The 56,657-nt window shown below is 59.3% G+C and carries 50 protein-coding genes and 4 pseudogenes; 38 read left to right on the top strand and 16 right to left on the bottom strand.

Translation table 11 applies throughout. The annotated features are described in order from the left end of the window. Window positions 1-55: 55 nt before the first annotated feature. From FIV38_RS30905 to FIV38_RS30675, 3 genes and pseudogenes are all read left to right on the top strand, one after another. Entirely contained in the window at window positions 56-592 is a 537-nt protein-coding gene (locus tag FIV38_RS30905) for a cupin domain-containing protein (RefSeq protein ID WP_092239219.1), read from the top strand. 146 nt (window positions 593-738) lie between these two features. Next, window positions 739-1,035 carry a DUF1330 domain-containing protein gene (locus FIV38_RS30900; protein WP_092239221.1) on the top strand — a complete coding sequence of 99 codons (297 nt, stop codon included), beginning with the start codon at window positions 739-741 and terminating at the stop codon, window positions 1,033-1,035. Window positions 1,036-1,121: 86 nt separating this feature from the next. Beyond that, window positions 1,122-1,241, top strand: a pseudogene (locus FIV38_RS30675) (DUF4113 domain-containing protein); the annotation flags it as partial. Between the two features lie 101 nt (window positions 1,242-1,342). Here the strand turns inward: FIV38_RS30675 and FIV38_RS09320 are convergent. After that, window positions 1,343-2,275, bottom strand: coding sequence for a LysR family transcriptional regulator (locus FIV38_RS09320; RefSeq protein WP_092239223.1), 933 nt, complete (start codon window positions 2,273-2,275; stop codon window positions 1,343-1,345). Here FIV38_RS09320 and FIV38_RS09315 point away from each other — a divergent pair. Genes FIV38_RS09315 through FIV38_RS09305 form a run of 3 tightly spaced genes read left to right on the top strand, consistent with a single transcriptional unit; the run spans window position 2,211 to window position 4,729 of the window. Next, entirely contained in the window at window positions 2,211-3,470 is a 1,260-nt protein-coding gene (locus FIV38_RS09315) for a TauD/TfdA family dioxygenase (protein WP_235861153.1), read from the top strand. The two genes, FIV38_RS09320 and FIV38_RS09315, sit on opposite strands and share 65 nt — an antisense overlap. 4 nt (window positions 3,471-3,474) lie before the next feature. Next, on the top strand, window positions 3,475-4,233 hold the full coding sequence (locus tag FIV38_RS09310) for a sulfite exporter TauE/SafE family protein (RefSeq protein WP_092239227.1): 759 nt from the start codon (window positions 3,475-3,477) through the stop codon (window positions 4,231-4,233). A gap of 16 nt (window positions 4,234-4,249) precedes the next feature. Continuing rightward, window positions 4,250-4,729, top strand: coding sequence for a YbaK/prolyl-tRNA synthetase associated domain-containing protein (locus FIV38_RS09305; protein ID WP_092239229.1), 480 nt, complete (start codon window positions 4,250-4,252; stop codon window positions 4,727-4,729). Between the two features lie 152 nt (window positions 4,730-4,881). On the opposite strand, the gene FIV38_RS09300 is transcribed toward FIV38_RS09305, so the two are convergent. Together FIV38_RS09300 and FIV38_RS09290 are read right to left on the bottom strand one after the other, a co-directional pair. Beyond that, entirely contained in the window at window positions 4,882-5,334 is a 453-nt protein-coding gene (locus FIV38_RS09300; protein ID WP_139273606.1) for a hypothetical protein, read from the bottom strand. A gap of 343 nt (window positions 5,335-5,677) precedes the next feature. Further along, entirely contained in the window at window positions 5,678-6,892 is a 1,215-nt protein-coding gene (locus FIV38_RS09290; RefSeq protein WP_029293613.1) for an aldose 1-epimerase family protein, read from the bottom strand. Between the two features lie 318 nt (window positions 6,893-7,210). On the opposite strand from FIV38_RS09290, the gene FIV38_RS09285 reads away from it, so the two are divergent. The 5 genes and pseudogenes from FIV38_RS09285 to FIV38_RS09270 all read left to right on the top strand — a co-directional run bounded on the left by FIV38_RS09285 (window position 7,211) and on the right by FIV38_RS09270 (window position 10,948). Next, window positions 7,211-8,104 carry a hypothetical protein gene (locus FIV38_RS09285; RefSeq protein ID WP_092239231.1) on the top strand — a complete coding sequence of 298 codons (894 nt, stop codon included), beginning with the start codon at window positions 7,211-7,213 and terminating at the stop codon, window positions 8,102-8,104. Between the two features lie 90 nt (window positions 8,105-8,194). Beyond that, window positions 8,195-8,911, top strand: a pseudogene (locus FIV38_RS30895) (PAS domain-containing protein); the annotation flags it as partial. A gap of 186 nt (window positions 8,912-9,097) precedes the next feature. Beyond that, window positions 9,098-9,463 (top strand): annotated as a pseudogene (locus FIV38_RS30890) (methyl-accepting chemotaxis protein); the annotation flags it as partial. A 199-nt stretch (window positions 9,464-9,662) separates the two neighbouring features. Then, complete coding sequence (locus FIV38_RS09275) at window positions 9,663-9,878, top strand: hypothetical protein (protein ID WP_133714811.1); 216 nt, start codon at window positions 9,663-9,665, stop codon at window positions 9,876-9,878. A 29-nt stretch (window positions 9,879-9,907) separates the two neighbouring features. Then, complete coding sequence (locus tag FIV38_RS09270; RefSeq protein ID WP_092239413.1) at window positions 9,908-10,948, top strand: GGDEF domain-containing protein; 1,041 nt, start codon at window positions 9,908-9,910, stop codon at window positions 10,946-10,948. A gap of 101 nt (window positions 10,949-11,049) precedes the next feature. Here FIV38_RS09270 and FIV38_RS09265 read toward each other — a convergent pair whose 3' ends face one another. The 5 genes from FIV38_RS09265 to FIV38_RS09240 form a co-directional block, all read right to left on the bottom strand. Then, window positions 11,050-11,358: a hypothetical protein gene (locus FIV38_RS09265; protein WP_029293623.1), complete on the bottom strand. Its 309-nt coding sequence runs from the start codon at window positions 11,356-11,358 to the stop codon at window positions 11,050-11,052. 55 nt (window positions 11,359-11,413) lie between these two features. After that, window positions 11,414-12,016: a hypothetical protein gene (locus FIV38_RS09260; RefSeq protein WP_092239235.1), complete on the bottom strand. Its 603-nt coding sequence runs from the start codon at window positions 12,014-12,016 to the stop codon at window positions 11,414-11,416. Window positions 12,017-12,285: 269 nt separating this feature from the next. Next, window positions 12,286-14,652, bottom strand: coding sequence for a TonB-dependent siderophore receptor (locus FIV38_RS09250; RefSeq protein WP_236310587.1), 2,367 nt, complete (start codon window positions 14,650-14,652; stop codon window positions 12,286-12,288). A gap of 115 nt (window positions 14,653-14,767) precedes the next feature. Then, entirely contained in the window at window positions 14,768-15,703 is a 936-nt protein-coding gene (locus FIV38_RS09245) for a FecR family protein (protein ID WP_092239239.1), read from the bottom strand. A 5-nt stretch (window positions 15,704-15,708) separates the two neighbouring features. Then, complete coding sequence (locus tag FIV38_RS09240) at window positions 15,709-16,206, bottom strand: RNA polymerase sigma factor (RefSeq protein ID WP_224791095.1); 498 nt, start codon at window positions 16,204-16,206, stop codon at window positions 15,709-15,711. Between the two features lie 650 nt (window positions 16,207-16,856). On the opposite strand from FIV38_RS09240, the gene FIV38_RS09235 reads away from it, so the two are divergent. Beyond that, the gene (locus tag FIV38_RS09235; RefSeq protein WP_092239241.1) at window positions 16,857-17,177 is read left to right on the top strand and encodes a hypothetical protein; all 321 of its coding nucleotides are present in this window, start codon (window positions 16,857-16,859) and stop codon (window positions 17,175-17,177) included. Between the two features lie 343 nt (window positions 17,178-17,520). Here the strand turns inward: FIV38_RS09235 and FIV38_RS09230 are convergent, their stop codons facing one another. Next, complete coding sequence (locus FIV38_RS09230; RefSeq protein WP_092239243.1) at window positions 17,521-18,360, bottom strand: endonuclease; 840 nt, start codon at window positions 18,358-18,360, stop codon at window positions 17,521-17,523. Between the two features lie 360 nt (window positions 18,361-18,720). Between FIV38_RS09230 and FIV38_RS09225 the strand changes: the two genes are divergently transcribed. Together FIV38_RS09225 and FIV38_RS09220 are read left to right on the top strand one after the other, a co-directional pair. Beyond that, entirely contained in the window at window positions 18,721-18,927 is a 207-nt protein-coding gene (locus FIV38_RS09225; protein WP_139273607.1) for a hypothetical protein, read from the top strand. 5 nt (window positions 18,928-18,932) lie between these two features. Next, a complete protein-coding gene (locus FIV38_RS09220; RefSeq protein WP_092239415.1) occupies window positions 18,933-19,721 on the top strand; it encodes an aminoglycoside phosphotransferase family protein in 789 nt (262 codons plus the stop codon). 440 nt (window positions 19,722-20,161) lie between these two features. Here the strand turns inward: FIV38_RS09220 and proP are convergent, their stop codons facing one another. Beyond that, on the bottom strand, window positions 20,162-21,664 hold the full coding sequence (gene proP, locus FIV38_RS09215; protein ID WP_029293649.1) for a glycine betaine/L-proline transporter ProP: 1,503 nt from the start codon (window positions 21,662-21,664) through the stop codon (window positions 20,162-20,164). A gap of 299 nt (window positions 21,665-21,963) precedes the next feature. Between proP and FIV38_RS09210 the strand changes: the two genes are divergently transcribed. The 10 genes and pseudogenes from FIV38_RS09210 (at window position 21,964) to FIV38_RS09170 (ending at window position 35,314) form a co-directional block, all read left to right on the top strand. After that, window positions 21,964-23,298 carry an EAL domain-containing protein gene (locus FIV38_RS09210; protein WP_092239246.1) on the top strand — a complete coding sequence of 445 codons (1,335 nt, stop codon included), beginning with the start codon at window positions 21,964-21,966 and terminating at the stop codon, window positions 23,296-23,298. Window positions 23,299-23,682: 384 nt separating this feature from the next. After that, window positions 23,683-24,348: a response regulator transcription factor gene (locus tag FIV38_RS09205; RefSeq protein WP_029293653.1), complete on the top strand. Its 666-nt coding sequence runs from the start codon at window positions 23,683-23,685 to the stop codon at window positions 24,346-24,348. Window positions 24,349-24,479: 131 nt separating this feature from the next. Further along, entirely contained in the window at window positions 24,480-25,145 is a 666-nt protein-coding gene (locus FIV38_RS09200; RefSeq protein WP_029293655.1) for a response regulator transcription factor, read from the top strand. Between the two features lie 20 nt (window positions 25,146-25,165). Further along, window positions 25,166-27,532, top strand: coding sequence for an ATP-binding protein (locus FIV38_RS09195; protein ID WP_235861159.1), 2,367 nt, complete (start codon window positions 25,166-25,168; stop codon window positions 27,530-27,532). After that, window positions 27,529-29,871 carry an ATP-binding protein gene (locus FIV38_RS09190; protein ID WP_092239249.1) on the top strand — a complete coding sequence of 781 codons (2,343 nt, stop codon included), beginning with the start codon at window positions 27,529-27,531 and terminating at the stop codon, window positions 29,869-29,871. Before FIV38_RS09195 ends, FIV38_RS09190 begins: the two co-directional genes overlap by 4 nt. Window positions 29,872-30,192: 321 nt before the next feature. Then, window positions 30,193-30,741 carry a fimbrial protein gene (locus FIV38_RS09185; RefSeq protein ID WP_029293661.1) on the top strand — a complete coding sequence of 183 codons (549 nt, stop codon included), beginning with the start codon at window positions 30,193-30,195 and terminating at the stop codon, window positions 30,739-30,741. Window positions 30,742-30,813: 72 nt separating this feature from the next. After that, complete coding sequence (locus FIV38_RS09180; protein WP_029293662.1) at window positions 30,814-31,560, top strand: fimbrial biogenesis chaperone; 747 nt, start codon at window positions 30,814-30,816, stop codon at window positions 31,558-31,560. Between the two features lie 33 nt (window positions 31,561-31,593). Then, a pseudogene (locus FIV38_RS30885) lies at window positions 31,594-33,803 on the top strand (fimbria/pilus outer membrane usher protein); the annotation flags it as partial. A 24-nt stretch (window positions 33,804-33,827) separates the two neighbouring features. Next, complete coding sequence (locus tag FIV38_RS30880) at window positions 33,828-34,190, top strand: FimD/PapC C-terminal domain-containing protein (RefSeq protein WP_420893561.1); 363 nt, start codon at window positions 33,828-33,830, stop codon at window positions 34,188-34,190. Beyond that, entirely contained in the window at window positions 34,187-35,314 is a 1,128-nt protein-coding gene (locus FIV38_RS09170; protein WP_092239251.1) for a fimbrial protein, read from the top strand. Before FIV38_RS30880 ends, FIV38_RS09170 begins: the two co-directional genes overlap by 4 nt. Here the strand turns inward: FIV38_RS09170 and FIV38_RS09165 are convergent. Then, entirely contained in the window at window positions 35,301-35,741 is a 441-nt protein-coding gene (locus FIV38_RS09165) for an HIT family protein (protein ID WP_092239253.1), read from the bottom strand. The genes FIV38_RS09170 and FIV38_RS09165 overlap by 14 nt on opposite strands. 663 nt (window positions 35,742-36,404) lie before the next feature. Continuing rightward, entirely contained in the window at window positions 36,405-37,241 is an 837-nt protein-coding gene (locus FIV38_RS09155) for a 5'-nucleotidase, lipoprotein e(P4) family (RefSeq protein ID WP_092239256.1), read from the bottom strand. 366 nt (window positions 37,242-37,607) lie between these two features. Between FIV38_RS09155 and FIV38_RS09150 the strand changes: the two genes are divergently transcribed. Beyond that, a complete protein-coding gene (locus tag FIV38_RS09150) occupies window positions 37,608-38,108 on the top strand; it encodes a hypothetical protein (protein WP_167362658.1) in 501 nt (166 codons plus the stop codon). 59 nt (window positions 38,109-38,167) lie between these two features. Here FIV38_RS09150 and FIV38_RS09145 read toward each other — a convergent pair whose 3' ends face one another. Further along, the gene (locus tag FIV38_RS09145) at window positions 38,168-38,806 is read right to left on the bottom strand and encodes a helix-turn-helix domain-containing protein (protein WP_029293668.1); all 639 of its coding nucleotides are present in this window, start codon (window positions 38,804-38,806) and stop codon (window positions 38,168-38,170) included. 5 nt (window positions 38,807-38,811) lie between these two features. Beyond that, a complete protein-coding gene (locus tag FIV38_RS29935) occupies window positions 38,812-38,973 on the bottom strand; it encodes a hypothetical protein (protein ID WP_166647865.1) in 162 nt (53 codons plus the stop codon). Window positions 38,974-39,143: 170 nt separating this feature from the next. Here FIV38_RS29935 and FIV38_RS09140 point away from each other — a divergent pair, with 170 nt between their 5' ends. The 5 genes from FIV38_RS09140 (at window position 39,144) to FIV38_RS09120 (ending at window position 46,097) form a co-directional block, all read left to right on the top strand. Further along, window positions 39,144-41,291, top strand: coding sequence for a TonB-dependent receptor family protein (locus FIV38_RS09140; protein ID WP_092239258.1), 2,148 nt, complete (start codon window positions 39,144-39,146; stop codon window positions 41,289-41,291). A gap of 241 nt (window positions 41,292-41,532) precedes the next feature. Then, a complete protein-coding gene (locus FIV38_RS09135) occupies window positions 41,533-42,075 on the top strand; it encodes a sigma-70 family RNA polymerase sigma factor (RefSeq protein WP_070996087.1) in 543 nt (180 codons plus the stop codon). Beyond that, entirely contained in the window at window positions 42,075-43,019 is a 945-nt protein-coding gene (locus tag FIV38_RS09130; protein ID WP_092239260.1) for a FecR family protein, read from the top strand. The genes FIV38_RS09135 and FIV38_RS09130 overlap by 1 nt, the downstream gene beginning before the upstream one ends. Window positions 43,020-43,121: 102 nt before the next feature. Then, window positions 43,122-45,599: a TonB-dependent siderophore receptor gene (locus tag FIV38_RS09125; RefSeq protein ID WP_092239262.1), complete on the top strand. Its 2,478-nt coding sequence runs from the start codon at window positions 43,122-43,124 to the stop codon at window positions 45,597-45,599. A 165-nt stretch (window positions 45,600-45,764) separates the two neighbouring features. Continuing rightward, complete coding sequence (locus tag FIV38_RS09120) at window positions 45,765-46,097, top strand: hypothetical protein (RefSeq protein WP_029293675.1); 333 nt, start codon at window positions 45,765-45,767, stop codon at window positions 46,095-46,097. A 409-nt stretch (window positions 46,098-46,506) separates the two neighbouring features. Here FIV38_RS09120 and FIV38_RS09115 read toward each other — a convergent pair whose 3' ends face one another. Beyond that, window positions 46,507-47,451: a sensor domain-containing diguanylate cyclase gene (locus tag FIV38_RS09115; RefSeq protein WP_070996091.1), complete on the bottom strand. Its 945-nt coding sequence runs from the start codon at window positions 47,449-47,451 to the stop codon at window positions 46,507-46,509. Here FIV38_RS09115 and FIV38_RS29930 point away from each other — a divergent pair. Further along, window positions 47,450-47,596, top strand: a complete 147-nt coding sequence (locus tag FIV38_RS29930; protein ID WP_159439635.1) for a hypothetical protein — start codon at window positions 47,450-47,452, stop codon at window positions 47,594-47,596. The two genes, FIV38_RS09115 and FIV38_RS29930, sit on opposite strands and share 2 nt — an antisense overlap. Window positions 47,597-47,693: 97 nt before the next feature. Continuing rightward, complete coding sequence (locus FIV38_RS09110; RefSeq protein WP_029293677.1) at window positions 47,694-47,942, top strand: DUF1652 domain-containing protein; 249 nt, start codon at window positions 47,694-47,696, stop codon at window positions 47,940-47,942. 3 nt (window positions 47,943-47,945) lie between these two features. Here FIV38_RS09110 and FIV38_RS09105 read toward each other — a convergent pair whose 3' ends face one another. After that, on the bottom strand, window positions 47,946-48,308 hold the full coding sequence (locus FIV38_RS09105) for an NUDIX hydrolase (protein ID WP_029293678.1): 363 nt from the start codon (window positions 48,306-48,308) through the stop codon (window positions 47,946-47,948). 141 nt (window positions 48,309-48,449) lie between these two features. Between FIV38_RS09105 and FIV38_RS09100 the strand changes: the two genes are divergently transcribed. The 6 genes from FIV38_RS09100 to FIV38_RS09075 all read left to right on the top strand — a co-directional run bounded on the left by FIV38_RS09100 (window position 48,450) and on the right by FIV38_RS09075 (window position 55,942). Continuing rightward, entirely contained in the window at window positions 48,450-49,418 is a 969-nt protein-coding gene (locus tag FIV38_RS09100) for a Gfo/Idh/MocA family protein (protein WP_029293679.1), read from the top strand. A 105-nt stretch (window positions 49,419-49,523) separates the two neighbouring features. Continuing rightward, on the top strand, window positions 49,524-50,162 hold the full coding sequence (locus FIV38_RS09095) for a ribonuclease T2 family protein (protein WP_092239265.1): 639 nt from the start codon (window positions 49,524-49,526) through the stop codon (window positions 50,160-50,162). Between the two features lie 54 nt (window positions 50,163-50,216). Then, on the top strand, window positions 50,217-50,834 hold the full coding sequence (gene lexA, locus FIV38_RS09090) for a transcriptional repressor LexA (RefSeq protein WP_029293681.1): 618 nt from the start codon (window positions 50,217-50,219) through the stop codon (window positions 50,832-50,834). Next, a complete protein-coding gene (gene imuA, locus FIV38_RS09085) occupies window positions 50,834-51,445 on the top strand; it encodes a translesion DNA synthesis-associated protein ImuA (RefSeq protein WP_092239267.1) in 612 nt (203 codons plus the stop codon). The genes lexA and imuA overlap by 1 nt, the downstream gene beginning before the upstream one ends. 7 nt (window positions 51,446-51,452) lie before the next feature. Then, entirely contained in the window at window positions 51,453-52,868 is a 1,416-nt protein-coding gene (locus tag FIV38_RS09080; RefSeq protein ID WP_092239268.1) for a Y-family DNA polymerase, read from the top strand. Continuing rightward, window positions 52,844-55,942 (top strand): error-prone DNA polymerase, encoded by a 3,099-nt coding sequence (locus tag FIV38_RS09075; RefSeq protein WP_208602596.1) that lies wholly within the window; start codon window positions 52,844-52,846, stop codon window positions 55,940-55,942. The genes FIV38_RS09080 and FIV38_RS09075 overlap by 25 nt, the downstream gene beginning before the upstream one ends. Window positions 55,943-56,657 lie beyond the last annotated feature (715 nt).

Raw genomic sequence — 56,657 nt, 5'->3', positions numbered from 1 at the left:
GCTGTTTGAATGGGCAGTATGGGTCGTGAAGGAAAATTATGTTTTTAGGCATGAGATGGGTTGTCGTCTAAGTGTTTGTGCTGAAAAAACGAACAAGCTTTGTTTGGTATTCATGGAGAATAAGAGGGTGGACATGCAAACTTATAATAAAACTCTACCGCACCCGGAGATGCCAAGTGCGGTGGCAGAACTTTTAAAGAGGCTGGCGTACGCTACGCCGGAGAATGCGCCATTGGTGCCAGGCCGGCGCTCATTTTTCAAGTATCGCGACTTGGGGCTTACAGACGCTACTGAAGGTGTGGCGAGGGCGCAAGTCACTTGTGCTACGGACATTATGGAACAGACCGGCTGGCATTATCATATCTGTGATGTTCATTTTATTTACACCCTGCGAGGGTGGATCGAACTTGAATTCGAGGACGGTCGGGTCATACGTGTGGGGCAGGGTGAGTCTCTGTTCATTCCTCCAGGACTTAAGCATAACGAGACTGCAATTTCACCTGATCTCGAGCTCTTTGAAATGTCAGTGCCGGCTAAGATGGGGACGGTAGCATGTGACCCTCCGGATCATCTCCCCCGCCGAAGTAAATAAGAGCGTCCAGTCTTAGGCGGCATGATGGTATTTGTAGATTCCATTGAGCCGCTAATGCTGAAAGGTGCGAACGGGTACACCTCATATCCATCTTCTAGGGTGGTACTGATTAGCGTCGCCGAGAAAACTGAAAGCGCGAGGAAAATATGGAAAAGAAAGGCTATTTGTTTGCAGAGCTGACGATCACAGACCCCGACGTGTTCTACAACGAGTATATGGTGAGTGTCAGGCCTGTCCTTGAAAAGTTCGGAGCCACTTTCTTGGTAGGCACGAACCAACCACACGTCATTGAAGGTAGTCGAATCGTTCCGCGGGTCATACTGCTTGAGTTTCCTTCGGTCGATGTGGCCCACGACTTTTATTATTCTTCTGACTACCAAAACATCATTGATTATAGATTTCGATCTTCGTCGGCCCATCTATACATCTTGGATGGTCTTTAGCGCTATGTGCTGTAGCCCAAGACGCAAAGAAGTATATCCATGTGTGGACGCCCGGCGCTCAGCACTCTACCTAGCGTTCAATATGGAGGGGAACACTGCGGTCGGCCAGTGTTCCGACGAACCCCGACTGGGGAATGCGTCGGGAGATGATGAGCCGTCGTTATACGACGAGACTTGATCAACTGTGGTCGGTTGCTTGTAAGTAGCGGTGTCTGGTAATCAGGCAGGAGTCATGAGGACAGCCAGCGTCAGCTTGATGAACTCTTCATTCGCAAAGTGAGCGGTCAGGGCCGAACGACCCGTAACCTCATATCAGTGCTGAGCCGCGTTTACATTCGAGGCTTTCACCTAAGCCACGGATCATCTCCATCAATGCCTTCACCCGCAGCGGTAAATTTCCGGCCGGGTACACCGCGTGCATCTGTGGGCTCTCACCGCTGCTGGAGGTGAGTTTGTACTCAGGACAAACCCGGCACAGGCGCCCAGCTTGCACTTCGGGCTCCGCCATCCAATCCGCCAAGCGGGCGATCCCGACGCCCGCGAGGGCTGCCTGGAATACCGCCAGACCGGAGCTGAAACGAAATTTAGGATGAACCCGAAAGCTGATGGCCTGCTCCTCACTGCGAAAATTCCACTCCTTGAGAATCCGCGGCGCCGTATGCAGGATCAGCGAATGCGACTCCAGTGCCTCGATGGAGTCGGGCATGCCGTTGCGCTCCAGGTAGCCTGGGCTGGCATACAGATAACGCGAGTAACTCCAGAGCGCAAAGCCGATCAAGTCGCTGGATTGTGGAAACGCGCCGCGAATCGAGAAATCCAGCTTGCTCTTGGCCGGGTCGATGATCTCATCGGTGAAAACCACATCGATGTTAACGTCCGGATAACGCTCGCAGTATTGCGCGATCAACCGGGGCAATACCCCGTGTCCGAGAAACTCTGGGGCGGAAAACCGGATCCAGCCGGAGGCCAGGCCGCTGAGGCCGGCCAGGTCTTCATCCACCTCACGTTGCAGTTCGAGCATTTTGTATGCATGGGGCAATAAGCATTCACCCGCTTCGGTCAAGCTCACGGCATTGGAGGAGCGATTGAACAACTTGAGCCCCACACTTTCCTCCAGGGCTTGAACCGCACGGGTCAGTGCGCTAGGGGAGCGCCCCAGAGTCCGTGCCGCGGCGATGAAGCTGCGCTTGCGAGCCACGGTCGCGAAGGCTTCAAGTTCACCCAACATATTCAACGCCACTCTCCACCTCATTGCATTTTTCACAACGCGGCATTGCAACACAAAAAAGGCCCTTCCGTTAATCTTCCTGTTCAACCCACAAGGATGGGGTAAACAGGAGCGCAAGGACGTGTCGAAGTTAGATGAAGTAATCGGGAAGGCCGCAGCGTGTGTTGATGAAGTAATTCATGAGTTGCTGGAAAAAAAATCAGTGAGTTCGAACCGACGGGAGATACCGCAAATTCATCTGTCGCTCGAAGAACAACGCGCACTTCAGGCCGGTCTGGCATCGCTGGAGGTGACCGATAGCGCCTCGGGTATCCGCCACATGCCGGACCTGGGGTTGTTGCTGGAAAGTGTCCTGAGCACCGAGAAAATCCAGCAGCTACGCAATTTTCCACAGGCCCGTGAAGTGGCGATGATCGTCAGGGGGCTGCCGCTGGACCCGCAACTGCCCGCCACGCCCTATGACCGGGAGCCGGGTATCGAGGACTTGTCGACACTGGCCGGGGCTATTTTGTCGGTGCTGCAAACTCTGCAAACCCGTCCGCTGGCGTACGAGGGTGAAAGCAACGACACGGTGTTCCGTCACGTATCGCCCAAGCACAAGCGAGAGACCGAAAAGAGCTCCTATGGCTCGCGCGCGGATCTGGGCATGCATGTCGACAACCCCCACCTGCCTTTGACCTGCGAACCCGTCTCGCAACTGTCGGCCTGTCCGGAGTACCTGTCCCTGACCGGCCTGCGCTGCGAGCTCGATGTGCCGACGCGCATCGTCGCCATTGACGAGGTGCTGGCCATTCTGCCGGCCTACGTCGAAGAAGAATTGTCACGCCCGAACTTCACCGTTCGCCGACCGGCTTCCTTCGGCAAACAGGGGAATGTGCTGGAAAACGTCCCCTTGCTGTACAGAAGCGCAACCGATGGCCTGTATTGCCGCTACAACAAAGCAAGTGTCGAGGCGACCTGCGCCAATGCGCAGTTTGCCCTCCAATTGTTCGCCGCCGTCGCCAATCATCCCGATGTCGTGCACCACATATTGCTGCAACCAGGGGACATGCTGATCTTCAAGAACCAGCAAACCCTGCATGCCCGGGATGGTTTTACACCCCGCTACGACGGCCGTGATCGCTGGATGTTGCGTGTCTTCGGGGTCAATGATCCGGCACGCGTGGTGCCGCTGGACCCTCATCAACCCTACATAGTCAGAGCCTGATTTCATGGTCGATATTGTCATCCTTTGCGTGTTCGCCTTCGCCGCCGGCCTGATCGATGCGGCGGTGGGCGGCGGTGGACTGATCCAGATACCCGCGCTATTCAACGTGCTGCCCACCGCTCAACCGGCGGCGCTGCTGGGTACCAACAAGGTCGCGGCCGCCTGCGGCACCGCATTCGCGGCCCGGTCCTTCGTGCGCAAGGTGGTGATCGACTGGGGGCTTGTGATCCCGGCCGCCTGCGCGGCCTTTGTCATGGCCTTCTTCGGAGCCGCCACGGTGTCGTTCGTACCCCAGTCGATGATCCGGCCGGCGGTGCTGGTGTTGATTGTACTGATGGCGATCTACACCTTCTGGAAAAAGGATTTCGGCGCCCTGCACAAACCCATGCGCATCGGTACCAAGGAAAAACTGCTGGCGATCTTCATTGGCGGTGCCATCGGTTTCTACGATGGTCTGTTCGGTCCCGGCACTGGCAGCTTCCTGATCTTCCTGTTTATCCGCTTCTTCGCCTTCGACTTTCTTCATGCCTCGGCATCGGCCAAGCTCGTGAACATCGCGACCAACGTAGCGGCACTGATGTTCTTCATTCCGACGGGTAACGTGCTCTACCTGATCGCAATCCCCATGGCGGCATTCAACATCCTGGGCGCGCTCACTGGCACCTGGTTGGCGGTTCATAAAGGGGTGCCCTTTGTCCGGGCTCTATTCCTGGTGTTACTGGTGATTCTGATCAGCAAACTGTCCTACGACCTGCTCCTGTAAACCAGAGGAAAACTACATGCATCCCATGTTCGATCGCCTTGTGGCACTACTTGATGCCCGCTCAGCCTCCTACCGGGTGCTGATGCACGATGCCGAGGGGCAGTCGGCGCGCGTCGCCGAAATCCGTGGCACCGAGCCCGGCCAAGGCGCGAAGGCCATGCTTTGCTCCCTCAAGGGCCAGGCCGGCCCCTATGCACTGGTGATACTGCCGGGCGACCAGAAGCTGGACATGAAGAAAGTCGGAGCGGCCCTGGGCGGGAAAAAAGCCGAGCTGGTAAAGGCCGAAACCGCCATGGAACTGACCGGGTGCCGGATCGGCGCCATCCCTCCTTTTGTTTTCGATGAGCGGATTCAATTGATCGTCGATCCGGCCTTGACCGCAGGCTACGCTGAAATAGCCTTCAACGCGGGGCGGCTGGATGCGTCGATGGTGCTCGATACGCAGGATTACCTGGCGATTGCCATGCCTCGATTGCTGGATATCAGTCAGGCCTGAGCAGACGTTTTCGCATAGGTTTCAAGAATAAATCAGTCGCCTTTTTTCTCCGTCTCAACCGGGCTGACCGGTTACTACGGATAGAAAGCGATAGACCTCAAGAGTCCGCTTTTGGCCGACAGAAGTCTATCATGAAAGGCAGAAACCGCTAGTTAGGAGCCATTTGGTGTGGCGTGTAAGAATTTACCGCCTTTAGCTTCAACTGCCGAGCGAACTGCCGCGGCATCTGATGTCGAGCCGATAAATGCAAGTTGCAACTTAGGAAGCATGCTTGATGTGTTACTTAAAGCTGCAATAGCTGAGTTGGCTGCAAAAGAACTATCGGTTCCTGAGATGGCGACACGCACATCAGCTTTGCTTGCAGGGGCAATTATTTGGTGGATGCCTGAAACAATTGGAGATTCTAAACCTGCACTTCCGATAAGCGCGGATGCCATAGCTCCGGAAATGCCGTTATTCGCTGCGGGAACCCAAACTAGATTGAATTTCTGTTGCTCAAATAAATTTGCTGCAGATTGCGCGGCTTGCTGTGGCGATTGGCTCCCAGTTGTAGCGCATCCGACTAATGCAAATAACAAAATTGTGAATGCCGCGAAAAGTTTCATAATTGCTCCTGAATATTTATTAGGCGACGGTTCTGTCGCGCAATTGCTGAGTGTATGTTGTATGACTTTCCATCGCTAGTTCCACTCAAGTACTTCGTTCTGCACAGGACCTGATGTGGCCGCAAACACTGGAGGAGCATGTCGAGCTATTTGTTGAGCACTACCCGTACATGAGAACGCAGATCTCTTTTTTCTTGTCCCAAGCAAGCAATCCATACGCCAAACCAAAAGAGTTTACGACTCAGGTCCATGATTTTTTGACCTGGATGGCTTCAGAAACCGCCTAGGTCTGCGGTGGGTCGACGCCAGCCCTTCGCGAGGGCTAGCAGTCGGCCGACAATGCTCACCCCTTGGTCAGATCAACCAACGGCGTCTGCCGCACCTCAGTCTCCCGCCCATCCTGAATCTCGCTCACCTGCTTCAAGGCCTTATCCACCGCCGCCTTATCCGTCAACAAGCTGTAGCTGATGCGGAACTGCTTGTGTTCCTTGGGCCCAATTGTCGGCACCAGGTTCAGTGGCCGCTGATAACGGCGGTTGTAGGAAAAACTGGTCCCCGGCTCCAGCCCCGTGACATAACCCTGGCCTTGGGTATCGGTATTTTTCCACAGGGAAAACACGGGCAGTGTCTGGGTATTGAAGCCGACCGAAACGCCCAGGCTGCCGGCCTTGTTATGCAACACGGTCAACGTATCGCCCTTGGCATCGGCATACGGCACCACGTTGTAAACCGTTTCGTCGTAGTCCTTGGTCGGCGCGCGGTAAGTTTGCCAGTCGGGCAGGTCGCCCTTGGCTTTGTCGTTGAACGGCGACACCTGTTTCACCGGCGCGGCGAAACGAGCGCCTTGCTCCAGGAACGGGGTACTGAAGTTGCTGTGATACAGCGCCTGGTACTCCTTCGGATAGTCGCCATTGTTGGTCAGGGTGTCGTTGAGGGCGAACACGACGCTGCCGGGTTCGGTGACCAGTTCGGTCGCGACCGAGAAGTCGACCTTCTTGAATGCCTGCTCTTTCAGTTCGCCGCGCAGGGTGATGGCATACGGTGGTTTTTCATCGATATGCAGGGTGACTTTGTTCGCAGGAGTGTTGGCGGCCCGACCGTGCAGGGTCAGCAGTTCGCCGTTGTCGACGCCGGGGTGGCCGACCCATTCGTAGCCGCAGCGGGTGACCAGTTCATTGAAACCTTCCAGCCAGCCCAGGCCACCGCGGCCATTGAGTTCGATGAAGGACGGATTGACCACTTCCTTGACCGGAGAATCCCAGCCCATGCGCACATTGCCGACCGAGGCCTGCAAGACGTTCATTCCGCGAGTCGGCACTACCGAGAGTTTCATCGTGCCGTTATCGATGTCGACGATGCTGACACCTTCCTGCCGTCCGCCGTGCAAGGTGCGTAGGGTAACGCTGAAGGGTTTGTCGGTTTTTATTCCGAGTTGCTGGCTGGTGATCTGCCAGTTCTGGGCGGCTTTGTCGGTGTCGAGCAGAACGTAATCCCAGGCCATGGCGTGGGAGGCAGCGGACAGTGCACTGAGGGCAACAAAGAGTTTAAGCGGGGTCATGGCTGCAGCCTTTCTTGGAGTTGTGCCATTTTTATAAACGTGATGAAACGTTTCAGCAAGCTAAAAAATCGACCCATTGGCGACGAGGTTGGCATTGGGCGCGGGGCAAACACGGTTGTGTCGTTGATAGCCCAAAGCAGACCTTCGTAAACGTCCGCTTCGGTCGAATGCTTCACAAAAGCGATGCGAGGTTTAATACGAAGGGGAAGCGATAGAACATTTTTGGGGTGAAATTTTCAGATGGTTGAATACGCATATACTGGGCATGATGCGGGTAGTGGCTATTTGATGTTGTCTTGTGAGGTCTATTGAGCGTCGATGAATAAAACTGATCTGCTTGAGTATCTGATAGAGACCAGTTCCGCGATGACCCGATGCGACATGGATGACGCGATCCTTCTACATTTCGATTTGGTGATGGAGAACTATCGACAAAAACCGCTGTTTTACAAAAATCTGCTCAAATATGACAGGTTTATGGTGGCGCTTTCTTTGTTGAGCTTTAATTACAAAGATCATTTGGTGCCCCTGTCCAAGGTTAAAGCGTTCTGCCAAGAGCGTGGTTATTTATCGCGCAATAGCTTGGACTCTTACTTTTCGTTTTTCTTTATTGCCGGTTATATGCAAGTCCGGATGCATGACGAAGACAGTAGGCAGCGTGTTTTCAAACCCACCGGCGCGGCGCTGTGTGAAACCACCAGGATGATTAAGTCTTATCTGCTGCCGTCGCAGTTGATAGTTCCATACGACGCTTGCCTGAAAGATGTATGGGAGTCGGAAGACATGCTGCGTGTGTTTTTTCATGGCTTCGCAAAGTTGTTGGAAGCTGATGTGATGCTTGACAAGCTATTGCCTGAAGCAAAATGGATTATGAACAGAGATGGTGGGCATCTGCCGATGCTTGCCTTGTATGTAGACAGCTTGCGTAAGGATTCAATTCAGGCCGGTTATAAGGTGTCGACGTATATTGAGCTTTCTTCGCGCTTGGGCGTGTCGAAGACTCATATCATACGCATGGTTCGAGAAGGTGAGCTACACGGATATTTCAAATGCCACAAGAATACGGTGGAACTACTTCCGGCTTTTCTGGATTTGGTGAGGCGCACCATGGCCATAAATTTTTCAGTGGCGCGAATTAGCTTGAAATTAGGAATGGGGGATAGCGAGTTTAGTGATAAGTATCCCCGGGCCAAGTCGTTGCTTGGTTTGTAGCGTGAATGCTTTTGAAAGGCCGTGTTGTTGGGCGGCATAATATACAGACATTGTCCTTTATTGTAGTACTCGTTAGCATCGGAGGTCAGTGTGTTTAACCGTCGCATAAAAAATGCTCTGCTCGACTGCAAGGGCGAGCTCGGTACATTACTTGGCGTATTCGCCAACCTTGAATCGGTTTTTATTTCACTGCGTGTTGATCGGGCGGGCCGAATCATCTCGGCCAACCAGCGACTCGCCGATGTGCTTGGCTATTCGTTAGATGAGCTATCCGGCTCGGAGATTAGCAACATACTGGCTGAGCCGCGCAGCGCGTTTGCGCCGAATCTGCGGGCCAGTGAATTGCAGCGCTACACCGCTTCAAATGGCCAAATTGTCACGCTTGGCATGTGTTGGCTCTCTTTGTCTGAACGCACATTTCAAGGCTACGGCTGTATCGCTCCGCCGTTGGCGCGGGACGAGCAGGAAGGCGTGGAAATGTTCAGCGCCTTGAACCGGTCAACCGCGATTGTGCAGTTCAGCCTCGCTGGTGAAGTCCTACATGCCAATAAGCCCTTTATCGACGCAATGGGCTACAGCCTTGCAGAGATAGAAGGCAGGCATCATCGCCTATTCTGCCTGGACGAGGATGTTGCTTCTGCGGCTTACGCTGATTTCTGGAAGTCGTTGAATAAAGGTGCGTTCATTGCGGGGCGCTTTCGCCGCCTGGATAAACACGGCCGGGTCGTGTGGCTAGAAGCAACCTATAACCCGATCAAGGATGCTTGCGGGCAAGTGTACAAGGTCGCCAAGTTCGCCAGTGTGGTGACAAAGCAGGTTGAGAGAGCCGATAGAGTCAAACAGGCAGCACACATGGCTTACGAGGTTTCGCTCGATACCGATGTCAAGGCGGACCGGGGCATGGGCCTGGTAGGCGACTCGGTAATATCCATGCAAACCATCGCGCAACAAATGGCTTCAGTGACCGCAAGCATGAGTGCCCTTGAGTCACAGTCGCTGTTGATCGGATCCATTGTTGACACTATCGGCGCCATTGCCACGCAAACAAATCTCTTGGCGCTTAACGCAGCCATCGAAGCTGCGCGCGCGGGAATGCACGGCCGCGGCTTCGCGGTAGTTGCGGATGAGGTGCGCAAACTCGCTGGGCGCACCAGCACGGCGACACAGGAGATTGCCAGCGTAGTGCGACAGAACGGTGAGTTGGCCCGTCAAGCCACTGTTCAGGTGCAGTGCAGCCGAGACCAGGCCGATAGGTTGCTGGAGCTGGCTGAGCAGGCAGGCAGGGCGATGGCAGATATTCAGTTGGGTGCCAAGCAAGTCGTGGAAGCAATTGGGCGGGTCACCAGCGACCTGGATTGATGAGCATCGTTAGCATGTCATTACAAGGCAGTGGAAGTAATCCTTGGACCTTTTTTGTGCACGTTGCTCGCACGTAGAAAAACTACCTATTCTGAAATTGCAGCTTGAATAAACTATCTTTCCAAAAATGCTAATAACGTGCGGTGGTCGACCTTGTGTGTATGTCGAAAAGAATGTGTGAGCCGCGTGGGACGAGCTTATGAAAAGTTCAGCTATGCAAGATTGGGAAGCCCTGATTGTTCGATATGAGCCAGAAATGGATTTGGAAACTTACTATTTCGGTCTGTTGGACGCGGCAGACGAATTGTTGCGCAGCGGCCTTGTTAGCGACACGGAGTGGCGGCAGATGGCACGGCTGTCGGCAAATTTTTTTATCGAAATGATTGAAAGGGGGCAGGGCGAAGACGTCGAATAATCTGAGTCGTTATGGAAAGGGAATTAGAGATGCCAGCGACTTTCAAGATTAGGCCGCGAATACGGACATTGTTATCACCCGCGGTAACAAAAGTTGAGTTGGTTGGGGTGGTGGCGTGGCTGGGTGTTTTGTTGGTGGATCCAGTGCCGAGTATCAATTGGCTGAATTTTTCAATTACCATGTGCCTGCTCTTAGTTTGTCACTTTCATCGTGCGACCGGTAACTTCCTGGTATGGCGGCTTTTGGGTGGCGTATACATCGTTGTATTGGCATTTGGTTTTTCTTGTGTGATTGATTCCGGTGCAGAGCTGCGTGTATTCGCCTTGCCTCTGGCCGTTATAATTGTGGTGAGTAGCGCCATCTTATTTATCACGGTTCAAGACTATCTGCTCTCCAGTGCGCTGGTGTGGATTTTGATGTGGTCAAACCTTGACGTGGGCATGTATAGGGGGCTGGAAGTATACCTGGTGCTGTTTTGCGTATCGTCCATGTCAATTGGCTTTACCCTGAGCTTTACATATTTGAAAAATATGCGCTCAGTGTTATTGATCGAGAGTGAGTTCAGAACCCTGGCGGAGACCGATTTTCTTACCTCTATACTCAACCGGCGAGCATTTATGGAGAGTTTCCAGCAAGTGATGGCAGGTGGGGGCGATGGCTATTTTATAATGTTGGATATCGACAGTTTTAAAATTAAAAATGATCAGTATGGTCACGATGTGGGCGACAAGATTTTATGCGCAATGGCCGCGTGCTTGCAGTCCACGCCTGGCAGTCACACTGTTGGAAGGATTGGTGGGGAGGAGTTCGGGGTTTTACTGTTGGGTGACGATGATTCGGTCGCCAATGAATACGCGTTGCGGCTTTTGGAGGCGATCCGGCACAGCGTCTCGCCACCCCATCACTACACCTGCAGTGCCGGTATCGCACGATTCTCGGCGACGTCCGACATGTCTGCAGTACTTAAGTCTGCCGACTGTAATATGTATGAGGCCAAGCGCAACGGTAAGGATCGTGTTTTTAGGGATGGCAAGCAGCTCATGCCGCCAACTCATGGTACGCCACGGTGAATAACTGATTGGGTAGGGCTGAATTGCCCCCAGCTTTACAATCGCGGCAAGAAGCGCAGGGAGCGCGTGTCTGCCGGGCACCGTGGCCGCCGCTCGTGTATTCAGGAGGCAGATGAATCTGCATCGCGAAGCATTGCTACCAGTTCAGACGCCAGGGCGGCCGCTTCTTGGCGATAGTCTTTGTTCCAGCAGCAGGACCAGTCATCAGGCCTGCCCTGATCTTCCCATTGCGCCAACGCAAGCCCGTTGATTATCTCCAGTTCGAACCAGAGGCGTTGCCAAGCGACGGCGTCCTGGACCAAAGCAGTGTCCTGCCACAGGAATTCTGTTTGCGCGACAAAGGCCGACCATGCGAATAGATCCTCTGAGGCTCGCTCGGCGAGCGCTGGCCAGTACTTTCTGACACCCAATGAACGACTCCTTGTAGTTGTGTTGGCAGCCATGAGTTTGTCCCCGTGGCCCGCTTTATAAAACATCTATGCCAGGGTAGAGATCCGCCGGTGGATGATAATCGGGATCTTCGAAGCGGCTATTGTTGTAATGGGTTTTGGCCGTCGGCCCTTCGCCTTTGTACGACACCTGCGAGTTTGGTGTGAGATGCCAGCCATCTGCGTTTTTGTCGCGCTCGATCAGAGACGGATACAGCGTGCAGGTGCCTGCTGAACCTGATGTCAGCCTGAACTGGTAAAAGCGCCCAGCTTGGGGCGTGAACTTCGTCGTGACAGAGCAGGATTGCGTGCGTCCCCCTTCCCAGAACATACCCACATGCGTTTCGATGCCTGGTCGGATCCGCGTTTCGTAATAGTCCGACGTGAGGTTTTGCCCTGCTTTCGGCATACCCTCATCTTGCGTATGGATGAACGGAAGCGGCCCACTGCGAATGACGCCGCCCGAGCGTATGCCGTTTTCGTATTGGTACAGATCGGCATGCTGAGTGAAGTTGACGATGCGGATCCAGGCGGGGTTCGGCTCGTTTTCAGGTGCCGTGAAGTAATCGGTGTGTGGCAAATACTGGCAGCCTGCGAACAACGGCAGAGCCAGCAGGCAGAGTGCAGTGCGTATCGACATGGGGCCTGTCCTGTTGCGGAGTCAGGGTAGAGACCACAAAAAAAGAGGAGCATTGCGTAACAGCTGAAAAATCTCGATGGGGTTATTAGCGTCCCTGAACCGCCAGTCTTCTGTGGAACGCCAGCGCTACGCGCCGGTCATCAATCACATGGGCGTGGCAATGAGTAAGATTGCGGTCCCGTGTGCGGCTATGGCGGCGTTTACCCCGTAGCGCAATCGTCCTAGCATCTCGCCACGTCCGTCCTTGGACATGAGAGTCCAGCCGCGTCTTAGAAGCTGTAGCGGGCCGTCAGTTTGAAATTGCGTGGGTCGCCGTAGACGTCGTACGGTTCATAGCCCCCGTTGGCGATGCTGACGTAATAAGTACGGTCGAACAGGTTGTTTACGTTGAACTGCAAATCCAGTTGCTCGCTGGCCTTGTAGCCTGCCACCAGGCCGGCCACGGTGTACGAGCCCTGTCGATTTTGCCATGCACTGCTACCGCTGCCTCCCGCGGTGCGGATCTGGCTCTGCTGGTAAACATCACCGCCAATGCGCCAGCGTTGCAGGTCGCCGGGTAGGCTGTAGATCGTGGAGAGCTTGAATAGCTGACGCGGCAGTCGGCGGTTGAAGTCCTGGCCTTCCAGGGTTGCATTGGCGTCGTTGACGTATTTCGTCTGGGTGTAGGTGTACCCAGCGGCCAGTTGCCAGTTTTCGGTCAGGGCGCCCTGAATTTCCAGGTCAACACCTCGGCTGCGCACCAGGCCGGAAGCCTCGTGGCACGAACTGTTGGCGGCTGGACCGCAGCCTTTGACGTCAGGCAATTCCTGGGCGCGATTCTTCTGATCAATCTGGAAAACAGCGAGGCTGGCGTTCAGTGCGCCATCGAAGTATTCGCCCTTGATACCCACTTCGTAGTTCTCGCCCAAGATAGGCTCGATCACTTGCCCACCGAGGCCTTTTTCGGTCTGTGGCTTGAAGATATCGGTGTAGCTGACGTAGACCGAGTGATTGGCGTCCAGGTCATAGACCAGGCCGGCATAGCGGGTCAAATTGCGCGTGACCTTGTAGCTGCTTGCGGGGGTGGCCCTGCTTTCGAATTCGTACCAGTCCAGACGACCGCCGAGAATCAGCGACAGAGGTTCGGTCAAGCGCAGGCGGGTGCTGGCATAGAGACTGTCCTGAGTCGTCGTCTCGAGGCGGCCGTCGGGGCCTTTGACGATATTGGGCTTGGTATGACCACGTGGGTCCCACGCGAACAGATCGACGTTGCTGTCGATGAACCTTTCCCAAATATTACCGGTACGATAATCCAGCTGGCGCTTGCTGAGGCCCATGCTGAAGTCATGTTCTTGACCCAGCAACTGGAAGGGGCCGCTGAGGGCCAGGTCATAACCTCTTTCCTTCTGCTCCATGGCTTGCGTCCATAGATAGTGGCGGTTGTATCCCCATATGGAAGAGGCCAGTACGTCATTGTCGGTCGTCGACTGCATGGCTGCCATGCGCAGCTTCCAGTCGTTGGCGAAACCGTGCTCCAGGGTCGCGAAATAACCGGTGGTGCGGTTGTTCATGTATTCATAGTCGTGTCCCAGGAACGTGTCCCGGGGTAGCCCTAGATGGCCACCGCCACGGGCCATGGGCAACCCGCCCCAGACGTAGTTGGTGTAGTCCTTCTGCCGATAGGCGCCCAGTGTCAAAGTGGTGGTATCAGTCAGGTCGGCGTCTACCACGCCGTAGTACAGGTCCGCGTCACTTTCCACCGACTCGCGGAAGCTTTTCGAGTCTTGCCGCGAGAGCACGGTACGGGCGCGCAAAGTGCCGCTTTCATTGAGTGGGCCGCCAATGTCCAGGGTGCTGCTGTAATCGTCCCAACTGCCAGCGCTGCCGGTGAGCACCGCCTGGAACTTATGTGTCGGGCGTTTACGCACCAGGTTGATGGCGGCCGCAGGGCTGCCGGCGCCTTGGGCCAGGCCGGTGGCGCCGCGAACGATTTCCACCCGGTCATACATGGCCAGGTTGGCTTCGCTGCTGGGCAGGTAGGTGAGGAAGCTGGTGGGAAAACCGTCGTACATGACGGTGTCGACGTCAAACCCGCGCGCGCTGAAGGTGGGGCGCGCCACGCCGCCGGAGTTATTGAGGAAAATCCCCGGCGCGCTTTGGGCCACATCACTGATGGTGGTCATGGCCTTGTCGTCCATGCGTTTGCGCGTGACCACGCTGACCGACTGTGGCGTTTCACGCAAGGTCAAGGGCAGCTTGGTGGCGGTCTGCATGGCGCCGGTGGTATAGGAACCGGTGTTCTCGGTCGTTTCGCCCATCTCCTGGCCGACGATTGCCGTTTCCCCCAATTGCAGGGTGCTGCTCGATTCGGGAGCCTTCTCCAGCATCACGCTGTTCGCGCCGGTCGCGCGCCAGGTCAAGCCGCTGCCTTTCAATACTTCAGCCAGTGCCGCCTCTGGCTCTTTGGGGCCGACCACCCCAAGGCTGTTTTTGCCGGCTACCAACGTGCCATCCACTATCACCTGTAAACCGCTTTGGGCAGCCAGGCGGTTCAGCGCGCTCGCCAAGGGTTGCGGTGCGATATTGAATGAGTGGGGATCAGCAAACGCCAGGCCGGATATCAGCACGCACAACAATGTAAGCGGGGCTGCGGACAAAGATTTTATTGGCAAACCTTCAGGTAACGGATGCTGCATCAGTGCTCCCCCTAATACGAAACATTATCATTCTAGGGAGGGAAGACGGGTGACACGCCAACACCCGTAAAAATAGTCAAGTCTTGGAGGAGATCACCAGCAGATAGTCGGTGTAGCGCTCGATCTTGAGGGGGAAGACTTTCTCCAGCGTCGCCAGGCCGTCGTCCAGGTCGTCGAGTTGAAAGGTGCCGCTGACTTTGAGTGCGCCCAGGCTCGTGTCCCGTATCAGGATGATCCCCGGACGATAGCGTTCGACCTGCTCAAGCACCTGCGCAAGCGGCGTCATTTCGAAGACCAGGCGACCCTGCTCCCACGCCAGTATCGTGTCGACGACCACACTCTGCTTGGCGCCCAGGCCATCGGCACGCCCACCCACGGTTTCGCCAGCGCTGAGCGTCACCTTGTCAGGCGCATTGGTGACAGCCACACGCCCGCGGCGCACCGTGACATCCACGTGCTCTCCATCACGGCGCACTGCGTAGATCGTGCCCAGGGCCGTAGCGCTCAGGGCCCCTGCCTGCACACTGAAGGGCCGTTGTGGGTCCGGCTTTACATCGAACACGGCCTCGCCCTTGCGCAGGGTAATGCGGCGCCCATCGTCAGTGAAATTCACATCAACGGCGCTGTTGGCATTCAAGGTGATGTGAGAACCATCAGCAAGCGTGACCTGGCGACGCTCAGCGGTGCCGGTGTAATAGTCTGCGTCCAACGCCATGTATTGCGCCCATGCCACGCCGAGCCCGAGTACCAACGATGCTGCGATACCCATTGCCCACACGCGTCGCGACGACGGCCGTGCTGCGGCACGAGGCTCGGCCAGATGTGCGCTTAAACTCCACAGCCGACGCGCCTCGACAAACGCCTGCTGATGCTCCGGTGCCTGTTCGCACCATGCCCGCGCCGCGGCCACATCAGAGGGCTGCACCGAGCCCGAGGTAAGGCGAATCACCCACGCGTGGGCAGTGCGCTGGACTTCGCTAATGGATTGGGGGGTGTCGGATTGATCATGCATACCGGCTATCGTTGCAGGCATTGGCTGAGAAAGTCGAGAGTAATAGCTAATTGTTTTTCCACCGTACTTACAGATACCTGCAGTTGAGAGGCTACTTCCTTATGGGGAAGGTTGCGCAGCCGGCACAGGGTAAATATCTCCTGGCACTGGATAGGTAAGCGGTGCAAAGCGGCGGCCATTGCGGCGAGTTCCTGTTGCGCTACCACGACATCGAACAGAGCCGGGCTTTCGCCCGTTACCTCGTAAAGGTAGGCGGTGCCTTCGTCGAGGCGCTCCCGTGTTTGCCTGCTGCGTGCATGATCAATCGCCAAGTTACGGGCAATTTTAAAGATAAAGCCGCGTAGGTTGAGCACCGGTTTACGGGGTGGCTGACGGAGCAGGCGCAGGTAGGTTTCCTGAGTCAGATCGGCAGCAGTCTCAGGATTGCGCAACTGACGATGAAGAAACGAACGCAACTCGGTGGCATGGGCCCGAAACGCCACCTCAAGCTCTTCGGTGGTCATGCTCGACATTGGCAGAGATCACGCAGAGGAAAGCCCCGTACTTTAATGATAGCGCTTCGCATTAACAATCTTTTCTTGGGCTGCCAGCTTGATCGGCCTATGACTGGAAATGGCAGCGTCTGGCAGAGTGCGGCCAGGGGATGAGTCTGCTGACCCGTGGGCTGTTGGGCAGTTTGTGTTCGGCCAGCCATGACCGGGCAATTGCATGTCGACTAAAGAAACCTTGCCGCTCATGGTCAGGTTCAGCTGGCCATGGCGCATCAGGATGAGCTCCCTGTTCACTGTGTTTACGTCCTTGTGTTGCTGGTGGGGCGGGTGAAGGATGAGTGCTTACGCGCAGTTAAAGTCAGGTGGCTACTGGGTAGGCAGAACATTGAGTCGGGAGGGTACCAACTGGACAATAGTCGCGCGGCATCCCGAAAAAATAATCAGGGCTTTTATAAAAGGCAATGAGCCACTAGCCCATCTGTGCTAGTTCTCCCGCGAACGAATCAATGTTAACTTTTGGGCTTTATTTTTGTGGTGAAAGAGGCTTCTTTTTAGTGCCTTCTCTAAAAGTTTATTGGTCCGGAAATTAATTAAATCCCCGTTCCCCAGCGAAGCCGAAGTTAGGGTTGCGCTCAACCCTATTGCAACTAAGGAGAGTGCTCATGAATTACCGATGCCTGCTGCCCATGCTCTTGCTGGCTGGTTGTGTTTCGCAACCCAATCATCAGGGTGTCAATTGGGGAGATGGCGCTTGCCCCAAACCCGCGCCAGAAAGCATTTCGGCCACTAATCATCTGGTGATAGAAGACGGTAAGACACTGAAATGCCAAATCCGCCCTTATGTCTGGAACATGGCTTGCCAAGGGATCGTCGACGCAGGCACTGAAGGCGTTATTTGCCAGGACAATGGGGGGAACCAGATGATTTTCTTGTTTGATGACAAAGGCGTGTTGACTACGCATCGCAGCTTGAAGGCGGGCTAGTGCGGACGTCATGATTGGCTAATCGCCCAGGCGGCCACCGCATGCACCTTATGGGTGCCTGAAGTCAAACCGCAGTAAGGGCTGGCGCTTGTTGCTGGGTTTACATGCCCAAGGTCGGAATGGTCACCTGGCCACATTCTATGAGTTGGCCAGCGGTCACTTGAAGCACATCATTGGGTTTTGCGGCGTATCCGGCAAGAAAGCCGATGGCCAGCAACGCGATACAGAGCAGGGATCTTCTTAAAATCATCGGGAATTCGCTGAGTCATGGGTATGAAAACATGCAGCACTGATTCCAGATTGTGAAAAAGGTTCCTGGCGTGCGGGTTCTGCCAGGCGCCACCTATGAAAGCAGCACCACACGGGCGCTCTCGAATAGCACGGGCCGTACAAGAATCTTGTAGCTGTCAGCATCGAACGACTGCGGTGGCAGGGCCGGCGCCAACCGGGCTTCGGCCTCCGAGGCATAAGTCCCGATGTACCGCCAGTTGTCCACGACGTGGTATTGCTCTATCTGGCCATGGCGTTCATGCAGCGCAATGGCGGCGGGGTACGGCCAGCGATGGACGGCCCAGTGCGCCAACGCCTGTAGCAAACGCTCGGTGTGGGCTGCATGGGTTTCATCGCCCCGGCATGCTCCTGCGCATTTACGGATCTGCGCGCGGAAACAGCCCTTTGCGCTGGGTGGTTCTATGCCCAGCAGGCCATGGCAGAGACGGTGCTCGTCGGCGAGCAGCATCAACGCTTCGATTGCCATGCGTCGGCTGCGAAACAGCCCATACAACTGTGGCCCCTCGGCTAGCGCGGTGGTGTCGATGATCTCGAGTTTGCCGTTGTGCATGCGCAGCGAGCACAGGCGCCGTTGCCGGCGCAGGCGTTTGTTCTTCAAGGGCTGCATCTCTTTGATCAGGCGCGACTCCAGCAACAATGCACCGATTTCCCCTGCGGTCTGCTGGTACTCGATCCGCTGTGCCTGGCGCAACATGCGCGCTTCTTCTGGGTTGCGCAGGTGCGCCAGCAGGCGGCTGCGAAGATCGACACTTTTACCGATGTACAACGGCAGCGAATCGTCTTGTGCGTAGAAAAAATACACGCCGGGCGCACGCGGCGCCGCCTCGGCCTGGGCGCGAAGGTGGGCAGGGTATTCGAAGGATGGGGCGGGAGGAGTCGGGCGTAGAGGCATGCCGAATATAGTGCGGCATGAACCGCAGAAATGGGGTGCCGCCGGTCGGGCGCCGGCGAAACTGCACTCAACTTGCGTTGGGCAGGTTACTGATCCAACGCTTGCCGCCGGGATGACGAATTATGCTTCATTGGGGCCAACTCCATTGGTCGTCAGCGCGACTATGTCATCTCTGCGGTGAATTCTCATCAGCTCTGTGCGGCATTCTCTGGCGAGAAACGTTCTTGTTTGCCCAGGGCTGAGATAAACTCCGCGGATTCTTGAAAGGGAGCCTTGCGGCAATGGAACTGAAATCGTCGAGCAGAAGTATTCGGGTGCTGGGTTGTGCCGGGATAGTGGCCGGTGCGGGTGGGTAAATTCATGCAGCACCTGCGAACCTTGAATCTCGCCATGGAACGCTTTCTGAGTCGGTTTACCCGCACGCAGTTCCTGTGCGCTGCCGTTGCCATCACCGCGCTCAACTTCGTCTTGGACTACACCGTTGCTGCGTATTCCTCGCTCTATCTCTCAATGCTCAGCGGTTGGCTGTTTGCCATGGGTTTTGTGAGGTTCCGGTCTGAACCGTGATGCGTATGTTTGATCACTACCTCAAGCGATGGGACCTGGTCGTCGACGGCGATGCATTCGTCTCGCGCAACGGTAATCTACTGCCCGTTCGCCAGCGTGGCATGCCTGCCATGCTCAAAATCTCCCAAGTGGCCGAGGAGCAGGCTGGCAGTTTGCTGATGGTCTGGTGGGACGGCGAAGGTGCAGCCCCCGTGCTGGCCCCTGACGGCGAGGCCTTGCTCATGGCGCGTGCTTTGGGCTCGGCCTCGCTGATACAGATGGTCAATGACGGCCGGGATGAGGAGGCCACTCGCATCCTGTGTGGCGTAGCTGCGCGCCTGCATGCACCACGGGCCAAGCCGACTCCCGCATTGGTTGCGCTGGAGCAGTGGTTCGAAGCGCTATGGCAAGGGGCGGCCATGCACGGCGGCATTCTTGAGCATTGTGCAAGCACTGCACGTGAACTCCTGGCAGCCCCCCGGGATGTCGCGGTACTGCATGGCGATATTCACCATGGCAACGTGCTGGATTTTGCCGCGTCCGGTTGGCTGGCCATTGATCCCAAGGGCCTCTACGGCGAACGGGGCTTTGATTATGCGAACCTGTTCTGCAACCCCGATGAACGCGCCCTGGTCCCGGAGTACTTTGCGCGGCGGATCGAAGTGGTCGCCAGTGTTTCGGGTATCGAGCGGCGCAGGCTCCTGCAATGGGTGCTTGCCTGGGCAGGGTTGTCATCAACCTGGATGCTTGAAGAGGGGGATGAACCGGGAATCACCCTCGGCGTGGCGCAACTGGCGGCGACGGCACTGCGGTGATCAGTAAGCTGTCGCCATCACCCCCCCTGTAGGAGCTGGCTTGAAGCGATCGCGCAGGACCGGTCGCCGACAAAGTGACTGACCCACCGCCATCGCCGCATAGGTATCTACACAACTTTGCTGCATCGCATAAACCCAGGCAGATAGGTCTGTTGTGGCGAGCGGGCTTGTCGGAACGCCGCATCGCCCGCGCTGGGCTGCGAAGCAGCCCTAGTAAGCCGAATGCGGTGTATTAGATACACTGTAGCGGCTGATTTTGGGGCTGCTTCGCAGCCCAGCGCGGGGCAAGCCCAGCGCGGGGCAAGCCCGCTCGCCACAGGGAAGATCGTCAGTTTCTGAAAGTTGTGTAGATGCCTATGGCCATCGCCGGCAAGCCGCCCTAGATTTTTTTGCCGCCCAGCCAAGCGCGCTGCCTGATCGAGCTCCCTTGTGGCAGCGGATCAGTCGATCCGCGGATGCTGTTGCGCCAGGTTCTCGCGCTTGGCTTCCAGCTCGGCGATCTGCTCGTCCAGGTCTTCGATCTTCTGCTCGATATTGTCGTGATGCTCCTGCAGCAGTTCCCGTGCCTCTTCGATATCCGACGCCGCCGGGGCCGCGCCGCGCAGGGGTTTGTTGGCGGTTTCCTTCATGGTCAGCCCAGTGACCAGGCCCACCACGGCAATGACCATCAGGTAGTAGGCAGGCATGTACAAATCGTTAGTGCTCTCCACCAACCAGGCCACAGCGGTTGGGGTCAGGCCGGCGATCAGCACCGAGATGTTGAACGCACTGGCCAAGGCGCTGTAGCGGATGTGGGTGGGGAACATTGCCGGCAGGGTGGACGCCATCACGCCGATAAAGAAGTTCAGCACCACCGCCAACATCAGCAACCCGGCGAAAATCAGCCCGAGCTTGCCGCTGTTGATCAGCATAAACGCCGGAATCGCCAGAGCCAGCAGGCCGATGCTGCCGGCGATGATAAAAGGCCGGCGCCCGACTTTGTCGCTGATAAAGCCGATCAAGGGTTGCACGAACAGCATGCCGACCATGATCGCGATGATGATCAGCACGCCATGGTTTTCGCTGTAGTGCAGGTTGTGCGTCAGGTAGCTGGGCATGTAGGTGAGCAGCATGTAGTAGGTGACGTTGGTCACGGCCACCACGCCGACGCAGGTCAGCAGGCTGCGCCAATGCTTGGTGGCGACTTCCTTGAACGACACACGCGGGCCGCGGGCCAGGCCTTCGCGGTCGCCCTGTTCGAGCTTTTCAACATGCTGTTGGAAGGCCGGGGTTTCTTCCAGGGCGTGGCGCAGGTACAGGCCGATCATGCCCAGGGGCAGGGCGAGGAAGAACGGCAGGCGCCAGCCCCACTCCTGGAATTGCTCTTCGCCCAGCACGCTGGAGATCACCACCACCACGCCCGCACCGAGCACGAAGCCGGCGATTGAGCCGAAGTCCAGCCAACTGCCGAGGAAGCCGCGCTTGCGGTCGGGGGCATATTCGGCGACGAAGATCGAAGCCCCGGTGTATTCACCGCCCACCGAAAACCCCTGGGCCATCTTGGCCAACAGCAACAGGATCGGGGCCCAGATGCCAATCGAGGCATAGGATGGAATCAGGCCGATGGCAAAGGTGCTGATGGACATGATCACGATGGTGGCCGCGAGGACTTTCTGCCGCCCGTACTTATCCCCCAGCGCACCGAAGAACAGGCCACCCAGAGGGCGGATCAGGAAGGGCACGGAAAAGGTCGCCAGCGCCGCGATCATCTGCACGCCAGGGTCGGCGCCGGGGAAGAACACCTTGCCCAGCACATAGGCCACGAAGCCATACACCCCGAAGTCAAACCACTCCATGGCATTGCCCAGTGCGGCGGCGGTAATCGCCTTGCGCATCTTGGCGTCGTCAACGATGGTGATGTCGTTCAACCCGATTGGGCTGACGCTTTTCTTGCGTGATTTCATACAGGTCACTCTGTCACTGAACGGTGTCGATGCCATTGTTTTAATGGCATGGTCTATTCGGTCAGATACATGAGGACACGAAATAATTCACCGCTTTATGTTTTTTTTCCTGTAGGCGCCGGCTTGCTGGCGATGCTCCTCGACGATAACGCGAGACAACTGACCTGATCCCAGGCAATCCGCGCGCCATTGTGGCTCGCACACCCCGCAGGCAAGGGCGCTTTTAGTCCCAATCCTATTTGCTTCTTTTTTGGCACTGATAAGCTTTTTTCCTGGAAAAGTATCGGGAAATTCTTGTCATGATCGTAAATGCCGCCGTACCCAACGAGTTCAACGCCCTGCGCGTTATCACGTTGGCAACCGACGCCACCTGTGCCAATCGGCTAGCCGGCGCGTTGAGCAGTATGGGCGTGACCGCGCTGACCAATGCTCAATCGTTGAGCGACGTGCAGACATGGCTGGTTGAGCAGCCGGTGGACGTTATCGTCTGCGAAATTCGTCCGGGGTGTGATGATGGGCTGATGCTGCCAAGCCTGCTCAAGGGCCTGCACGAAGCCGGCACCGTGGCGCAGTTGCCGAGCATCTTCTGGACCGGTGAAACCACGTTGAATGCCCAGGTGCGCGCTGCAGAAGAGGACGGCGTGGTGTCCCCGCATGCCGACACCCAGCAGCGCTGGATCAAGCACATGGGCGGGGTCGCCATCAGTGCGCTGGAGTCTCATGCACGATTGGCCCGGGCCGCAGGGATTCTGGTGGAGATCCTGCGTGAAGGCGCAACCCTGGAACTGGGCGATGCCCTGCGAGCCGTGGTGCTGACCCGCGCGAAACCGGACCCGCAGTTACACATGACCACATTCGACGCCTTGGCCGAGGATGAAGTGATCAATGCGCTGACCACGGGGGAGGGGTTGCGCTTTGTGTTCCAGCCACAATTCGAACTGTTGAGCCGGCGTGTAGTGGGGGCCGAGGCACTGGTGCGCTGGAAGCACCCGCGCTTTGGAGAAATCCCGCCGTCGGTGTTGATGCCGTTGGTCAACCGCCTAGGCCTGGACCTGCTGCTGTTCAGCCTGGTGGAGATGTGGAGCATCAGGGCGATGCTGGCGCTCAAGCGTGAAAACATCCTGATCCCCATCGCCGTGAACGCCTCGGCCAAAACCCTTTGCACCCCGCACTTTGCCGACCGTCTCGCCACGCGGATGCAGCAGGCCGAGTTACCGAACCGCTTGCTGAAAATCGAGCTTACCGAGGACGTACCCGAGCCGGATGAACTGCATCTTTCAGCCTCGCTGACGGCGATCCGCGCCAAGGGCTTCCAGGTGTCCCTGGATGATTTCGGTACGGGCGCGGCCACCCTGAATCTGTTGGCGAACCTGTCGTTCGATGAGATGAAAATCGACGGCTCGTTCGTGCGTGCAGTAGAGCAGCACTCCTCATCACGCAAGGTGATTGCAGGCATCGTCAGCTGGGCCGGCCTGCTGAATCTGAATCTGGTGGCCGAGGGCATCGAGGATGAGTCCACAATCCCTTTGTTGCACCGCTTGGGCTGCCGCGTCGGGCAGGGTTATGCGCTGGCGCGACCGATGGAAATCGAGGCTTTTTTGAGCTTCCTGATTCAGCGCAATAAATATCAATAAATAGACTTGTGTTTGCCTGTCTGCCCTGCTGATGTTGTTTTTAGGAGTACTCTTATTTCCATTTTTTCATCGGTGACTTAAATTCACCCTCGTCGAATTTTTTAAATTATCTGCCGCTGGAGTTAATCAATCTGACTATTCAATAATTATTGTTGAAGGTCATTGATTTCAAAAAAAACGACTGTTCGCCTGGCAACTTCAAATTTGCCAGTGCGTAGTGTATTGCGTGATCGAAAGTTCGCCTGCTGCTTTTTAATGTGCGCTTGCTCAGTTGCACGGATGGAATTGACGTTGTAAGCCCGTCTGCAATGACGGCAACTTACCAATGATGAGGCGGAGTTGTTTTTCATCTTTTTGCTCGTTATATAGAGTGTCCTGTGATCTATGAAACGCTTACAAATTGCTTTGCTGGATGATCATGCAATCGTGCGACATGGCCTGGTCAATCGTTTAGTGCAGGAACCTGATTTTGAAGTGGTCGGTGTCTACGCCCGCACGCGTGAACTGTTGGCAGGGCTGGCCAAGGCTCCGGCGCAGGTGCTGTTGCTGGACTATGTCCTGGGGCCCAGCGAGTTGGACGGTGTTTTACTGATTCGAGCGTTGCGGGTGAAGTTTCCACAATGCCGCATCCTGGTATTTTCCACCCACCATGATGCCGCCACCGTGATCCTGGCCTTGCGCGTAGGTGCTCGGGGATTTCTCGGCAAGAGTGAAGACATGGGCCAGTTGATCGATGCCGTCCGGCTGGTGGCATCGGGCGTGGTCTACCTGAGCCCGGACATGGCCTACCGGGTTGCCGAGGCCACTGCGGTCAACTATGACGGTGAAGTCCGCAACCGTGAGGATGCCCTGCGCTTTGTCAGCCTGTCCGCTCGCGAGCAGGAAGTGATCCGCTGTTATCTGACCGGCATGACCATCACCGAGATTGCTGAGAAATTCAATCGCAGCATCAAGACCATCAGTTCCCAAAAGGCCTCGGCTTTTCGCAAGTTGGGCGTGATATCCAACAACGAGTTATTCAAGATCAAGCACCTCATTGAAGGCGTCTGAACCCGCCACCCACGCGCCGTGTGATTTGCTGGTTGTTGCATATACTTACGAGCGTGCCAGACGTTGTAGCGGTGGGTTACCCCTGTTTTTCGGCAGCGCGGTGTGCGCTGGGCTGAGTGGGCTCGATCACGATGAAACCTATACGTATTGCTTTGTTGGATGATCACGCGGTTGTTCGACATGGTCTGGCCAATACCCTGGCGGCCGAGGCGAACTTTGAAGTAGTGGGCATTTATGAGCGCAGCCGGGACTTGATCGCCGGCCTCGCCACGGCGCCTGCAGACTTGCTGCTACTGGACTTTTCCCTGAGTCCCGAAGAGTTGGACGGCGTGTCATTGATCCGCGCCTTGCGGGTCAAGTTTCCCGATAGCCACATCCTTGTATTGTCCACCCACCATGACCCGGCGACCGTGGGCTTGGCCATGCGTGTCGGGGCGCGCGGGTTTGTCGGCAAGGGCGAGGACATGGGCCAGTTGGTCAAGGCCATCCGTAAAGTCGCGGCGGGGGCGGTGTACCTGAGTCCCGACATGACCTATCGCCTTGCCGAAACCGTCACCAGCGATACCCGCAAGGGCCCTGGCGAGGTGCCGGACGCGCTGATCCTGGCGGAGTTGACCAGTCGCGAGCAGGAGGTGATTCGGTGTTACCTGGCGGGCATGACCATTACCGAAATCGCCGAGAAATTCAACCGCAGCATCAAGACCATCAGCACCCAGAAAACCTCGGCGTTTCGCAAGCTGGGAGTCACTTCGAACAACGAACTGTTCAAGCTCAACAAGATCATTGGTTCGCCATGAGGCAGTGGTTATGGGGGAGTGTGCTGTTGTGGTTGATAGGAGGAGCGCCTGCTCTCGGCGCGGATGTGGTTCAACTGAGTGAACAGGAGCAGCAGTGGATTCAACAACACCCGGTGCTACGGGTGGGGGTGGCGGAGGGGCTGATTCCATTCGAGTACCTGAGTGACGGGCGACTGCAAGGGCGTTCGGCGCAGTACCTGCAATTTGTGACCGATGCCACGGGCCTTGAATTCACCTACGTGCCAGGAAAGACCACGCAGATACGCGAGCAGATGCTCCTCGATGGCCAGGTCGATCTGTTGTCCTCTTACCTGCGCTTCAGGTCTGAGCGGGCGACCAAGGGCCTTACCGCGCTGACCTACCACACCACTTCGCCGATCATCGTGACCCGTGTCGACGGCCTCGATATCTTTGACATCGACCAACTGCAAGGCAAAACCGTGATGGTCCCCGACGTGGATCATTACGATGAGATAGTCAGTGAAACAGGGGCCAAGGTCACGCTGATCAAAAGCCGATCGGCCCTGGAAATGCTGACCCGTGTCGAGGACGGCAGTGCCGACGCGGCCATCGCCTCGGAAACCTTCCTGATGCCCTATCTGTACCGCCAGTTCCAGGGCATCCTCGAAGTTTCAGGCGTGGTCGGTAGCCAGGCGCTGGATGTCAGCATGGCGGTTCGCTCGGACCAGGCCATGCTGATCTCGATCCTCGACAAAGTCCTGGGGTCAATCACCGCCGAGCAACGCCGAGTGATCTATAGCCACTGGTATCACGACCTCGACCTGAATGTCCCAACCTTGCTTACCCTCTACAAGCACTTCTTGCATGTCCTGGTCATGGGCGCGTTGGTGCTCGCCAGTTTGTGTGTGCTGGTCTATCGCGGCCATCGCCGGCGGCGTCAGGCCGTACGCAACGAGCAGGAAAAAACCATGTTCCTGGCCGTCATGGGCCATGAAATACGTTCGCCTATGAATGCCGTGCTGGCGGCCATGGAATTATTGGGGCACACCCGGCTCAATGAGCAGCAGCGCCACTTTGTGCACCTTGCCAATGGCGGCGCCAACGCATTGGTGCGGTTGCTGGATACCGTGCTGGACACCCCAGGCTCGGGTGCGCGGGCGTTGCGCCTGAGCATTGAACCGACCGATGTGACCGCGCTGGTGCAAGGCGTAGTTGGCTTGCACCGCCTGCGCGCCCGGGAAAAGCACCTGAGCCTGAACGTGAGCATCCACACTACGCTGCCCATGCTGTTACTCGACAGCTCCCGCCTGACGCAGATCTTTCATAACTTGCTATCCAATGCCATCAAGTTCACCGATGCCGGTGGAGTCGATATCAAGCTGTGCCTGGTGGGCTCGCAGGCCGACGGCCAGCAATTACAAGTCAAGGTGCGCGATACCGGGATCGGTATGAGCGACGCGGTGCAGGCATCGTTGTTCCGGCCGTATGCCCAGGCCACTCACTCTTACAAGCGCTCCGGTGGTACCGGGCTGGGCCTGGTGATCTGCCAGCAGTTGGCCAACTTGATGCAGGGTTCGTTGACGCTCAACAGTGAACCGGGGGTTGGTACCACCATCATCCTCTGCGTGCCGGTGACGGTTGCACCGCAGATTACTGAACAACCGCAGATTCAGCCGTCCGCGCCTCAGGCCGTGACGGGCGGCCTGCAGATCCTGGTAGTGGAAGACACCCTGGCCAATCAGGAAGTACTGCGGGCGCAGATCGCTGGCTTTGGCTGCGCGGCCGTGATCGCCGCCGATGCCGCCCAGGCCCGCAGCTTGTTTGGGGAGCGAGCTTACCAATTGATCCTGATGGACTGCGACCTGCCGGACCAGGACGGTTACAGCCTGGTGCGCGAACTGCGTGAGTTCGAGCGCGATTTGGGGCGTCCACGCTGCCCGATCATCGCTATTTCTGCCTTGACCGGTGAACCGCATCTGAAACGCTGCTTGGAGGCGGGTATGGACGCAGCCTTGAGCAAGCCGATACGCCTGGGGCAACTGCGCGAGGTGATTGAGCGTTGGTGCGACGTCAAACTGGCGGCACCCCGTGCGAGCCTGATGGCTCCACAGCTGGATCAGGCGGCGATCAATCGGGAAATGGCCAGTGACATCGGCAGCCTGATCAAGGCCATCGCGCTGTGTGACCGGCCCAGTGCGGTCCATGTTGCCCATCGTCTGCACGGGGCCGCACTGATCATGGAGTGGTTGGCCCTGGGGCAGAGTGCCGAGCATCTGGAGCGCCTGTTGCGTGGGCCGCAGGGCTGGGATAACCCTGCCTATGCCCAGGCCCTGCGGGCGTTGGTTGAGCATTGGCAGGCCTTGGGCGGGAATGCGACCCTCGACGTGCTGCCACCCAATCGGCCCGCGCGAGTGACGCAGCGATGAGCGCCTTCCTGCAACGCCTGCTGTTGCTGGCAATCCTGTTGTGCAACCTGAGTGGGGCGTCACACGCCAGCCCGACGCCGATGGAGTTGACCCAGCAGGAGCGTGATTGGATTGCCGCCCACCCGGTGCTGCGTGTTGGCGTATTCGATAACTTGCTGCCTTTTGAATACATCAGCAACGGCCAGCTCAGAGGCTTGTCAGCCAAATACCTGAGGGTGATTGCAGCGCGCACGGGCTTGCATTTCGAACCTGTCACCACCACTACGCGCAGCGCCCGCAAAGACATGTTGATCAGCGGCGAAGTCGATATATTGCCCACCCGGCGCCGCGACGATGACCCGGCAAAGGATCTCGGGATGCTGTACACCACGCCCTACAACACAAGTTCGACGATTATCGTCAGTCGGTTTGGCGACCAACCTTTTGCCGACCTGGAGTTACTCGCCGGCAAGCGGGTGGTGATGCTGGGTCGTGAGGAGGACTATGTCGCGTTCTTGAGGCATAAGGCCCCGGGGATAACCGTTGTCTCTGCGCTGAATGCGGTGGACATGATGGCGATGGTCAAGGATGGTCGCACGGATGCGGCGATTGCTTCGGAATGGCTGCTGATTCCCTACCTGTCTCGCCAATATCATGGGGTGCTGCAGATTTCAGGTGTGCTTCCAATGCTGCATACCGGTGTGAGCATGGCGATACGGGACAGCGATGTGCTTCTGCTGTCCATCCTGGACAAGGCGCTGGCGTCCATCAGCGGCGATGAGCGCAAGGCGATCTATGATGCCTGGTTTGTGGAGATGGACCTGGACATACCCACGGTCAAGGCTATTGCCGAGCATTACCAGGGCGAGTTGTGGCTGTTACTGGTGGTGGTGATAGTGCTGCTTGCATTGGTCTTGCAAAGTCGTCTGCAGCGTCGCCACGCCATGAACAGCGAGCGGGAGAAGGCGATGTTTCTGGCAGTCATCAGCCATGAGGTGCGTTCGCCGATGAACGCCGTGCTGGCTGCCGTCGAACTGCTTGAGCACACCCCTCTCGACGAGCGGCAACGACACTTCACCGCGTTGGCCAATAGCGGCGCCAATACCTTGCTGCGGTTGGTGGATGATGTGTTGGACATCTCCAAGATGGAAGCCGGGCAACTGGCCCTCAATCTTGAACCGGTGGACCTCTGGGCGCTGGTCTTGCGGATAGTGGGCGAGCATCGAGCCCAAGCGCAGGAAAAGGGCCTCGAGCTGCTCGTCACCGGCGAGCGTCCCGGTGATCCGCTGTTGCTGGACGAGCTGCGTCTGGCGCAGGTGCTGCGCAACCTGATCGGTAACGCCGTCAAGTTCACCGAGATCGGCCGGGTAGAGGTGCAGTTGCAACTTTTGGCGGCGCCTGCGGTAGAGGTGCGGCACCTGGTGATTCGAGTCATCGACACGGGCATAGGCTTGTCCGAACAGGCGCAATCCTCGCTGTTCCGGCCTTACGCCCGGGCCAAGCAATCCTATCGGCGCACTGGCGGTACCGGCCTGGGCCTGGTGATCTGCCGGCGCCTGGTGAGGCTGATGCGCGGCGAGTTGGTGCTCAGCAGCCTGCTGGGCGTCGGGACCCAGGTCGAAGTGAGAGTGCCCGTTGAACTGGCTGCATCTCACCACTTGCCGGCGAACGAGCCTGCCATACCTGAGGCCGGTAACGGTTTGCAGGTGCTGGTGGTGGATGACTCGTTGCCCAGTCGGCAAATGTTGCAGGCACAGCTCGCAAGCCTTGGCTGCGGCGCGCTGCTGGCGGCGGATGCAGCCCAGGGGCTGGCGCTGTTCAGCACCCATCGGGTCGATATGGTGTTGATAGCGTGTGATTCGCCAGAGAGTGATGAGCGTATGGCTGGCGCGTTTCGTCAGCTGGAGCGCGAACACGAACGCTCATACTGCCCGATCATCGCCGTCTCGACAGTTGCCGGGAATGAATACCTTCAGCGTTGTTTTGATGCCGGTTTAGATGGCGTAATGACTAAACCCATCCAACTGGCCAAGTTGCAGCAGATGATTGAGCTCTGGTGCGAACTCCCCCAGGCCCCGCCAGTTGAAAGGAGTCTGGAGCCGGCGGCGACACCGGAGGCGCTGCGCAAGGAACTCAACAGCCTGATAGAGCGGCTCGCCTTGCGCGATCGCAGCTTGGCGTTGGACGCAGCGCAGAGACTGCACTCTGCCGCGTTGGAAGTGGGTTGGGCAGACTTTGCAGCGATGGCGCAGCGTATCGAAGTGCTGTTGCAAGATGAACTGAGCTGGCCTGCAGAGGCTATCGCGGGCCATGCCCGCAGCCTGCTTGAGCACAGGGGTGGGCTTATTGGCGGGGGCTAGGCTGGATGCGGGCTTCAGCGCTACATAGCGGGTGCTTTTTATTTCGTGTGCTTAACCATTGATAAGTATTGGCAGGGCTGCTTTTTAGGAGTGCTCCTATTGACGGAGTGTGGCTGTTATTTCAATAAAGACAGCGCGCAACAGTAAGTTTTAGTGGCGTTGAAAGTGTAAGAAAGGTGAGGCGTTCAATGGTTTTTCAGAGCACTCCTATATGGAGTTTGATGCGCCGTCCCTAAACTTAATCCTGCAACAACACAGAAGCTCTCCGATAAACGGAAGCTTTACAACTTACTGTAGAACATCGCTCTCTCGGAGTTACTCATGAATTACAAAGCCCGCGCCCTCGCTGTACTGGTCGCTGCCACAGTCTCTTGCGCTGCTCTGGCTTCGGACGGCAAAATCGATTTCAACGGCGAACTCAAAGCCGAAACCTGTCAGGTAGCAGTGAACGGTGCCAGCGGTGCGAGCGGCACGACCGTCACGCTGCCAACCATCTCCACTGCTTCCCTGGCTGCCGCAGGTCAAGTGGCCGGCCAGACAGGTTTCAACATCGAGTTGAGCAAGTGCTCGGCCGCGATCAAGACCGCTGCTGCATTCTTTGAAGCGGGCGGCAGTGTTGATCCGGTCAGCGGCAACCTGAAGAACGTGAGCGGTTCTGCCACCAAGGTTCAACTGCAACTGGTTGACGCCACCAATGGCGCAAAAATCCAGGCCGGCAACACCGCGCAGGTCACGTCCACCAGCCGTATCGATGTCGACGCTACCACCACCTCTGCCACCCTGCCGTACGCTGTCCAGTACTTCGCCCAGGCGGCTACTACTCCGGGCACCGTTGTCAGCTCCGTGACTTACTCCATCAACTATCAGTAAGTCGCAGGCCATGGACACACGCCCTGTTGATGTTTCAAGGGGCGTGCTTCCATGCGGCAACGGGATTGCTTTATGTCTTGCTCACTTGCATTCAAGCAACTGCTCCTGGCAGGGATGGCGACACTGATGTGTTCCCAGGCCTTGGCTGGGGTAGTGATTACCGGAACCCGTCTGATCTACCCGGCGGACCAGAAAGAAATCACCGTAAAACTCAATAACAACGGCACGCAGCCGGCGTTGACCCAATCGTGGATCGACACCGGCGACGTCAAATCGACCCCGACCAGCTCCCAGGCGCCGTTCCTGCTTTCGCCACCGGTGGCGCGCATTGATCCGACCAAGGGCCAAAGCCTGCGGCTGATGTTCACAGGGGCTCCCTTGGCCCAGGACAAAGAGTCGGTGTTCTGGCTTAACGTGCTGGAAATTCCGCCCAAGCCTGAGGCCGGCACCGACCTCAATACCCTGCAAATGGCGTTTCGCTCACGGATCAAATTGTTCTACCGCCCGAGCGATTTGCCGGGCACTGCCAGTGAGGCGATTGAGCAGGTGCAGTGGCAACTGGTGCCGGCGCGTGACGGGCAAGGCCTGGCGTTGCAGGCGTTCAACCCGACGGCGTTCTATGTCTCGCTGGTTGAACTGGAACTGGTGGCTGGCGCCCAGCGTGAGCGCAGTGAAGACGGCATGATCGCTCCGGGTGAAACCCGGCAGTTCGTACTGCCCGCGCTCAAGGCACGACCAGCCGGCGATGCCCAGGTGGAGTTCAACGCCATCAATGATTACGGCGCACTGGTCCCGACTCGGAAACCACTCCAGCGCTGATCAATCCCTGACGTTTTTACTCGCGAGTCACTTATGTCGACCTCTTTCAGCTGCAGGTTTTTTCTGCGGGCGCGGCCTCGCTTCGCCTTGAATCCGCTCACGGCCTTGATCCTCAAGGTGCTGGCCGTTGCTCCAGGCGTAATGGCCGTGCAGGACGCACTGGCGCAAGAGGTGCAATTCAATGACGCGTTCCTGCCTGAGGACTCGCGCAATCTCGACCTTGATGCCTATCAGGCTGGCAACCCGGTGATGCCGGGGCAATACCGTGCAGACGTGATTCTTAACGGGCAGTTGAACAGCCGCCAGGATATCCGTATCGAGGCCCAGGCCGACGGCAGCAAGCCAGTGGTGTGCATGACCCGTGGCTTGCTTGAGCGCCAGGGCGTGGAGATGTCCAGCCTGTCACCCGAGGCCAGCCTGGCCCTGGACAGCCAGGGCTGTGCAGCGCTGGGTACGCTGATCCCGAGCGCCACCGCGACCTTCTCGCCAGACAACCAGGCCCTCGACCTGAGCATCCCGCAAATGGTGCTCAAGCGAAATGCGCGCGGTTATGTCAGCCCCGAGTTGTGGGACCGTGGCGTCACCGCCGGTATGCTCAGCTACAACTTCAGCGGCAACCGTAACCACACCCGCAGCGGCAATTCCGACTCGGCGTTCCTGGGGCTGCAGGCCGGTCTCAACCTGGGCGACTGGCGCTTGCGCCACAATGCCTCGATGAATTGGCAGTCGCGCCTGGGTACCAATTACCAGGCCCTGGACACTTACGTCCAACGCGATATCACTGCGCTGAAAAGCCAGTTGACGGTGGGCGAGTCCAACACCACCGGGGAGATCTTCGACACCTTGTCGTACCGTGGCGTGCAACTGGCCAGTGACGACCGCATGTTGCCCGAATCCATGCGCGGCTATGCCCCGGTGATCCGTGGCATTGCCCGCACCAACGCGCGGGTGACCATTCGCCAGGCCGGCAACATCCTGCTGGAAACCACCGTGGCCCCGGCGCATTTGTGATCGATGACCTGTACTCCACCGGCTACGGCGGCGACCTCAACGTGAGCGTGGCCGAGGCCGACGGCACCGAACAGAACTTCATTGTGCCGTATGCCTCGGTCAGCCAATTATTGCGCCCTGGCACCTCGCGTTTCAGCCTGACTGCAGGTGAAACCCGCAACAACTACGTCGACCAGCAGTCGCGTCTGTTGCAAGGTACTGTGCAGTATGGCCTGAACAATACCTTCACAGGCTTTGCCGGCATGCAGTCAAGTGATGACTACACCGCGGTGCTTACCGGCCTGGCATTTGGTACGCCCATCGGGGCCATGGCCGTCGACTTGACCCACGCGAAGACTGACCTGGCCACCGGTGCCGCCAAAGGGCAGAGCATGCGCGTGTCCTACAGCAAGAACGTGCTGAGTACCGGTAGTAACTTCTCCGTTGCGGCCTATCGGTTTTCCACCAGCGAATACCTGGATTTCAGCAACGCCATACAGCTGCTTGATGCCGAGAAAAGTGGCTGGGACACCAGCATGTTCGGGCGCCCGCGTAGCCGTTTTTCGGTGACCGCTGACCAGAGTCTCGGAGAATGGGGGCAAGTGGCAATCAGTGGTTTTGCGCAGAACTATTGGAACCTTCCGGGCAGTGACTTGCAGTACCAGTTCAGCTACAGCAAGCAGTTCAATCGCATCAGCTTCAGCGTGAACGCCAACCGCAGCCGCATGGGCCTGGGCGATATGCAAAACAGCTTCTTGCTGACCATGAGTATGCCGCTGGAATTTGGTGCGTCTGGCCACAGCCCGCAAATCACCGCGCAGGTGGGGCGTGATAGCGAAGGCAACTACAGCGAACAGGCCGGCATCAGCGGCACCGCTGGCGATGACCGCCAGTATGGCTACGGCGCAACCTTCGGCCATGATGGCGCCAGCAACAGCAAGAGCGCAGCCCTCAATGGCCAGTACACCGGCGCAAGGGCCATGCTCAGTGCTGCCCTGGGCCGTGGCGATGGCTATACCAGCGCCTCGGTGGGCGCCAGCGGCACGGTGGTGGCCCATGCCGCCGGCGTAACCATGACGCCGTATCGTGTTGAAACCATGGCGGTAGTCAGTGCGCCGGGTGCCGAAGGCGCCAAGGTCTCGGGGTATCCAGGGCTCAAGCTCGACAGCCGCGGTAACGCCGTGGTGCCGTACCTGCGTCCTTATGAATTGAACGAAGTGGCAATCGACCCGATCGGCAGCTCGCTGGATGTCGAACTCAACGAAACCAGCCAGCAAGTGGCCCCGCGTGCCGGCGCCGTGGTGCACCTCAAATACACCACCAACCAGGGTCGCGCGGTGTTGCTCAACGTGCGCCTCGACGATGGCAGCAGCCTGCCCTTTGGTGCGGGCGTGACCGATGCCGAAGGCACGTCGGTGGGCATGGTCGGGCAGGGCGGTCAGTTGTACGCCCGGATCAAGCCTGAAACCCGCCAGTTGCTGATCAACTGGGGCAGCAAGACCCATCAGCAGTGCGCGCTGGTGATCCCGGCCGGCCCCGGCGAGGGGCAGCAGTTGCAGCAGTTGGACGCCGTATGTGCGGCCGGTAAACAGGTGGCTGGCAGCGTACAGCCCAACACTCTTCAAAAGGTACAGTTATGAACATCGGCGCTTTGATCAAGGCGGGCCTGGCCGTCGGCGCATTGTGGGCGGTGGCCGGGACGGCCATGGCGGTCACGTGCACCTACATGGACGGTATTCGCCCGGCCGTGGGCTCCATGCCATTGCAGGTTTCGGCGATCACTGTCGGGCGCGATGTGCCAGTGGGTACTGAAGTGTATCGCCAGAAATTCAGCATGGCGTCAGGCCAGGCGCCCAAGCTTGAGTGCCTCTACGCCCCGTATCAGCAGTGGACCGAGCTGACTGTCGAATCCAGCTATGCCCTGGCCAGTGTGTCCAGCGGGACGTATGCCAACAAAGTCTACAGAACCAGCATTCCGGGGCTGGGGGTCGCCTTCAATAGCTTGGGTGGCCCGTTGCCAAGGCAATCTGGTAAAGCCTGGACCACTTGTACGAGTGGCTGGAGGTGCCTGGTCCCATTTGACGGGCCCTCGAACTTTGAGCTGATCCTGATCAAGCTGGGCGATGTGACGCCGGGTGTACTGATGGGCAGTACGTTACCGATCGTGAGCCTATTCGGTAACTTCGGCGACGCCAGGATGCAGGGTTTCAGGATGGGCATCTCCGGCAGCATCCAGATTGTCTCGCGCACTTGCAGTACGCCGGATGTGTCGGTGCCCATGGGCTCGCACCTGACTGCCAAATTCACCGGGATCAACAGCACCACGGGTTGGACAGACTTTGCCATTGCCCTGAACAACTGCCCGGCGTTCAGCGGGATCTATACGACTAGTGGGCCGAACTGGGTTTCGCAAAGTGGCAACTCACCGTCTGGCACCAGTACCAGTAGCGGCACCCGGGTCAACAACTCCTTGCAGTACCGCATCGACCCGGCGCGTGTGGCGATCAACGCAACCAACGGTGTGCTTGCCCTTGACCCTAGCGGGACGGGCACGGCACCTGCCGCAACCGGTGTCGGCGTGCAGGTGGCGACCAGCAACGGTACGCCTGTGCCGTTGGCAACCAACCGTGCCAGTGGCCTTACCTTGCGCACCACCGAGGGCAGCTATTCGATCCCCCTGCGTGCGCGTTACCTGCAAACGGCCAACACGGTCACGCCGGGGCCGGCCAATGCCTCGGCGACGTTCACGATTATTTATCAGTGAGGGCCAGCAGCCGCGCAATCTTCAGTCGCAATGCGCCGTGGACGTCTTCGGCGTACGGCGTGGCGGTTTTCCAGTCATAGAACCAGACCGGCATCTTGCGATACTGCTCCGCTTCCGAGGCGTAGCGGGGGAAGATGTGGCAGTGCAGTTCCGGCTCGGAGTTGCCGAGGATTTCGTAGTTCATGCGCAGCGCATCGGTTGCCTGTAGCACGGCATCGCCAAGGCGGGCCATGTCCAGCAGGTAGGTGGTCCTGGCCTGGGTGTCCAGATCGTTGAGGCTCGACACCACGGGATCGGGCAGCAGTAGGCAGTAACCCGGCAGAAACTGCACATCGCCCATCACGGCCCAACCGGAGGCCATTTTGCAAATCACCTTGTCATTGGCGCCGCTGCGCGCCAGTGCTACACGTTGCGAGATCAGAGACATCCGTAGTCCTTAAAGGGGCTGGCGAAATGCCGCATTGAAACACGGATCAGAGGGCGCGCGGTTGACTCCTGTAGTAGCCGGCAAGCCAGCTCCCACATGTGATCCATGTCGCAACCAAAATCCCGGACCTATCACCACCCCCCTGTGGGAGCGGCGGTGCGACGATTCGACTTGCCCGCGAAAGCGGTGTTTCAGTCGCAATCTTTGGTGGCAGGTACACCGCCATCGCAGGCAAGCCAGCTCCCACATGAGATCCATGTCGCAACCAAAATCCCGGACCTGCCACCAACCCCCTGTGGGAGCGGGCTTGCTCGCGAAAGCGGTGTTTCAGTCGCAATCTTTGGTGGCAGGTACACCGCCATCGCAGGCAAGCCAGCTCCCACATGAGATCCATGTCGCAACCAAAATCCCGGACCTGCCACCAACCCCCTGTGGGCGGGCTTGCTCGCGAACGCGGTGGTTCAGTCGCAATTTTTGGTGGCAGGTACACCGCCATCGCAGGCAAGCCAGCTCCCACATGAGATCCCTGTCGCGACCAAAATCCCGGACCTGCCACCGACCCCTGTGGGAGCGGGCTTGCCCGCGAAAGCGGTGGTTCAGTCACAATTTTTGGTGGCTGATCCAACGCCATCGCAGGCAAATCAGGCTCCTACATACAGCAGGTTATTGCTGTAATTGAAGGGCCTCACGCTTGAAGAAACGCTTTTGCTCAAATGGAATATCTTCGCGGTCGCCATAGGGGGCGCTGTACCAGTTGCCATAAGTCGGATTCGGTAGCAGGAACCAGCGCTGGCCGAACCAACCCGCGTAGGGTTCGACCGCCCGGCGTTGGGCGGCCAGGGTGTTGTGTTCGGCCTGGACGAAATCCCCCAGCGAATCACCAGCCATCAACAGCACCCGCGCCTGGCTGGCGACCCATTGGCGTCGGCAGTTCTTACCGTAGCCCGCCTGTTCACAGTGACCGGTCGGGGTAGCGGCTGCCAGCACCTGCTCATTGCTTTCTACCGGGAAACCGCGCAAACGCAGGTTGTCGACGGTGGCCTGAACCTGGCTGTGCTCACGGTTGGTCAGGTAATACACCTTGATCCCGCGTTGCTTGGCCGCCTGCAAAAACGCCACGGCGCCGGGCAGGGCCTGGGCCTTGGCCTGGTCGACCCAGGTGTTCCAGCGGTCATAGGAGTAGACCTGGTTGTTGACGATGTCCCGGGCATTGAGTGGCACGTTGTCCAGGAGGGTTTCATCGATATCGACGATCACCGCTGGCGGCAGGCCGGCCAGGTTGCGCGGGGCAAAGGGCAGGGCGTCCCAGTCCTTGGTGGCCAGGGCCACGTCGAGCTGGCGGGTGGCGTCGGCGAACACCTGGCGATAGATCAACTCATGCTCGATGGACGTCTGGGTCCACAGCACTGCATCCAGTTGGTCGTTGGCGGGTGGGCGCTGTTGGCAGCCCATCAGTACCGAAGAAAGCAGGCATACGCCGGCAACATTCATCAGACGCATAAAAATAGTCGGCCTCGAAAAATGGCGATAGGGGAGCGACGATCGGGCCCCGCACAGTACCGCAATATTGCGCGCCAGCCTGCATCGGGCATCTATTTTCACAAGGGTTAGATCGTTTATTTCCTTATCGAAGGTACATAGCTGTTTAGTGAATATCCATTGCGTCCATTTCCAGGCTGCTGCGTAGGCTACGGATGCAATAACAAGTATCTGTCTGCTACCGCGTCTATGAAGTCTGCCGCAAGTGACGAGTAGACGGTCTGGCAGCCATTTATGCTGCTCGGCTGGCGTCTTGCAGCGTGATGCGTCATCTCTAGAATCGGCCCCAGAATTTAGTCCTTTCCTGTCGATTACGGAGTTTCGAACATGATGAACGCCATGCAGATGCCAATGAACAACGCGATGCCGATGATGCCGATGATGGGCATGCCGATGATGATGGCCACCATGCAGTGCGAAATGACCGGTGATGCCATGATGTGCACGATGAAACCGGCAGCCGGCATGGACATGGCGATGTTCAAGAACTACGCCGAAATGATGGCGATGATGATGAACTGCGGCATGCCGATGATGATGCAGTGTGCCAATCTGTCGATGATGTGCATGTCGCAAGACTCCATGGCCATGATGAACAACATGCCGGCGATGAACATGCCCATGGGTATGTCGATGCCGATGATGAAGTGCGTCATGGAATGCACCCTGCAAGCCGATGGCATGACCTGCAAGATGATGCCGATGCCCGGCATGAGCATGGCGATGATGGACAACTGCTGCATGCTGATGAAGAAAATGATGAATGACTGCGCTATGCCGATGATGATGAGCTGCAACGGCATGCCGATGATGTGCTGCACCTGCTGACAGGCTGTTCGCGGGCATGAAAAAGCCCCGCCTGATTGCTCAGGCGGGGCTTTTTGCGTTCAGTCCAGGCGTTCGGGGTGGATGATGACCAGGAACGCCAGCGCATCGCTGTCTGCCGGGTTGCGGTAACGGTGGGGCTGGTCGGCATAGAACAGAATCGAGTCGCCGGTGGACAGCAAGTATCGCTCCTCGTTGACGCTGACTTCCAGCACGCCCTGAGCGACCACCAGGTTTGCCTGGATTCCTGGCCTGCGGCCTTCACACACCTCTTCACCGCGCGCGCTCAGGCGTATCTCATAGAATTCCGACTGGCGTGACATGTCGTCGGGAAACAATGCACGGCTGACGAACGTACCATCGGCACTCACCAGACGCTTGCTCTGGTGGGCGGGCAGTAGTTCAACCCCTTCGAACGAGCGGTTTTCCAAGAACGCCGCCACCGACACTTTCAGGCCCTTGGCGATTTTGCACAGCACCTTGATCGACGGCACACTGCGCCCGGACTCGATTTGCGCGAGCATCGCCCGGCTTACTCCACAGGCGCGGGCCAGCGCATCCAGGGATAAGTAGCGTTTGCTGCGCAGACGCTGCAGGTTATGCGCGACGCACTGGCCGATGGCATCGTCGTCGCGGGTGGCGCAATCCTTGGGTTGAACGGTGGGAGGCAGCCGTTCGGGAATGGCCTGGAGAAAACTCATCGGCCTTATGCCCGGCGTGTATCGGTGGATGTGTTGCTGGTCTGCAAGGTGAACCCCGACAGCCCGGCACGCGCCGCGTACATTGCCCACATCAGCTCGGCCGCTGCACGTGCCTGGCGGCGCTTGCGGTGGAGGGTGAAATCAATGACGTTGGCGGATATCGACATGGGCAGTCTCGGCTGACGGTGGTGACTCGGTTGCTCCACATTACTGCGTGTGGCTTATTTCCTTAAATACTGAGTTTGCATTTATTAATTCTATTTTGGACTTAAAAACAGACGTGACCTGCCGTATCCCATGTTCTTCCAACGCTTGAACTTTTCCAGGATTCGGCCCCATGCGCCTGCCTCAACCTTTGCTGTTTCTCCCTCCTCGTTGGCTCGGTTTCGGCGTCGCCCTGACATTCAGTCACCTGGCCCAAGCCCAGGAGGCGCTGCAACTGGCGCCGCTGCAAGTCACCAGCACTGAGCTGAGCGAAGGCGAGGCGGCCCAGGCGCAACTCAAGCAGGTGCCCGGCGGGACCAACTACGTTGACATGGCCAGCGTCGAGCAGGGCCGAGTCAGCAGCAACGAAGATGTGCTCAAGTACCAGGCCGGCATCTACGCCAAGGCTGCGAACAACGAAGGGACGAAAATCTCCATTCGCGGGTCGGGCATCAACCGTGGTCCTGGCAGTCATGCGTCCGGCCTGTATGAAACCATCGACGGCCTGCCACTCACCGGCCCCGGCGGCACGCCTTACGAACTCAAGGATCCGTTGTGGCTAAGCCGCGTCGAAGTGCTGCGCGGCGCCAACGGGTTTGACCGGGGCGCATTGGCCCTGGGCGGGGCGGTCAACTATGTGACCCGCACAGGCTACGATGCCCCCAAGTTGCGCGTGCGCTATGAGGCCGGCAGCCATGGTTATGCCCAGCGGGAAATCAGCTCCGGGCAAGTGCTGGGCGATGCCGACTATTACATCAGCCTGACCGATGCCGAGTACGACGGCTTCCAGCAACAGAGCGCCGGCAGTGGCAAGGGTGTGGCGGCCAACTTCGGCTACCGGTTCAACCCGGACCTGGAAACGCGCTTCTATTTGCGCTACCGCGAAACCGCCAACGACAGCCCCGGCAAACTCACACGCCAGCAGATCGAACACAGCCCGCACGCGGCCAACGCGGTCAACCTGGCGCGCGACTCCAAGCGCTTGCAACCGGGCTCTACGTGGATCGCCAACAAGACCACCCTGCAACTGGACGATAACGCGCGTATCGAGGCGGGCCTGGTGTACCACGATTACCCGATGGACCTGCGCGAGGGCACCAACCGGTTGAAGGTGGCGTACACCGACATCAGCGGTACCTTGAACTACATCCGCCAGGACACTTTGCTGGGGCGTGACAGCAAGACCACGGTCGGCCTGCGCACTACCCAGGGGATGCCCAATAACGGCGTGTCGGAATACGTGCGCGTGCCCGCCGGCACCACGGCCACATTCGCTCCGGGTACCAAGACCCGTGACTACAGCTACCTGGGGTCGGACACGGTGTTGCACGTGAGCAACGACCTGGAACTGCTGCCCGACCTGTGGCTGACCACCGGGCTGGCGGCGATCTACACCCGCCGCGAAACCGAAGTCACTTATCCCGAGACCCATGCCCCCTTGAGCACCCACGACTGGGACTATGCGCCGCGCGTGGGCCTGCGCTATGACTTCAATCCGCAGTTGCAGGTGTATGGCAACCTTAGCCGGTCGGTGGAGCCGCCACATGCCTGGTCGATGATCTGGGGTTCGAACAAGTTCTTTACGAAAGACTCTGGCAGACCAGAGGCGGGCTTGACCCGCGAAGGCGTGGAGCTGCAAAACCAGACCGCCACCACCCTGGAAGTGGGCGGGCGCGGCGAAGCCTGGTTTGGCCAATGGGACCTGGCGTTGTACCACTCGCTGGTGCGCCATGAACTGCTCAGTGTCGAGACCCAGGCGGCTACGCCTGACATGTCGCAGGTGGTCGCCGAATCCAACGCCAGCCCGACCATCCACCAAGGCGTGGAACTGAGCCTCACCAGCCCGCTGTGGGACGGTGGCAATGCTGGCCGCCTGGCCCTGCGCCAGGCCTACACCTATAGCAACTTCCACTACCGTGACGACCCACGGTTTGGCGACAACACGCTGCCCGGCATCCCCAAGCACTACTACCAGACGCAGTTGCGCTACAGCCATCCCAGCGGTTTTTTCAGCAGCCTCAATGGCGAGTACTCCTCGCGGGTGGCGGTGGACTACGCCAACTCCTACTACGCGAAAGCCTATGGTTTATTGGGCGCCACCATCGGCTATGACGCGCCCAAACAGGACTGGCAAGCCTGGATCGACCTGCGCAACCTGACCAACCAGCGCTACGCCAATACCGTGACCCCGGGGTACGACGACCACGGCAACGACATGGCGCGCTCGACGCCGGGCGACGGCATGGGCGTATATGCCGGGGTTTCCTGGAGCTTGCGTTAACCTGCCACCCGATGACTGTCAGCCTGCCGTGGCGAGGGGGCTTGTCCCCCGATGGGCTGCGCAGCAGCCCCAATAAGGCACATCCCATTTTTCCTGACACACCGATGAGGCAGGCTTTGCGGCCGCTGCGCAGCCCAACGACGAACAAGCCCCCTCACCATTACGGCCCCTTGCCCTGCCATCGTTTTACTGTCATCGTTTGCGCGATTGGTAATCTTTCTTGTTTGAGAAATTTTTGCGCATGCATGACTTTCCTGTGGCCGAATGTGATATGGCCCGCCGCCAGCAGACACTCACCGCGCTCTACAGTGACCATCACTCCTGGTTACAGGGGTGGCTGCGCAAGAAACTCGGCTGCTCGCAGCATGCGGCGGACCTTGCCCAGGATGCATTTGTGCGGGTATTGCTGCTGGCCGAACCGCACAACATCCAGGAGCCCCGGGCATTTCTCGCGACCACAGCCGGGCGCTTGCTGATTGACGGCGCGCGGCGGCGCAAGATCGAGAAAGCCTATATGCAAGCCCTGGCCATCCAGTACGAAGATGCCGGCATGCCAGACCCGGCGACCATTCATGTGGCGCTGCAGGCGCTGGAGCGCATAGCGCTGATGCTCGCCGGCCTGCCGGACAAGGCCCGCGAGGCGTTCCTGCTCAGTCGCCTGGACGGGCTGACCTACAGTGAAATTGCCGCCCAGCTTCAGGTCTCGCCCAGCACGGTGAAAAACTATATCTCCAGCGCGCTGGTGCATTGCTACCAGACGCTGCATGGCGCGGACCCGCTTTGATGTCCTCTGAACAGATTGTCAGCGAAGCGGCGCAGTGGCTGGCGTTACTCAATGACGAGGACGTCAGCACGGCCGATCGCGAGGCATTCAAGGCTTGGTGCGCAGCCGACCCACGTCACCGGGTGGCTTTCGAGCGCATGGGGGCTTTGTGGGGCAGCCTCGATGAACTGCCTGCCGAACCGGCACGCCTGGCGCTGAATCAGGCCTTTATCCCACGCAAACCCGGGTATGCAGTGCGCGGGGGGCAGGTCCTGGGGTTGTTGGGTGTGCTGGTGGTCGGCTGGGCGGGCGTCGAGCAACTGCCCCTGTGGATGGCCGACCAACGCACCAGTGTCGGTGAGCGGCGCCAGCTCGCCCTGGCCGACGGCAGCCAGGTGCAACTCAACAGCAACTCGGCGCTGGACGTGAAGTTCGACGGCCGGCAACGCGTGATCGAATTGCTCAAGGGCGAGATGTGGGTGGAGGTGGCCAAGGATGCGCAACGGCCATTCGTGGTGCGCACCGACCAGGGCACGGCGACGGCACTGGGTACGCGTTTTCTGGTCCAGCGTGCAGTGGACGGCTCCACCGTGGTCACGGTGATCGAGTCAGCGGTAGCCGCCAAAGGCAACGACAGCGCGGCGGTGAAAGTGACCGCAGGCCAGCGTGCGATCCTCAAGCAGGGCCGCGCGCAGCCGGCACAGCCGGTCGGCAGTGGCGACCCGGCTGCCTGGACCCGTGGCTTGCTCACGGTAGATGACCGGCCGTTGAGCGAAGTGCTGCAGACCCTGGCCAGCTATCGCCATGGGATGGTGCGTTTTGACGCCCAAGCGTTGCAAGGCATGCGCGTGTCGGGGGTGTTCAAGCTCGATGACAGCGACGCGGCGCTGGCGACCCTGGCGGATAACCTGCCGATCAAGGTGGAATATTTCACCGACCTGATGGTGGTGGTCAAACCCCTCTGAACGGGCTGGAAACGCCCCCTCAAATAAAAATCTCTCTCATTCATACCCGATTTCCCGACATGGCCGTCATGGAATATAGAACTCCATTTTCCAGGACCTCTCATGTCACGCTTTGCTCGTCCGTTGCACCCACTGGCGCTGTCGGTGGCGATGGCTTTTGCCGCTTTACCCCTTGCCATACCCACGGCATGGGCTGATGAAAGCAGCCATTTTTCGATCCCCGCCGGTGAACTGAGCCAGGCCCTCAACGGCTTTGCCGAACAGGCCGGGCTGGTCCTGGCCTTTGATCCGGCCTTGACCCGCGGCAAGCGCAGCAGTGGTTTGAACGGGCAGTTGAGCAGCGACGCGGCACTGGCCCAGTTGCTGGCGGGCAGCGGTTTGCGTGCCCAGGCGCTGTCTGCCAAGCGCTACCGCATCGAGCTGATCCCCCAGGCGGAGGGCTCGATGGAGTTGCAGGCCACCACCATCAACGGTGCTGCTCAAAGTGAAAGCCCCATCGGCCCGGTGTCTGGCTATGTCGCCACGCGCAGCCTGTCCGGCACCAAGACCGACACCGCGCTGATCGAGACGCCACAGTCGATCTCGGTGGTCACCAAGGACCAGATGCGTGCGCAGAATGCCGAAAGCCTCAACCAGATCCTGCGTTACAGCGCTGCGGTCGTCCCGGAAACCCGTGGCGCCACTGCCTCGCGCCTGGACCAGTTGACCATTCGTGGCTTCTCGCCAGTGACTTACCTGGACGGCCTGCGCGTGGCATCGAGCCGCGATGCCTCGCCGCAAAAAGATGCCTTCGACCTGGAGCGCGTGGAGGTCCTGCGTGGCCCGGCCTCGGTGTTGTACGGCCAGGGCAGCCCCAGCGGTGTGATCAACCTGGTCACCAAGCGCCCGTTGGATACGCCGTTCCATGAAGTGGGCGTGGAGTACGGCACCTTCAACAAGAAACGCACCACCTTCGACCTAAGTGGCCCGCTGGACGACCAGGGGGTGTATTCCTACCGCGTCGCCGGGTTGTTCGATGATGCAGACGGGCAGGTCGAGCATACCGAGACCCGCCGTCAGTCGCTGTCGTCGGCCTTCACTTGGCGCCCGAACGAGGCCACGTCGCTGACCCTGCTGGGTCATTTCCAGAAGGATCCCAAGGGCGCGTCCTACGGGTCGATGCCGGCGTGGGGTTCGGTGTTGCATAGTCCGCTGGGGCGCAAGATCGATGTCGACTTCTATGACGGCGAGAAAAATTTCGAGAAGAGTGATCGCGAACATTACTCCATCGGCTATGCCTTCGAGCATCACCTCGATGACGTCTGGACCGTGCGCCAGAACGCCCGTTATATGCGTAGCGAAGGGATCTATCGCAGTATCTACAGCAGCAACCTGCAGGCCGATTACCGCACGTTGACCCGCTCGACCATCGCCACCGATGTCGACATGGACGCCTACAACCTGGATAACCAGTTGCAGGGCAAGTTCGACACCGGCCCGGTGCAGCACACGTTGTTGATGGGGCTGGATTACCAGAACACCAGCGTCGATACCAAGGCCGGTTACGGCAAGGGATCGGACCTGGACATCTTCGATCCGGTGTACGGTGCACCGGTGACCACCCCGGCATTTTCCAGCGACGCGACCCAGCGTAGCGAGCAGACCGGTGTGTACCTGCAGGAGCAGGCGAAGTGGGACAAATGGGTACTGTTGCTGGGCGGTCGCTATGACTGGGCCAGTTCGGATAACAGCTCGTTGAGCTTGACCGACGGCAAGAAAACCAAATCCTCCCTGGACAGCAAAGCCTTCACCGGTCGCCTGGGCGTGGTCTACCTGTTCGATAACGGCCTGGCGCCATACGCCAGCTACTCCGAATCCTTCTCACCGCAAACCGGTACCGGCTACGGCGGCTCGGTGTTCAAGCCCACTGAAGGCAAGCAGTACGAAATCGGCATCAAGTACCAGCCGCCGGGCAGCAACAGCTTTATCACGGCTGCCATCTTCGACCTGCGCCAGAACAACGTGCCCACCATGGACCCGGATCCTACCCACCTGTGCGGCAATGGTCGCTGCCAGGTCCAGGACGGCGAAGTGCGCTCCCGTGGCTTTGAACTTGAAGGCAAGGCCAGCCTCAACGACAACCTGGATATCACGGCGGCCTATGCCTACCTCGATAACCGCATCAGCAAATCCAACAGCACCGTGCGCTATGCGCCGATCACCGACATTGGCGTAGGCCCGGCCGTGCCGACCCAGGGCACCACCACCTACGCGGTGCCACGGCACACGGCCTCGGTGTGGGCCGACTACACCCTGCATGACGGCAACCTCAAGGGCTTCGGCGTAGGCGCGGGTGCGCGTTATGTGGGCTCGTCATGGGGCGATACCGCCAATACCTTGAAGGTTCCCGGCTACACCTTGTTCGATGCGTCGGTGCACTACGACATCCCCCACATCAACACCCCGGTCGACAACCTGCGCCTGGCGGTGAACGCCACCAACCTGGCGGATAAAGAGTACGTTGCGTCCTGTTATTCGTACTCGTGGTGCTGGTACGGCTCGCAGCGTACGGTGCAGGCGAGTGCGACGTATCAGTGGTAAGTTGAAAAAATCCTCTGCGTAGCAATCTCTAAAGAGGTCAGTTCTTTATCGGGCTGACCTTTTTTTATTTCGTTCAAATGTGTCAAGAAGGCATTTTGCTGGCCCCCGTCTACCGCATGTTTCGCCAAAATCACTTTTATTTTCAGGTGGTTAGGTAGGATGCCAATGCGCAATGTAAAAATCACGCTGCTAGCCTTGGCCCTGGCCAGCGGGGCGGCGGCGGCGGCCCAGGGCAAGGCGCTACGTGAAGGGGATCGCTACATGTGCAGTTGGGGCGCGGGCACGGCGGCCAGGGCCCAGGAGCTGAAGTTGGCTGGCGTTTCATTGTATGCGGCGCGGCAGAAGATCCAGCGGTACAAATTCGACAAGTCCTGGATGCGCATGATGGCCATGGGCATCACCGAGCAGACCTATGACAGCCCCTCGCGTCTCAAGCCGGCGGCAGTCCGGTCGAGCTTTTATGAAGAGTGCGTGCGCTACAAGTTGGCGCGCAAATAGAAGGGCGCAAGACCTACCATAGGAGCTGGCTTGCCAGCGAAAAGCGTCAACGATAACGCGGGGTGTCTGGCCCCCGTGGTGCTCTCAGGTGCTTCGCCGGCAAGCCGGCGCCTACAAAAACATCAGCGGTATGCATAGATGTTTATTAACCCGATAGTTATTAAGGTTTTACTCTCGCAAGTTTGTAAGTTGCACCAAAAAGTGGCACGACAAGTGCCGTGCTCCATAAAAAATGTGTGGTTATTGAATGACTTAGCGCTGTTTCAATCCGACGAAAGGCTATTAATCAACTTGTTACAAGTTGTCTCTGTGGTTATTATGGCCGGGCGTTCACCTCCCACGGTTTATGCATTTTTAAATCCCAAGTTTCCATCAGCTACTTGGGATTTTTTTTGCCCGCGATTTGGCCTCACACCATGGCTTCGAAAAACTCAGCACGCATCCGGCCATTGCGCTTGGCCTGATACAACTGTTTGTCCACTTCCTCGACAAAGGTCAAGGCCTCGCTGCCTGGCTTGACCGTGGTGGTGCCCACGCCCAGGCTCAAGCTCAACAGTGGCGACACGCTGGAATGAGCATGCTCGATCTGTTGTTGGCGGATCAGGTGCAGGCAGCGCTCGGCCACGCGCCTGGCCGACGCAGCATCGGTCTCGGGCAGTAACCAGACAAACTCTTCACCACCGATACGCGCAATGAAATCCCGTGGCCGGTTGGCGGCTTTTGACAAGGTGCGCGCGACCTGGCGCAGGCATTCGTCGCCCTTGATATGGCCGTAGTGGTCGTTGTACTGCTTGAAGTAGTCGATATCGAGGATGATCAGCGACAACGGCAACTGGCTGCGCAGGGCGCTGCTCCACTCTCGCTCCAGTACGGTGTCGAACATGCGCCGGTTGGCAATGCCGGTCAGGCCATCCTGGAACGAATACTCTTCCAGTTGTTTTTGCAGGCGGATCAGGTGCTCCTCGGTCTGCTTGCGCTCGCTGATATCAAACATGAAGCCCACCAGCGCCTCCACCTCGCCCTCCTTGCGCACCACATGCACCACGTCGCGAATCCACACGTAGTTGCCGGTGCTGGTCAAGGCACGGTAATCGGCCTCGTGATCGACGCCGGCCCGCGATTGCGACACGCAGAAATTGACCACGTATTCGCGGTCATCCGGATGCATGCGTTCGACCCAGTCGTCGACGCTGACCCAGCTCTGGGGCGTCCAGCCCAACAGCGTTTCGATCTGCGGGCCGATGTAGCTGAAGGTCATGGTCTGCCAGTCGATGCGCCAGGGAATGGCCTTGGTCGACTCCAGCAGGGTTTTGTACACGGCGCTGTCGGGTTCGCTCGGGATGTCGCGGCGCATGGAGGTGCTCCAGATCGGCAAAAACCATGAGCATCTGGTGATCCTTGCCAAGAATCAAGCGCCGCTGGCAACCTCGGATGAGAGGTTGCGGCGTGGTTTTTCTGACGCCATTGCACCAGCGTTTTCGCGCAAAAATGTGGGGTAGCTAACACTTTCGTAGGATTGGCCACACGGGTTGCACAACCTGATCTAACCTGCAGGGATCACGTCCATCGCGTCATGTGCGAACAAGGGTGCCCAGGATGATTCCCATCGTTGAGTTGAGCCGCATCATGGCGTCCGGTTTCGTCCCGCTGTCCTGCGACTGTAGCGTCAACCCCGAGGGTTTCTTGACCATTCGCGTATTCGAGCCCGAGTCCGGTCGCGTCGACCTGCTGTTGACCGGCGTCTCGCCCCAGGGCCTGGATAGCATCCGTGCCATCTCCAACCTGATCGGCGAGCTACGCACCGAGCTCAAGGCCGGGCGCCGTGGGTTTGCGGCATTCGGCTAGGCGTCAGAGCCTGCGTAGGAACGAGCGGACAATGCGCTTGGTGGCGTCGGTCGCATCCAACTGCTCCAGCGCACTGTAGGCATGCCATTGGCAGTCGATGATTTCATTGCAGGGCCGGGCCTGGTCGATGTTGACCACCGAGGCTTCAAACACGTGATGCAGCGTGTCACTGGCCTTTAACTCCTGCAGATACAACAAACCATCCACGTGCAGCCCGGTTTCCTCTTGCAGCTCACGCTCTGCCGCGCCGACCGGGCGCTCATCGCGCTCGACCTTGCCGCCGGGCAATGCCCATTTCGACCTGGCCTTGCGCACGAACAGAATGTGCCCCTCGTGTTCGCAAATCACCGTTGCGCGTATTTTCATCGTCTGTGCCCCCGCAGCTGGATGATTGTCATAAAAGTGTAATGCAATTGTCCTGCTGGGTCTTTATGGGGAGAGGCTGGAGACCGTGCAGGAAAACGCTGATACTGCCCAACTGAAAAAATACCGGTGAAGGAAAGTCAGATGAGCACCATCCGCTGGGGCATGATCGGTTGTGGCAGTGTTACTGAAGTCAAGAGTGGACCCGCCTTCTACAAAGCGCCAGGTTCGGCCCTGGTCGCCGTGATGGGGCGTCGTGAGGAAGCGGTGCGCGATTATGCGGCACGCCACGGGATTGCCCGGTTTTACACCGATGCCCAGGCGCTGATCGATGACCCTGAAGTAGATGCGGTGTACATCGCCACGCCACCGGCCAGCCACTTGGAATACAGCCTGCTGGTGGCGGCGGCGGGCAAGCATTGCTGCGTCGAGAAGCCGATGTCGCTGAATGCCGAGCAGAGCGCCTTGATGCAGCGCACTTTCGAGCGGGCCGGGCTGCATCTGTTTGTCTCCTATTACCGGCGCTCCCTGCCGCGCTTCCAGCAGGTACGTACCTGGCTGCAGGAAGGGCGCATCGGCGAGTTGCGGCACCTGAGCTGGACCTTGTGCAAGCCGCCAGCGCCGACAGATACCCATGCCAGCAACTGGCGTACGGATCCGGCGATTGCCGGCGGTGGTTATTTTGCCGACCTGGCCAGCCACGGTTTCGATCTGTTCCAGTACCTGGCGGGGGATATCGTCGAGGTCACGGGTTATACCGCGCGCCAGGCCGGGCGCTATGTGGCGGAAGACGCCGTCACCGCCTGCTGGAGCTTCAGCTCGGGTGCGTTGGGCATGGGTTGCTGGAACTTTGTGGCTGACCGGCGCGAGGACCGGGTCGAGTTGATCGGCAGCACAGGGCGTATCACGTTTTCAGTGTTCGACGAGCAGCCGTTGCAGCTCGAAGCCGAGGTCAGCGAGACCCTGCATATTGCCCATCACCCCCATATCCAGTGGCACCACGTGCTGGGTATGAACGCGCATATCCGCGGCGAGAGTGTGCACCCGGCACTGGCGATCGAGGCCTTGAAGACCGACCGCATCATGGATCGGGTGTTGCAGCGCAAGCCGTGACCCACAGTTGTTGAGCTTTCGACAGTAGGGCGGCGCGTTACCTGACGGCGTTGCGGGGTAGTCGTTCATAACAATGGCCGCTTAGTTTAATTAAGGATTTGCTTGATGAGATGGAGAACCTCCTGGATCGCCCTGTGCCTGGTATTGACCGCCCTGGCTGATGCCGCCCCCCGTCATCAGGGGCAAGCCGGCGACTTTGATTTTTATGTGTTGTCACTGTCCTGGTCGCCGACTTTTTGCCTCACCCACCCGCAGGACCAGCAATGCACAGGCAAGGGCTACGGCTTTGTGCTGCATGGCCTGTGGCCACAATATGCGCGAGGCGGTTGGCCGGCATCTTGCCTGCCGCAGTCGCGGTTGTCGGCCGAGGACGTGGCCAAGGGCATGTCATTGTTTGTCACCGAGAAACTGCTCAAGCATGAGTGGGCCAAGCACGGCACATGCAGCGGCGTAGATGCATCCGAGTATCTGGACAAGACTGATACGGCATTGGGTGTGGTGCAGATTCCCCAGGCGTTCGAGCCTCTCAATGTGCCGGGCCCCCTTGCAGCCAGGGACATTGAAGCTTTGTTTCGCGAGAGCAACCCCAGCATGGGGCGCCACGGCATGGCTGTGATCTGCAAGGGCAAGGTGTTGTCGGAGGTGCGGGTCTGCCTGAGCAAGGAGCTGCGCTTTACCGGTTGCCCGCAGAGCATCAAGACGCAATGCCGCGCTGGCGAACTGCGGATTCCAGCCCAGCGATAGGTGGGTGGACTTCTGACTAGCGGCTATTGTCAGAAAATTCCCACAGGAGTACAAATGTACTCCATGACGACTCTCACTCCCCGCCGTTGCGCCATCCTGAACTTCATCCGCGAGCGTATCGCGCAGCAAGGTCAGCCCCCCAGCCTCGCCGAGATCGCCGAGGCTTTCGGTTTTGCCTCGCGCAGTGTGGCGCGCAAACACGTGCTGGCGTTGACCGAGGCCGGGTTTATCGAGGTCAACCCGAACCAGGCCCGGGGTATTCGCCTGCTCAATCAACCGGCCCGCCCCGAATGGCTGGATGTCCCGGTGCTGGGCCGCGTTGCAGCTGGCCTGCCCATCGGCGCCGACGCCGAAGTGCACGCACGGTTGATGCTCGACCCTGCGACCTTTGCCCGGGTCCCGGATTACTTGCTGCGGGTCCAGGGTGACTCGATGATCGAAGACGGCATTCTCGATGGCGACCTGGTGGGCGTGCGGCGCAGTGCCGAGGCGCTGAACGGGCAGATAGTGGTGGCGCGCCTGGATGGCGAAGTCACCATCAAGCGTTTCGAGCGGGCGGGCGACAGTGTGCGTCTGTTGCCGCGCAACCCTGCTTATCAACCTATCGTGGTCCGTCCCGACCAGGACCTGGCCATCGAGGGTGTGTTCTGTGGCCTGGTGAGGCCAGGCTGATGGGCGCCGTGGTTGCACTGGACTCGCTGTTCAATGGCGGGCGGGTCTGGAAGGGGCGGCCGGCCGCGCCGCCGGCCAGTGTGCATCCCACGGGGCTGGCGGCCCTGGATGCGGTGTTGCCCAGCGGTGGCTGGCCAGAAGCGGCCTTGAGCGAAATCCTCGTGGCCCAGCAGGGCGTGGGTGAGTTGCAACTGGTCTGGCCGACCCTGGCGCGGCTGTCGGCGGCCGGCGAGCGCATTGTGCTGGTGGCTCCGCCGTATACCCCATACCCCCACGCCTGGCAGAACGCCGGGGTGGACCTGCGCCAGCTCTCGGTGATCCAGGCCGATGAGCGCGATGCCTTGTGGGCGGCCGAGCAATGCCTGCGCTCTGGCAGTTGCGGCGCGGTGCTGTGCTGGCCGCGCAAGGCCGATGACCGGGCCTTGCGCCGCTTGCAGGTGGCTGCCGAGACCGGCCAGACCCTGGCGTTTGCCTGGCGGGCCATGGGCGAGGCGATCAACCCGTCACCGGCGGCCCTGCGCCTGGCCGTCGAGCCGCATCAGGTGCGGGTACTCAAGTGCCGGGGTGGCCTGGCCCATCCCGCGCCCATTGCCCTGGCCAGCGGGCACTGAGGTTGATATGCGCTGGGTGTGTATTGTCTTCCCGCAATTGGCGTTGGACGGGGTCTTGCGTCAGCGCCCCGAGCCCGAGCAACCCTTGGCGTTGTTGGCCGGCCCGCCACAACGCCGGGTGCTGCAAACCGTCAATGCCGCCGCGCGTGCCTTGGGCCTGCGCCCCGGCCAATCCCTGACCGCGGCCCATGCCCTGACCAAGGCCTTTGCCTGCGTCGAATACGACCCGGTGGAGATCGACCGCTGCCAGCAACTGCTCGCGGCCTGGGCCTATGGTTTCAGCTCCCAGGTCAGCGTGTTCTATCCGCGGGCCTTGCTGTTTGAAATCGAGTCGAGCCTCGGCCTGTTCGGGCCGTGGCCGCTGCTGGAAGCACGCTTGCGCGAGGAGCTGACCGACCTGGGCTTTCGCCACCGTATCGTTGCCGCCCCCAACCCGGCCGCCGCGCGCGTATTGGCCAATGCCTACGACAGCCTGGCCGTGGCCGATGCCGAGGGCCTCCAGCAAGCCCTTGGGCCGATGCCCATCGATCGCGTCGGCATCGACCCGCAAGCCGCCACGGCCTTGTCGCGCATGGGCCTGCGGACCCTGGCCCAAGTGCAGGCGTTGCCCCGGCATACCTTGGCCCGGCGGTTTGACGCAGGGTTGCTCAGGCACCTGGATGCCTTGACCGGGCAACGGCCGCTGGCCCTGGATTTTTATCAGCCGCCGGATCGTTTTGACCTGCGCATCGAATTGAATTTCGATGTGCAGTCCCACCAGGCCCTGCTGTTTCCCTTGCGGCGCCTGACCGGCGACCTGGCGGCGTTCCTCTGTGGCCGCGACAGTGGCGTGCAGCGTTTTGCCCTGCACCTGGAGCATTGCGACGCGCCGGACAGCGTGATCACGGTGGGCCTGCTGAGTGCCGAACGCGAACCTTCGATGCTGTTTGAACTGGCCCGTGGCCGCCTGGAGCAGGTGCTAGTGGCCGCGCCCGTACATGCCCTGCGCCTGCTGGCCGAGGACCTGCCGGTGTTTGTGCCCCAGCGCCAGGACCTGTTCGACGAGCGCCCGCAGCAAACCCTGCCCTGGGCACAATTGCGCGAGCGTCTGCGGGCGCGTCTGGGGGATGAGGCGGTGCAGGGCTTGCGCTTTCATGCTGACCATCGCCCCGAGTGTGCCTGGCTACCGGGCAGCGACAGCCGCGTCTGCCCACCCTTGAGCCCGGTGCAACGCCCTGGCTGGTTGCTCAATGAGCCGACCTTGCTGGCCGAGCAGGGCGTCCAGATCCTGCTGGGCCCGGAGCGCATCGAGTCCGGTTGGTGGGATGGCGCGGATATCCGCCGCGACTACTACCTGGTGCGTACCCGCGCCGGGCAGCAAGGCTGGGCTTATCGCACCGTGGGTGACAGCGCCGGGTTGTGGCTGCAGGGTTGGTTTGCATGATGCAGGGCTACGCCGAGCTGCATTGCCTGTCCAACTTCAGCTTCCAGCGCGGTGCGTCCAGTGCCCGCGAGTTGTTCGAGCGCGCCAAGCAGCAGGGTTATCAGGCCCTGGCAATCACCGACGAATGCACCCTGGCCGGTATCGTGCGGGCCTGGCAGGCGGCCAAGGAGGTCGGGCTGGAGTTGATCGTCGGCAGTGAGGTGCGCCTGGAGAACGGCCCGAAACTGGTGTTGCTGGTGGAGAACCTACAGGGCTACCAGCACCTGTGTCGGCTGATCACCCAGGCCCGGCGCCGTGCCGAAAAAGGCCAGTACCGCCTGTTGCGCGAAGACTTCGCCGACCCGGTACCGGGGTTGCTGGTGCTGTGGCTGGCCGAGGAGGGTGATACACCTGCCGATGGCCAGTGGTTGTGCGACACCTTCAATCAACAGCTATGGCTGGCGATAGAACTGCATTGCGCCCAGGACGATGCCCGCCGCCTGGCACAGCGTCTGCAACTGGCCGCCAGCCTGGGCCTGCCAACCGTGGCCTGTGGCGATGTGCATATGCATGTGCGTAGCCGGCGCGCCTTGCAGGACACCATGACCGCCATCCGGCACCATCTGCCGGTGGCGCAAGCCGGCGAGCGCCTGCACCCCAATGGCGAGCGGCACTTGCGCAGCCTGGAGGCGATCGGTGCGCTGTATCCGGCGTGCTTGCTCGAGGCGTCACTGCAGATCGCCCGCCGTTGCACCTTCGACCTGGGCCAGTTGCGCTATCAATACCCCAGGGAGTTGGTGCCGCAAGGGCAGAGCGCCAAGTCCTGGCTGCGCGCCTTGACCGAAGAGGGCATCAGCCAGCGCTGGCCCGAGGGGGCGTCAGCCAAGACCCTGGAGCAGATCGATAATGAACTGGAGTTGATCAGCGACCTGGGCTACGAAAGCTATTTCCTTACCGTGCACGACATCGTGCGCTTCGCCCGCAGCCGTTCGATCCTCTGCCAGGGCCGTGGCTCGGCGGCCAACTCGGCAGTGTGCTTTGCCCTGGGCATCACCGAAATCGATCCCAGCCGGATGAACATGTTGTTCGAGCGCTTCCTGTCCCGGGAACGCAACGAACCGCCGGACATCGATGTGGACTTCGAGCATGAACGCCGCGAAGAGGTGCTGCAATACGTGTTCCAGCGCTATGGCCGGCGCCGTGCGGCCTTGACCGCAGTGGTCAGCAGCTACCACGGTGCCGGCGCGGTGCGTGATGTGGCCAAGGCCCTGGGCCTGCCACCGGATCAGGTCAATGCCCTGGCCGATTGCTGCGGGCGCTGGAGCGATGAAGCGCCGCCCCTGGAGCGCTTGCGCGAGGGTGGTTTTGACCCGGACAGCCCGGTCTTGCGACGGGTCCTGGGCTTGACCCAGCAACTGATCGGCTTCCCGCGCCACCTGTCCCAGCACCCCGGTGGCTTCGTGATTTGCGAGCAACCGCTGGACACGTTGGTGCCGGTGGAAAACGCCGCCATGGCCGAACGCACCATCATCCAATGGGACAAGGATGACCTGGACGCCGTGGGCCTGCTCAAGGTCGATATCCTGGCCCTCGGCATGCTCAGCGCGATCCGCCGCTGCTTCGACCTGCTGCGCCGCCATCGTCACCGCGACCTGACACTGGCGACGGTGCCCTCGGAAGATCCGGCAACCTACGCGATGATCAGCCGCGCCGACACCATCGGCGTATTCCAGATCGAGTCACGGGCGCAGATGTCCATGCTGCCCCGGCTCAAGCCCAAGACGTTCTATGACCTGGTGATCGAGGTGGCCATCGTGCGCCCCGGGCCGATCCAGGGCGGCATGGTGCATCCGTATCTGCGCCGACGGAACAAGGAAGAGCCCGAGACCTATCCGTCGCCCAAGCTGGAAGCGGTACTCAAGCGCACGTTGGGTATCCCGCTGTTCCAGGAGCAAGTGATGCAGATCGCCATTGTCGCGGCGGACTACACCCCCGGCGAAGCTGACCAGTTGCGCCGCTCGATGGCGGCCTGGAAGCGCCATGGCGGGTTGGAGCCCCATCGCCAGCGGCTGCGCGCCGGCATGCTCAACAACGGCTACAGCGAGGCCTTTGCCGCCCAGGTGTTCGAGCAGATCAAGGGCTTTGGCAGCTATGGTTTTCCCGAGTCCCACGCGGCCAGTTTCGCCTTGCTGACCTACGCCAGTTGCTGGCTCAAATGCCATGAGCCGGCGGCGTTCGCTTGCGCCCTGATCAACAGCTGGCCCATGGGGTTCTACAGCCCGGACCAGATCCTGCAGGATGCGCGCCGCCATCACCTGCAGATTCGCCCGGTGGACGTGACCGCCAGTGATTGGGATTGCAGCCTGGAACCCATCGACGGCCAGCAACCGGCGATTCGCATGGGCTTGCGCATGATCAGCGGCTTTCGCGAAGACGAGGGCCGGCGTATCGAAAAAGCCCGTCAGGGCGCAGGGTTTCGCGATATCGCCGACCTGGGCGAGCGCGCCCGACTGGACAGCCGGGCCCAGGAACTGCTGGCGGATGCCGGGGCCTTGCGCCAGTTGACCGGGCACCGGCATCAAGCGCGCTGGGACGTGGCCGGGGTGGAGAAGCAACTGGGATTATTTGCTGGGGCATCGAGCCCGCAGGAAGAGGCGGTGCAACTGCCGGCACCCAGCGTCGGCGAAGACCTGTACGCCGACTATGCCAGCGTGGGCACCACCCTGGGGCCCCATCCCTTGGCGCTGTTGCGTGATCAATTGCACGCGCGGCGCTGCCGCAGCTCACAGGAGCTGCAGGCGGTGGAGCATGGGCGCAATGTCAGCGTTGCCGGCCTGGTCACTGGGCGCCAGCGCCCGGGCACTGCCAGCGGCGTGACCTTCGTGACCCTGGAAGACGAGTTTGGCAACATCAACGTGGTGGTCTGGCGCGACCTGGCCGAGCGTCAGCGCCAGGTGCTGGTGAACTCACGGCTGCTCAAGGTGGATGGTCGCTGGGAAGCGGTGGGCGAAGTCCGCCACTTGATCGCTGGCCGCCTGAGCGACCTGACGCCACTGTTGGCGGGGATCAGCGTGCGTAGCCGGGATTTTCGCTGAGGGGCACAACGCTCTTCTTTCAAAAAACACCCCCTGGCCACAGGGAACTTGCAGCACCCTGGAACCTACTATGTACCACTGGCATTATGTGGCGAGCGGGCTGCATGTGGCGAGCGGGCTTGCCCCGCGCTGGGTGGCAAAGCCACCCCAACCCCCTCACCATGCTCCACCAGACACCCCAAGGTGGCAGGTTCTGGGGCTGCTGCGCAGCCCAGCGGGGGACGAGCCCCCTAGCCACAAGAAACTAGCCGCACCCAGGAACTTACTGTGGACCACCGTCTTTATGTGGCGAGCGGGCTTGCCCCGCGCTGGGTGGCGAAGCCACCCCAACCCCCTCACCATGCTCCACCAGACACCCCGAGGTGGCAGGATTTGGGGCTGCTGCGCACCCAGCGGGGGACGAGCCCCCTAGCCACAAGAAACTTGCCGCACCCCCGAACTTACTGTGGACCACCGTCTTTATGTGGCGAGCGGGCTTGCCCCGCGCTGGGTGGCGAAGCCACCCCAACCGCCTCACCATGCTCCACCAGACACCCCGAGGTGGCAGGATTTGGGGCTGCTGCGCAACCCAGCGGGGGACGAGCCCCCTAGCCACAAGAAACTTGCCGCACCCCCGGACTTACTGTGGACCACCGTCTTTATGTGGCGAGCGGGCTTGCCCCGCGCTGGGTGGCAAAGCCACCCCAACCCCCTCACCATGCTCCACCAGACACCC

It is taken from the genome of Pseudomonas proteolytica, assembly GCF_007858275.1.
In the GTDB taxonomy this organism is placed as follows: domain Bacteria; phylum Pseudomonadota; class Gammaproteobacteria; order Pseudomonadales; family Pseudomonadaceae; genus Aquipseudomonas; species Aquipseudomonas proteolytica.
This window is presented reverse-complemented; position numbering and strand designations above follow the sequence as displayed.

Excerpts from the sequence above, each read along its gene's own strand:
- FIV38_RS30905 (WP_092239219.1), top strand. The coding sequence starts at position 56 with ATGGGTTGTCGTCTAAGTGTTTGTGCTGAAAAAACGAACAAGCTTTGT.
- FIV38_RS09170 (WP_092239251.1), top strand. The coding sequence starts at position 34,187 with ATGAACATCGGCGCTTTGATCAAGGCGGGCCTGGCCGTCGGCGCATTG.
- FIV38_RS09155 (WP_092239256.1), bottom strand. The coding sequence starts at position 37,241 with ATGCGTCTGATGAATGTTGCCGGCGTATGCCTGCTTTCTTCGGTACTG.
- FIV38_RS09235 (WP_092239241.1), top strand. The coding sequence starts at position 16,857 with ATGAATTACCGATGCCTGCTGCCCATGCTCTTGCTGGCTGGTTGTGTT.
- FIV38_RS09260 (WP_092239235.1), bottom strand. The coding sequence starts at position 12,016 with ATGTCGATACGCACTGCACTCTGCCTGCTGGCTCTGCCGTTGTTCGCA.
- FIV38_RS09220 (WP_092239415.1), top strand. The coding sequence starts at position 18,933 with ATGTTTGATCACTACCTCAAGCGATGGGACCTGGTCGTCGACGGCGAT.
- FIV38_RS09240 (WP_224791095.1), bottom strand. The coding sequence starts at position 16,206 with ATGACCACCGAAGAGCTTGAGGTGGCGTTTCGGGCCCATGCCACCGAG.
- FIV38_RS09180 (WP_029293662.1), top strand. The coding sequence starts at position 30,814 with ATGTCTTGCTCACTTGCATTCAAGCAACTGCTCCTGGCAGGGATGGCG.
- FIV38_RS09165 (WP_092239253.1), bottom strand. The coding sequence starts at position 35,741 with ATGTCTCTGATCTCGCAACGTGTAGCACTGGCGCGCAGCGGCGCCAAT.
- FIV38_RS09285 (WP_092239231.1), top strand. The coding sequence starts at position 7,211 with ATGAATAAAACTGATCTGCTTGAGTATCTGATAGAGACCAGTTCCGCG.
- FIV38_RS09100 (WP_029293679.1), top strand. The coding sequence starts at position 48,450 with ATGAGCACCATCCGCTGGGGCATGATCGGTTGTGGCAGTGTTACTGAA.
- FIV38_RS09095 (WP_092239265.1), top strand. The coding sequence starts at position 49,524 with ATGAGATGGAGAACCTCCTGGATCGCCCTGTGCCTGGTATTGACCGCC.
- FIV38_RS09210 (WP_092239246.1), top strand. The coding sequence starts at position 21,964 with ATGATCGTAAATGCCGCCGTACCCAACGAGTTCAACGCCCTGCGCGTT.
- FIV38_RS09290 (WP_029293613.1), bottom strand. The coding sequence starts at position 6,892 with ATGACCCCGCTTAAACTCTTTGTTGCCCTCAGTGCACTGTCCGCTGCC.
- proP (WP_029293649.1), bottom strand. The coding sequence starts at position 21,664 with ATGAAATCACGCAAGAAAAGCGTCAGCCCAATCGGGTTGAACGACATC.
- FIV38_RS09145 (WP_029293668.1), bottom strand. The coding sequence starts at position 38,806 with ATGAGTTTTCTCCAGGCCATTCCCGAACGGCTGCCTCCCACCGTTCAA.
- FIV38_RS09135 (WP_070996087.1), top strand. The coding sequence starts at position 41,533 with ATGCATGACTTTCCTGTGGCCGAATGTGATATGGCCCGCCGCCAGCAG.
- FIV38_RS09105 (WP_029293678.1), bottom strand. The coding sequence starts at position 48,308 with ATGAAAATACGCGCAACGGTGATTTGCGAACACGAGGGGCACATTCTG.
- FIV38_RS09275 (WP_133714811.1), top strand. The coding sequence starts at position 9,663 with ATGAAAAGTTCAGCTATGCAAGATTGGGAAGCCCTGATTGTTCGATAT.
- FIV38_RS09200 (WP_029293655.1), top strand. The coding sequence starts at position 24,480 with ATGAAACCTATACGTATTGCTTTGTTGGATGATCACGCGGTTGTTCGA.
- FIV38_RS09120 (WP_029293675.1), top strand. The coding sequence starts at position 45,765 with ATGCGCAATGTAAAAATCACGCTGCTAGCCTTGGCCCTGGCCAGCGGG.
- FIV38_RS09270 (WP_092239413.1), top strand. The coding sequence starts at position 9,908 with ATGCCAGCGACTTTCAAGATTAGGCCGCGAATACGGACATTGTTATCA.
- FIV38_RS09225 (WP_139273607.1), top strand. The coding sequence starts at position 18,721 with ATGCAGCACCTGCGAACCTTGAATCTCGCCATGGAACGCTTTCTGAGT.
- imuA (WP_092239267.1), top strand. The coding sequence starts at position 50,834 with ATGGGCGCCGTGGTTGCACTGGACTCGCTGTTCAATGGCGGGCGGGTC.
- FIV38_RS09230 (WP_092239243.1), bottom strand. The coding sequence starts at position 18,360 with ATGCCTCTACGCCCGACTCCTCCCGCCCCATCCTTCGAATACCCTGCC.
- FIV38_RS09300 (WP_139273606.1), bottom strand. The coding sequence starts at position 5,334 with ATGAAACTTTTCGCGGCATTCACAATTTTGTTATTTGCATTAGTCGGA.
- FIV38_RS09140 (WP_092239258.1), top strand. The coding sequence starts at position 39,144 with ATGCGCCTGCCTCAACCTTTGCTGTTTCTCCCTCCTCGTTGGCTCGGT.
- FIV38_RS29935 (WP_166647865.1), bottom strand. The coding sequence starts at position 38,973 with ATGTCGATATCCGCCAACGTCATTGATTTCACCCTCCACCGCAAGCGC.
- FIV38_RS09315 (WP_235861153.1), top strand. The coding sequence starts at position 2,211 with ATGAAGCTGCGCTTGCGAGCCACGGTCGCGAAGGCTTCAAGTTCACCC.
- FIV38_RS09305 (WP_092239229.1), top strand. The coding sequence starts at position 4,250 with ATGCATCCCATGTTCGATCGCCTTGTGGCACTACTTGATGCCCGCTCA.
- FIV38_RS09310 (WP_092239227.1), top strand. The coding sequence starts at position 3,475 with ATGGTCGATATTGTCATCCTTTGCGTGTTCGCCTTCGCCGCCGGCCTG.
- FIV38_RS09130 (WP_092239260.1), top strand. The coding sequence starts at position 42,075 with ATGTCCTCTGAACAGATTGTCAGCGAAGCGGCGCAGTGGCTGGCGTTA.
- FIV38_RS09245 (WP_092239239.1), bottom strand. The coding sequence starts at position 15,703 with ATGCATGATCAATCCGACACCCCCCAATCCATTAGCGAAGTCCAGCGC.
- FIV38_RS09125 (WP_092239262.1), top strand. The coding sequence starts at position 43,122 with ATGTCACGCTTTGCTCGTCCGTTGCACCCACTGGCGCTGTCGGTGGCG.
- FIV38_RS09150 (WP_167362658.1), top strand. The coding sequence starts at position 37,608 with ATGATGAACGCCATGCAGATGCCAATGAACAACGCGATGCCGATGATG.
- FIV38_RS09080 (WP_092239268.1), top strand. The coding sequence starts at position 51,453 with ATGCGCTGGGTGTGTATTGTCTTCCCGCAATTGGCGTTGGACGGGGTC.
- lexA (WP_029293681.1), top strand. The coding sequence starts at position 50,217 with ATGTACTCCATGACGACTCTCACTCCCCGCCGTTGCGCCATCCTGAAC.
- FIV38_RS09190 (WP_092239249.1), top strand. The coding sequence starts at position 27,529 with ATGAGCGCCTTCCTGCAACGCCTGCTGTTGCTGGCAATCCTGTTGTGC.
- FIV38_RS09110 (WP_029293677.1), top strand. The coding sequence starts at position 47,694 with ATGATTCCCATCGTTGAGTTGAGCCGCATCATGGCGTCCGGTTTCGTC.
- FIV38_RS30900 (WP_092239221.1), top strand. The coding sequence starts at position 739 with ATGGAAAAGAAAGGCTATTTGTTTGCAGAGCTGACGATCACAGACCCC.
- FIV38_RS29930 (WP_159439635.1), top strand. The coding sequence starts at position 47,450 with ATGGAGGTGCTCCAGATCGGCAAAAACCATGAGCATCTGGTGATCCTT.
- FIV38_RS09185 (WP_029293661.1), top strand. The coding sequence starts at position 30,193 with ATGAATTACAAAGCCCGCGCCCTCGCTGTACTGGTCGCTGCCACAGTC.
- FIV38_RS09205 (WP_029293653.1), top strand. The coding sequence starts at position 23,683 with ATGAAACGCTTACAAATTGCTTTGCTGGATGATCATGCAATCGTGCGA.
- FIV38_RS09115 (WP_070996091.1), bottom strand. The coding sequence starts at position 47,451 with ATGCGCCGCGACATCCCGAGCGAACCCGACAGCGCCGTGTACAAAACC.